45 protein-coding genes and 1 pseudogene are annotated in these 53,751 nt (G+C 72.4%); 19 read left to right on the forward strand and 27 right to left on the reverse strand.

The window, feature by feature from the left end:
• Window positions 1-155: pseudogene (locus ACFZCD_RS16615) on the reverse strand (4-hydroxy-3-methylbut-2-enyl diphosphate reductase); the annotation flags it as partial.
• 88 nt (window positions 156-243) lie between these two features.
• Between ACFZCD_RS16615 and ACFZCD_RS16620 the strand changes: the two are divergent.
• From ACFZCD_RS16620 to ACFZCD_RS16635, 4 genes are all read left to right on the forward strand, one after another.
• Window positions 244-1,605: an APC family permease gene (locus tag ACFZCD_RS16620; RefSeq protein ID WP_391831347.1), complete on the forward strand. Its 1,362-nt coding sequence runs from the start codon at window positions 244-246 to the stop codon at window positions 1,603-1,605.
• Window positions 1,606-1,736: 131 nt separating this feature from the next.
• The gene (xseA, locus tag ACFZCD_RS16625; protein ID WP_391831349.1) at window positions 1,737-2,969 is read left to right on the forward strand and encodes an exodeoxyribonuclease VII large subunit; all 1,233 of its coding nucleotides are present in this window, start codon (window positions 1,737-1,739) and stop codon (window positions 2,967-2,969) included.
• Between the two features lie 10 nt (window positions 2,970-2,979).
• Window positions 2,980-3,252, forward strand: coding sequence for an exodeoxyribonuclease VII small subunit (locus tag ACFZCD_RS16630; RefSeq protein ID WP_391831351.1), 273 nt, complete (start codon window positions 2,980-2,982; stop codon window positions 3,250-3,252).
• A 136-nt stretch (window positions 3,253-3,388) separates the two neighbouring features.
• On the forward strand, window positions 3,389-3,979 hold the full coding sequence (locus tag ACFZCD_RS16635) for a malonic semialdehyde reductase (protein ID WP_391831353.1): 591 nt from the start codon (window positions 3,389-3,391) through the stop codon (window positions 3,977-3,979).
• A gap of 108 nt (window positions 3,980-4,087) precedes the next feature.
• Here the strand turns inward: ACFZCD_RS16635 and ACFZCD_RS16640 are convergent, their stop codons facing one another.
• Window positions 4,088-4,711 (reverse strand): DUF4245 domain-containing protein, encoded by a 624-nt coding sequence (locus ACFZCD_RS16640; protein ID WP_391831355.1) that lies wholly within the window; start codon window positions 4,709-4,711, stop codon window positions 4,088-4,090.
• A gap of 144 nt (window positions 4,712-4,855) precedes the next feature.
• Here ACFZCD_RS16640 and glpX point away from each other — a divergent pair, with 144 nt between their 5' ends.
• A complete protein-coding gene (gene glpX, locus ACFZCD_RS16645) occupies window positions 4,856-5,887 on the forward strand; it encodes a class II fructose-bisphosphatase (protein WP_391831357.1) in 1,032 nt (343 codons plus the stop codon).
• 169 nt (window positions 5,888-6,056) lie between these two features.
• Here glpX and ACFZCD_RS16650 read toward each other — a convergent pair whose 3' ends face one another.
• Complete coding sequence (locus tag ACFZCD_RS16650) at window positions 6,057-6,416, reverse strand: WhiB family transcriptional regulator (protein WP_356290263.1); 360 nt, start codon at window positions 6,414-6,416, stop codon at window positions 6,057-6,059.
• A gap of 216 nt (window positions 6,417-6,632) precedes the next feature.
• Complete coding sequence (locus tag ACFZCD_RS16655; protein ID WP_391831359.1) at window positions 6,633-7,298, reverse strand: DUF1707 domain-containing protein; 666 nt, start codon at window positions 7,296-7,298, stop codon at window positions 6,633-6,635.
• Between the two features lie 161 nt (window positions 7,299-7,459).
• Between ACFZCD_RS16655 and ACFZCD_RS16660 the strand changes: the two genes are divergently transcribed.
• On the forward strand, window positions 7,460-9,124 hold the full coding sequence (locus ACFZCD_RS16660; RefSeq protein WP_391831361.1) for a fumarate hydratase: 1,665 nt from the start codon (window positions 7,460-7,462) through the stop codon (window positions 9,122-9,124).
• Between the two features lie 81 nt (window positions 9,125-9,205).
• Here the strand turns inward: ACFZCD_RS16660 and ACFZCD_RS16665 are convergent, their stop codons facing one another.
• Window positions 9,206-10,759, reverse strand: a complete 1,554-nt coding sequence (locus ACFZCD_RS16665; protein ID WP_391831363.1) for a ricin-type beta-trefoil lectin domain protein — start codon at window positions 10,757-10,759, stop codon at window positions 9,206-9,208.
• 109 nt (window positions 10,760-10,868) lie between these two features.
• On the opposite strand from ACFZCD_RS16665, the gene ACFZCD_RS16670 reads away from it, so the two are divergent.
• The 5 genes from ACFZCD_RS16670 to ACFZCD_RS16690 all read left to right on the forward strand — a co-directional run bounded on the left by ACFZCD_RS16670 (window position 10,869) and on the right by ACFZCD_RS16690 (window position 18,141).
• Window positions 10,869-12,263 carry a class II fumarate hydratase gene (locus ACFZCD_RS16670; protein WP_391831365.1) on the forward strand — a complete coding sequence of 465 codons (1,395 nt, stop codon included), beginning with the start codon at window positions 10,869-10,871 and terminating at the stop codon, window positions 12,261-12,263.
• 145 nt (window positions 12,264-12,408) lie between these two features.
• Complete coding sequence (locus ACFZCD_RS16675) at window positions 12,409-13,116, forward strand: DUF402 domain-containing protein (protein ID WP_391831367.1); 708 nt, start codon at window positions 12,409-12,411, stop codon at window positions 13,114-13,116.
• 160 nt (window positions 13,117-13,276) lie between these two features.
• Window positions 13,277-13,954 carry a class I SAM-dependent DNA methyltransferase gene (locus ACFZCD_RS16680; RefSeq protein WP_391831369.1) on the forward strand — a complete coding sequence of 226 codons (678 nt, stop codon included), beginning with the start codon at window positions 13,277-13,279 and terminating at the stop codon, window positions 13,952-13,954.
• Between the two features lie 55 nt (window positions 13,955-14,009).
• Window positions 14,010-16,478, forward strand: a complete 2,469-nt coding sequence (locus ACFZCD_RS16685) for a SpoIIE family protein phosphatase (RefSeq protein ID WP_391831370.1) — start codon at window positions 14,010-14,012, stop codon at window positions 16,476-16,478.
• 199 nt (window positions 16,479-16,677) lie between these two features.
• A complete protein-coding gene (locus ACFZCD_RS16690) occupies window positions 16,678-18,141 on the forward strand; it encodes a catalase (RefSeq protein ID WP_391831372.1) in 1,464 nt (487 codons plus the stop codon).
• A gap of 10 nt (window positions 18,142-18,151) precedes the next feature.
• Here ACFZCD_RS16690 and ACFZCD_RS16695 read toward each other — a convergent pair whose 3' ends face one another.
• Both ACFZCD_RS16695 and ACFZCD_RS16700 read right to left on the reverse strand, forming a co-directional pair.
• Entirely contained in the window at window positions 18,152-20,389 is a 2,238-nt protein-coding gene (locus ACFZCD_RS16695) for a protein kinase (RefSeq protein WP_391831374.1), read from the reverse strand.
• Between the two features lie 9 nt (window positions 20,390-20,398).
• Complete coding sequence (locus ACFZCD_RS16700) at window positions 20,399-23,089, reverse strand: PQQ-binding-like beta-propeller repeat protein (RefSeq protein WP_391831376.1); 2,691 nt, start codon at window positions 23,087-23,089, stop codon at window positions 20,399-20,401.
• A 324-nt stretch (window positions 23,090-23,413) separates the two neighbouring features.
• Here ACFZCD_RS16700 and ACFZCD_RS16705 point away from each other — a divergent pair, with 324 nt between their 5' ends.
• Window positions 23,414-24,634, forward strand: coding sequence for an RNA-guided endonuclease InsQ/TnpB family protein (locus ACFZCD_RS16705; protein ID WP_391832223.1), 1,221 nt, complete (start codon window positions 23,414-23,416; stop codon window positions 24,632-24,634).
• A 60-nt stretch (window positions 24,635-24,694) separates the two neighbouring features.
• Here the strand turns inward: ACFZCD_RS16705 and ACFZCD_RS16710 are convergent, their stop codons facing one another.
• Complete coding sequence (locus ACFZCD_RS16710; protein ID WP_391831378.1) at window positions 24,695-26,968, reverse strand: transglycosylase domain-containing protein; 2,274 nt, start codon at window positions 26,966-26,968, stop codon at window positions 24,695-24,697.
• Between the two features lie 238 nt (window positions 26,969-27,206).
• Between ACFZCD_RS16710 and ACFZCD_RS16715 the strand changes: the two genes are divergently transcribed.
• The 3 genes from ACFZCD_RS16715 to ACFZCD_RS16725 are packed head-to-tail and all read left to right on the forward strand — an operon-like array spanning window position 27,207 to window position 30,867.
• Window positions 27,207-27,731, forward strand: a complete 525-nt coding sequence (locus tag ACFZCD_RS16715; RefSeq protein ID WP_391831380.1) for a PadR family transcriptional regulator — start codon at window positions 27,207-27,209, stop codon at window positions 27,729-27,731.
• Window positions 27,728-28,420, forward strand: coding sequence for an ABC transporter ATP-binding protein (locus ACFZCD_RS16720; protein ID WP_391831382.1), 693 nt, complete (start codon window positions 27,728-27,730; stop codon window positions 28,418-28,420). The genes ACFZCD_RS16715 and ACFZCD_RS16720 overlap by 4 nt, the downstream gene beginning before the upstream one ends.
• Entirely contained in the window at window positions 28,417-30,867 is a 2,451-nt protein-coding gene (locus tag ACFZCD_RS16725; protein WP_391831384.1) for an ABC transporter permease, read from the forward strand. Before ACFZCD_RS16720 ends, ACFZCD_RS16725 begins: the two co-directional genes overlap by 4 nt.
• Before the next feature lie 73 nt (window positions 30,868-30,940).
• Here the strand turns inward: ACFZCD_RS16725 and ACFZCD_RS16730 are convergent, their stop codons facing one another.
• Window positions 30,941-31,918, reverse strand: a complete 978-nt coding sequence (locus ACFZCD_RS16730; RefSeq protein WP_391831386.1) for a hydrogen peroxide-inducible genes activator — start codon at window positions 31,916-31,918, stop codon at window positions 30,941-30,943.
• Window positions 31,919-32,053: 135 nt separating this feature from the next.
• Between ACFZCD_RS16730 and ACFZCD_RS16735 the strand changes: the two genes are divergently transcribed.
• Together ACFZCD_RS16735 and ACFZCD_RS16740 are read left to right on the forward strand one after the other, a co-directional pair.
• On the forward strand, window positions 32,054-32,608 hold the full coding sequence (locus ACFZCD_RS16735; protein ID WP_030367520.1) for a peroxiredoxin: 555 nt from the start codon (window positions 32,054-32,056) through the stop codon (window positions 32,606-32,608).
• A gap of 11 nt (window positions 32,609-32,619) precedes the next feature.
• A complete protein-coding gene (locus ACFZCD_RS16740; RefSeq protein ID WP_391831388.1) occupies window positions 32,620-33,159 on the forward strand; it encodes an alkyl hydroperoxide reductase in 540 nt (179 codons plus the stop codon).
• A gap of 59 nt (window positions 33,160-33,218) precedes the next feature.
• On the opposite strand, the gene ACFZCD_RS16745 is transcribed toward ACFZCD_RS16740, so the two are convergent.
• The 4 genes from ACFZCD_RS16745 to ACFZCD_RS16760 form a co-directional block, all read right to left on the reverse strand.
• On the reverse strand, window positions 33,219-34,661 hold the full coding sequence (locus ACFZCD_RS16745; RefSeq protein ID WP_391831390.1) for an AI-2E family transporter: 1,443 nt from the start codon (window positions 34,659-34,661) through the stop codon (window positions 33,219-33,221).
• 149 nt (window positions 34,662-34,810) lie between these two features.
• Entirely contained in the window at window positions 34,811-35,551 is a 741-nt protein-coding gene (locus ACFZCD_RS16750) for a transglycosylase SLT domain-containing protein (protein ID WP_391832225.1), read from the reverse strand.
• Window positions 35,552-35,919: 368 nt separating this feature from the next.
• The gene (locus ACFZCD_RS16755; protein ID WP_391831392.1) at window positions 35,920-37,242 is read right to left on the reverse strand and encodes a PhoH family protein; all 1,323 of its coding nucleotides are present in this window, start codon (window positions 37,240-37,242) and stop codon (window positions 35,920-35,922) included.
• Window positions 37,243-37,677: 435 nt separating this feature from the next.
• The gene (locus ACFZCD_RS16760) at window positions 37,678-38,439 is read right to left on the reverse strand and encodes an isoprenyl transferase (protein ID WP_391831394.1); all 762 of its coding nucleotides are present in this window, start codon (window positions 38,437-38,439) and stop codon (window positions 37,678-37,680) included.
• 110 nt (window positions 38,440-38,549) lie between these two features.
• Between ACFZCD_RS16760 and mgrA the strand changes: the two genes are divergently transcribed.
• Window positions 38,550-39,596, forward strand: a complete 1,047-nt coding sequence (gene mgrA / locus ACFZCD_RS16765; RefSeq protein ID WP_391831396.1) for an L-glyceraldehyde 3-phosphate reductase — start codon at window positions 38,550-38,552, stop codon at window positions 39,594-39,596.
• A 326-nt stretch (window positions 39,597-39,922) separates the two neighbouring features.
• Here mgrA and ACFZCD_RS16770 read toward each other — a convergent pair whose 3' ends face one another.
• From ACFZCD_RS16770 to ACFZCD_RS16780, 3 genes are all read right to left on the reverse strand, one after another.
• Window positions 39,923-41,110: an MFS transporter gene (locus ACFZCD_RS16770; protein WP_391831398.1), complete on the reverse strand. Its 1,188-nt coding sequence runs from the start codon at window positions 41,108-41,110 to the stop codon at window positions 39,923-39,925.
• A 93-nt stretch (window positions 41,111-41,203) separates the two neighbouring features.
• On the reverse strand, window positions 41,204-41,785 hold the full coding sequence (locus tag ACFZCD_RS16775; RefSeq protein WP_391831400.1) for a TetR/AcrR family transcriptional regulator: 582 nt from the start codon (window positions 41,783-41,785) through the stop codon (window positions 41,204-41,206).
• A gap of 48 nt (window positions 41,786-41,833) precedes the next feature.
• Window positions 41,834-42,721 carry a hypothetical protein gene (locus ACFZCD_RS16780; protein ID WP_391831402.1) on the reverse strand — a complete coding sequence of 296 codons (888 nt, stop codon included), beginning with the start codon at window positions 42,719-42,721 and terminating at the stop codon, window positions 41,834-41,836.
• Window positions 42,722-42,844: 123 nt separating this feature from the next.
• Between ACFZCD_RS16780 and ACFZCD_RS16785 the strand changes: the two genes are divergently transcribed.
• Complete coding sequence (locus ACFZCD_RS16785; RefSeq protein ID WP_391831404.1) at window positions 42,845-43,261, forward strand: DUF192 domain-containing protein; 417 nt, start codon at window positions 42,845-42,847, stop codon at window positions 43,259-43,261.
• A 53-nt stretch (window positions 43,262-43,314) separates the two neighbouring features.
• Here ACFZCD_RS16785 and ACFZCD_RS16790 read toward each other — a convergent pair whose 3' ends face one another.
• The 11 genes from ACFZCD_RS16790 to ACFZCD_RS16840 form a co-directional block, all read right to left on the reverse strand.
• Complete coding sequence (locus ACFZCD_RS16790; protein ID WP_391831406.1) at window positions 43,315-44,610, reverse strand: hypothetical protein; 1,296 nt, start codon at window positions 44,608-44,610, stop codon at window positions 43,315-43,317.
• A 115-nt stretch (window positions 44,611-44,725) separates the two neighbouring features.
• A complete protein-coding gene (locus ACFZCD_RS16795) occupies window positions 44,726-45,496 on the reverse strand; it encodes a prepilin peptidase (protein ID WP_391831408.1) in 771 nt (256 codons plus the stop codon).
• An 80-nt stretch (window positions 45,497-45,576) separates the two neighbouring features.
• On the reverse strand, window positions 45,577-46,017 hold the full coding sequence (locus ACFZCD_RS16800) for a DUF3592 domain-containing protein (protein ID WP_391831410.1): 441 nt from the start codon (window positions 46,015-46,017) through the stop codon (window positions 45,577-45,579).
• Between the two features lie 39 nt (window positions 46,018-46,056).
• Window positions 46,057-46,629 (reverse strand): hypothetical protein, encoded by a 573-nt coding sequence (locus tag ACFZCD_RS16805; RefSeq protein ID WP_391831412.1) that lies wholly within the window; start codon window positions 46,627-46,629, stop codon window positions 46,057-46,059.
• A 29-nt stretch (window positions 46,630-46,658) separates the two neighbouring features.
• Complete coding sequence (locus ACFZCD_RS16810; RefSeq protein WP_391831414.1) at window positions 46,659-48,638, reverse strand: hypothetical protein; 1,980 nt, start codon at window positions 48,636-48,638, stop codon at window positions 46,659-46,661.
• A 98-nt stretch (window positions 48,639-48,736) separates the two neighbouring features.
• Window positions 48,737-49,345 (reverse strand): OmpA family protein, encoded by a 609-nt coding sequence (locus ACFZCD_RS16815; protein ID WP_391831416.1) that lies wholly within the window; start codon window positions 49,343-49,345, stop codon window positions 48,737-48,739.
• A gap of 4 nt (window positions 49,346-49,349) precedes the next feature.
• Entirely contained in the window at window positions 49,350-49,925 is a 576-nt protein-coding gene (locus ACFZCD_RS16820; RefSeq protein ID WP_391831418.1) for a hypothetical protein, read from the reverse strand.
• Between the two features lie 43 nt (window positions 49,926-49,968).
• Window positions 49,969-50,676 (reverse strand): pilus assembly protein TadG-related protein, encoded by a 708-nt coding sequence (locus tag ACFZCD_RS16825; protein WP_391832227.1) that lies wholly within the window; start codon window positions 50,674-50,676, stop codon window positions 49,969-49,971.
• Complete coding sequence (locus ACFZCD_RS16830; RefSeq protein ID WP_391831419.1) at window positions 50,673-50,900, reverse strand: Flp family type IVb pilin; 228 nt, start codon at window positions 50,898-50,900, stop codon at window positions 50,673-50,675. Before ACFZCD_RS16830 ends, ACFZCD_RS16825 begins: the two co-directional genes overlap by 4 nt.
• A gap of 227 nt (window positions 50,901-51,127) precedes the next feature.
• On the reverse strand, window positions 51,128-52,183 hold the full coding sequence (locus tag ACFZCD_RS16835; RefSeq protein ID WP_391831420.1) for a response regulator: 1,056 nt from the start codon (window positions 52,181-52,183) through the stop codon (window positions 51,128-51,130).
• 29 nt (window positions 52,184-52,212) lie between these two features.
• Window positions 52,213-53,610, reverse strand: coding sequence for a sensor histidine kinase (locus tag ACFZCD_RS16840; protein ID WP_391832229.1), 1,398 nt, complete (start codon window positions 53,608-53,610; stop codon window positions 52,213-52,215).
• Window positions 53,611-53,751: the final 141 nt, after the last annotated feature.

Raw genomic sequence — 53,751 nt, forward strand, 5'->3', positions numbered from 1 at the left:
TTGTTGTGGACGATCTCATGACGCACGTAGACGGGGGCGCCGTACTGCTCCAGGGCCTTCTCGACGGCGATCACGGCGCGGTCCACGCCCGCGCAGTAGCCACGGGGGGCGGCGAGGAGGACCTTGCGGGCGGTGGGTGCAGTCATGCCGTCCATCGTAAGGGTCCGCCGTGCCGACCGGCGGCCCCCGTGCATATGGGGCAAGCTGGCGGAAGCCGCGCTTCCGCGACCCCTAGGGCAGCCCATGACCGCACCCGCGACCGCACCGTCCCCAGGCACCGACGGCAGGCTCCACCGCACGCTCACGTTCCGCGACCTGGTCGTCTACGGAATGCTGTTCATCGCCCCGATGGCCCCGGTGGGCGTCTTCGGCACCCTGGACGCGAAGTCGCACGGCGCGGTGGCGCTCGTGTACGTCGTCGCGACCGTCGCGATGGCCTTCACGGCCTTCTCCTACGCGCAGATGGTGCGGGTCGCCCCGCAGGCCGGATCGGTCTACGCGTACGCGCGCGTGGGCCTGGGTGAGGGCCCGGGCTTCGTCGCCGGGTGGATGGCGCTGCTGGACTACCTCCTGATCCCGGCGGTGGCCTACCTGTTCTCGGGCATCGCCCTGCACGCGCTGGTGCCGTCGGTGTCGCAGTGGGTGTGGACGGCCGTCGCGGTGGTGGTGACGACCGCGCTGAACCTGGCGGGCGTGCGGACGGCCGCCGCGGTCGGCTTCCTGGTGCTGGCGATGGAGGTCGTCGTGCTGGCGGTCTTCGTGGTCTGCGCGATCTTCGCCCTCTCCGACCGCGGGGCGCAGCGCGACTGGCTGTCGCCGCTGACCGGCGAGGCCGGTTTCACCGTGGAGGCGGTGGTCGCCGCGGTGTCCGTGGCGGTGCTGTCGTACCTGGGCTTCGACGCGATCGCGGCGTTCGCGGAGGAGTCGGCGGGAGGCTCGGAGCGGGTCGCGCGGGCGGTGGTGACGTGCCTGGTGGTCGCGGGCGTGCTCTTCTTCGTCCAGACGTACCTGGCGGCGCTGCTGGCACCCGTGTCGCCGGCGGAGCTGGCGGCGAAGCCGGCCGCGCAGGGCTCGGCGTTCTACGACACGGTGGACTCGGCGACGGGCCTCTGGCTGCACGACCTGGTGGCGGCCAGCAAGGCCGTCGGGGCGGCGTTCGCGGCGCTGGCCGGGCAGGCCGCGTCGGGACGGCTGCTGTTCGCCATGGCGCGGGACCGGCGGCTGCCCGGCATGCTGTCGAAGGTCGACCCGGCGTCGGGCGTCCCGCGCGTCGCGGTGCTGGGGGCGGCTGCGGTCAACCTGGTCGCGGCGGTGTGGGCGGCGCGGCGGGACGACGGGCTGGACCGCCTGGTGTCGGTGGTGAACGTGGGGGCGCTGGTGGCCTTCGCGCTGCTGCACCTGTCGGTGATCGGCTGGTTCGCGGTCCGCAGGCGGGGCGAGGGGCTGCAGCCCGTACGCCATGTGGTGGTGCCGCTGCTGGGGCTGGCGGTGGTCGTCGCGGTGATCGCCGAGGCGTCGCCCACGGCCCAGGTCGTGGGCGGCCTGTGGCTGGTGGCGGGTCTGGGAGTGCTGGGGGCCGAGGTGCTCCGCAGGGGGCCGGCGTAGGGCGATAACCGCACCTGGGAGGCCTGGCCTCTCAAAGCGACCGCCACGGCGAGCCACCACGGCGAGGATCCGGCGGAATGCGCGGCCACCGCAGCCCGTACGTGTCAGCGCCCCCCACTACGCTCACCACCATGGCCCTCAACACGTCCCCCGAAGCCCCCGTCCCCGTGGGCCAGGTGTCCCGGCTCATCGGCGGCTGGATCGACCGGCTCGGTGCGGTGTGGGTCGAGGGGCAGATCACCCAGATCTCGCGCCGGCCGGGCGCCGGCGTGGTCTTCCTGACACTGCGCGACCCGGCGCACGACGTCTCGCTGTCCGTCACCTGCTACCGCGCCGTCTTCGACGGGGTGGCCGGCATCGTCTCGGAGGGCGCGCGCGTCGTCGTGCACGCCAAGCCGGAGTGGTACGCGCCGCGCGGCCAGCTGTCGCTGCGGGCCGCGGAGATCCGCCCGGTGGGCGTGGGCGAGCTGCTGGCACGGCTGGAGCAGCTGAAGAAGTCGCTCGCCGCGGAGGGCCTGTTCGCGGCCGGCCGCAAGCGGCCGCTGCCGTTCCTCCCTCAGCTGATCGGCCTGGTCTGCGGCCGCGCCTCGGCCGCCGAGCGGGACGTCCTGGAGAACGCCCGGCACCGCTGGCCCGCCGTGCGCTTCGAGGTCCGCAACGTGCCCGTGCAGGGCGTGCACGCGGTGCCGCGGGTCATCGAGGCCGTCGAGGAGCTCGACAGGGCCCCGGACGTGGACGTGATCATCGTGGCGCGCGGCGGCGGCAGCGTGGAGGACCTGCTGCCGTTCTCGGACGAGCGCCTGGTGCGGTCCGTGGCCGCATGCCGCACGCCCGTCGTGTCGGCGATCGGCCACGAGCCGGACTCCCCGCTGCTGGACCTGGTCGCGGACCTGCGCGCGTCCACGCCGACGGACGCCGCGAAGCGCGTCGTGCCGGACGTCGGCGAGGAGCTGGCCCGCGTGCGCCAGCTGCGCGACCGGGCCCTGCGCTGCGTCACGGCGCACCTGGACCGCGAGGAGCGCGGCCTGGCGTCGGTGCGGGCCAGGCCGTGCGTCCAGCGCCCGCAGCGGATGGTGGAGGAGCGCGAGGCCCAGGTCGAGGCGCTCACCGACCGGGCCCGCCGCACCCTCGGCCATCTGCTGGACCGCGCCGACTCGGAGCTGTCGCACACGCACGCGCGCGTGGTGGCCCTCTCCCCGGCGGCGACGCTGCGCCGGGGCTATGCCGTGCTGCAGCACGCGGACGGCTCGGTGGTGCGGGCCGCGGCGGAGGTGACCGCGGACGAGGAGCTGCGGGCCCGCGTCGCGGAGGGCGAGTTCACCGTGCGGCCCGTTGCGGGGCCCGCTGTCGGACCCCCCGCATAGGCTGGTGGCCATGGCGACGACAACGGATGCGGCGACGGATGCGGCAGCGAACGCACTGGGGTACGAGCAGGCTCGCGACGAGCTGATCGAGGTCGTGCGCCGCCTGGAGGCGGGCGGCACGACGCTGGAGGAGTCGCTGGCCCTCTGGGAGCGCGGCGAGGAGCTGTCGAAGGTGTGCCGGCGCTGGCTGGAGGGCGCGCGGGCCCGGCTCGACGCGGCCCTGGCCTCCGAGCCCGAAGCCGGGGCGCAGGCCGCCCCGGAGGATGCCGAAGAGGGGGCCTGACCAGGCGGTACGCCACCGGGGCGGGTGAGTCCGGCCACACCCCGACCCATTTAGTTGAAGTTTCACCTACTTGTCGTAGAGTGGATTCCGTAAGCCTCCGGTCTTCCCGGTTTTCCCGTACGCAAGAAGGTGTCCCATGCCCCTCGCCCTCGACCCCGCCGCCCAGGACCTGCTCTTCCGTGAGGCGCACACGGCCCACACCTTCTCCGCCGAGCCGGTGACCGACGAGCAGATCCAGGCCGTCTACGACCTGGTCAAGTACGCCCCGACCGCGTTCAACCAGTCGCCGCTGCGCATCGTGCTGATCCGCTCCGAGGAGGCCCGCGAGCGCCTCGCGCCCCTCATGGCCGACGGCAACCGCGACAAGACCATGAGCGCCCCGCTCGTCGCGATCCTCGCCACGGACAACGAGTTCCACGAGGAGCTGCCGGCGCTGTTCCCGGCGTTCCCGCAGGCCAAGGACGTCTTCTTCGCCGAGCGCCCGGTCCGCGAGCAGTCCGCCACGCTCAACGGCTCCCTGCAGGCCGCCTACTTCATCCTCGGCATCCGCGCCGCGGGCCTGGCCGCGGGCCCGATGACGGGCTTCGACTTCGCCGGCGTCCAGAAGGAGTTCCTGGACGGCGACCACACCCCGCTGATGATCGTCAACATCGGCAAGCCGGGCGAGGGCGCCGCGTACCCGCGCTCGCCGCGCCTGGCCTACGAGCAGGTCGTCACCACCGTCTGATCCGCCGGAACGGTCCGCCCGCACCGCCCGAGCGGGCCCGCACCGTTCCGACCGCCCGGGCCGGCGCCCTCACCGGCACCGGCCCGGCACTTCTCGGCCGTCGCGCTCTCAGCCGTTCCCGGCGCCCTCTCCGGCGCCCTTCGCGGTCTTGAGCGCGGCGGCCATCTGCACGAGCCGCTCGGGGGCGGCGGTGCCGGTGACGACCGTGGTCACGCCCTTCTCCTCCCGCACGAGCGCGTTGTACTTCGGGCCCTCGTACTGCCGCCACGTGGCGTCGCCCACGCGCTGCGTCTTCGACGTCTTCTCCGCGTGCTGGCTCGCGCCGTCGATGAAGGAGCCGGCCGGCCCGTCGCTCTGCTCGACGGCCACGTACTCGGTGTCCGGGTCGAGGAAGCCCAGGTGCCAGACCGAGCCCTCCTTGCCGCCCGCCTTGTACGAGACGGAGGTGGCCCGCCAGTCGCCGCCGAGGCCGGCCGGGGCCGCCACCGGGTACGGCGCCGCGCGCCGCGCCGTGTCGAGCTCGACGCGGTAGTCGACGGTGCGCACCGCGTTCTTGCTGTCGTCGTGCGGGATGAAGACATAGCTGACGAAGGCCACGGGGATCACCGCCGCCATCGCGAGCAGCATGTTCCGTACGGTCTGCGCCTTGGGGTTTCTACCTGCCACGTACCCATCGTCCCCCATGGCCCGGCCGATCTTGACGGCGGTGTCCCGGGCGCGCCGGGACGCCACCGGAGGGCCTTGACGCCGCTCATGCGTGGGGCCCCCTGCTCACTCTCGCAGTAAACAGATAAAGTCATCAGCACCCTCACCTTCTGCCCCTTTCGGGGGAGAGGGGTCCCTGCGGCCGCCGCCGTACAGAAAGGTTGCGCTCCGATGACCGAGCATCATCTGCCGTCCCCGCTCGAGGTCAGCCCCGAGGCTCCCGACCGCAACCTGGCCCTGGAGCTCGTCCGGGTCACCGAGGCCGGCGCCATGGCGTCGGGCCGCTGGGTCGGCCGGGGCGACAAGAACGGCGCGGACGGTGCCGCGGTCAAGGCCATGCGCGCCCTGATCGGCACCGTGTCCATGAACGGTGTCGTCGTCATCGGCGAGGGCGAGAAGGACAACGCCCCCATGCTCTACAACGGCGAGCGCGTGGGCGACGGCACCGGCCCCGAGTGCGACGTCGCCGTCGACCCGGTGGACGGCACGACCCTCACCGCCAAGGGCATGGCCAACGCCGTCTCCGTGATGGCCGTCGCCGACCGCGGCACCATGTTCGACCCGTCCGCGGTGTTCTACATGGACAAGCTGGTCACCGGCCCGGAGGCCGCCGACTTCGTCGACATCAACGCCCCGGTGGCGGTCAACATCCGCCGCATCGCCAAGGCGAAGCACTCCTCGCCCGAGGACGTCACGGTGGTCGTCCTGGACCGCCCCCGCCACGACGGCCTGGTCCGGGAGATCCGCGAGGCGGGCGCGCGCATCAAGTTCATCTCCGACGGCGACGTGGCCGGCGCCATCATGGCGGCCCGCGAGGGCACCGGCGTGGACCTGCTGCTGGGCATCGGCGGTACGCCGGAGGGCATCATCGCGGCCTGCGCGATGAAGTGCATGGGCGGCACCATCCAGGCCCGGCTGTGGCCGAAGGACGACGAGGAGCGGCAGCGCGCCATCGACGCGGGCCACGACCTCGACCGCGTGCTGCAGACGGACGACCTGGTCAGCGGCGAGAACGTGTTCTTCGTCGCCACCGGCATCACCGACGGCGAGCTGCTGCGCGGCGTGCGGTACCGCGCCGAGACGGCGACGACGCAGTCGCTCGTGATGCGCTCCAAGTCGGGCACGATCCGGCAGATCGACTCGTCGCACCGGCTCTCGAAGCTGCGGGCGTACAGCACGGTGGACTTCGAGCGCCCCAGCTAGGCGTCCCACGCGACGGTCACGGTGCGCGCGGATTCCGCCGGACCCTCGCCGTCGTGACGTCCCGCCGCTGCGGCGGGACACCTCCGGGCCTCCGGCCCGGACGCCATCGGCTGCGGGGCGGCCTCCCTCGGTGAGGCCGCCCCGCAGCCGATGTCGGTCGAGGCTCTCTTCAGCCCGCGGCGGCGACCCGCGTGGCGCGGGCCAGCTCCGCCTCGCGCCGCCGGCGGCGGGCCAGCACCACGCGGCGCTCCGCGGCGGTGAGACCGCCCCACACCCCATAAGGCTCCGGCTGCAACAAGGCGTGCTCGCGGCATTCGACCATCACGGGGCACCGTGCGCACACACGCTTGGCGGCCTCTTCACGGGAAAGACGGGCAGCCGTCGGTTCCTTGGATGGTGCGAAGAAGAGCCCGGCTTCATCCCGGCGGCACACCGCCTCCGAATGCCAGGGGCCGGCCTGATCCCGCGCGGAGGCGATCCGCGGGGACGGTACGGCGGCTTCCTGCAGGGGCTGATGCGGTAGCAGCACGGTCTACTCCTGACGACGGCTTTTGCTTGGCCGGTTGAGTCACCCTTGCCCGCCTCCACTGCGCACGGCCATTCGCACCGGCAGCCGTACGAGAGACGATGCACCAAGCTTTACCCGCTGTGCGCGTGCTTATTCACACCGTTGCCATGAGCGGAACGCGGTAACCCGCAGTAAGTTTGCGGCGACAGGCCGTCCGCCCCTCCGGGCGGACCCCCATCACCGGCCCGCGCGAAGGTTCTTGAGCCGCTTGCCCCGTTTCGGTTTCGCGTCGACGCCCCCGAAGACGGCGAATCCGGTGAGCGAGACGACCGGGGCGTCGGGGTCGGACGCCTCGACCGACTTCACGTCGAAACCACCGAAGATCCCCGTGCCGGCGGAGCGCAGGGTCACGTTCTCCGGCACCCTGATCTCGATGCCGCCGAAGATCGCGGTGGCGTTGATGACGATCTCCTGCTGCTCGAAGACCGCCTCGGTCAGGTCGATCTCGATGCCGCCGAACAGCGCGAACGCGTTCGTGCGCCGGCTCACCCGCCAGCGCCCCTTGCGGACCGCGCCGCCGAAGACCGCGACGAGGTTGTCCGCGACGTCGATGCCGGGGCGCGCCGGGACGCCGTAGGGGCGGGCGGGCGCCACGGACGCGGCCCGGCCCGCCGCCGGCAGGTCCCCCACCAGCGGTTCCAGCTCGCCGAGCGTCTTGGCGCGGTAGACGGCGGCGATCCGCTCGGAGTGCTCCTCGGCGGTGATCCGCCCGTCGGCCATGGCGTCGCGCAGGATCTCCGCGAACCGGTCGCGGTCGGCGTCGGAGGCACGCAGCGCGGGCGCGGGCGCGGCCTGCGGGGCGCGCTTCTCGAGGGAGTGCTTTTCGAATGACGGCTCTTCCACGGCAAGCAGGGTAAGCCAATCGCGATAGATCGCGATAGAGGGCCGGCGGGGCGCGGGTGAGCCTTACCTCACAGGAACTCTCCCCCGCGCGCGTCCTACGCTGGTAGACGCTGTCGAGGACGCCAGCCACCACCGCCTGCCGAGTGAGGAACCCGCCGCACATGTCTGCCTCTGAGTTCGCCTATACGGACCTCCTGCCCCTGGGCGAGGACAACACTCCGTACCGCCTGGTCACCTCCGAGGGCGTGTCGACCTTCGAGGCCGACGGCCGCACGTTCCTCAAGGTGGAGCCCGAGGCGCTGCGGAAGCTGGCCGCCGAGGCGATGCACGACATCTCCCACTACCTGCGCCCGGCCCACCTGGCGCAGCTGCGCCGGATCCTCGACGACCCCGAGGCGTCCGCCAACGACCGCTTCGTCGCGCTCGACCTGCTGAAGAACGCCAACATCGCCGCGGCCGGCGTGCTGCCGATGTGCCAGGACACCGGCACGGCCATCGTCATGGGCAAGCGCGGGCAGAACGTGCTGACCGAGGGCGAGGACGAGAAGGCCCTCTCGCACGGCATCTTCGACGCCTACACCGAGCTCAACCTGCGCTATTCGCAGATGGCCCCGCTGACCATGTGGGACGAGAAGAACACCGGCTCCAACCTGCCCGCGCAGATCGAGCTGTACGCGACCGACGGCGGCGCCTACAAGTTCCTCTTCATGGCCAAGGGCGGCGGTTCCGCCAACAAGTCCTTCCTCTACCAGGAGACGAAGGCCGTGCTCAACGAGGCGAGCATGATGAAGTTCCTGGAGGAGAAGATCCGTTCGCTCGGCACGGCGGCCTGCCCGCCGTACCACCTGGCGATCGTCGTCGGCGGCACCTCCGCCGAGTACGCCCTGAAGACCGCCAAGTACGCCTCCGCGCACTACCTGGACGAGCTGCCGGAGGAGGGCTCCCCGCTCGGCCACGGCTTCCGCGACAAGGAGCTGGAGGAGAAGGTCTTCGAGCTCACGCAGAAGATCGGTATCGGCGCCCAGTTCGGCGGCAAGTACTTCTGCCACGACGTGCGCGTGGTGCGCCTGCCGCGGCACGGCGCGTCCTGCCCGGTCGCCATCGCCGTCTCCTGCTCGGCCGACCGCCAGGCGCTCGCGAAGATCACGCCCGAGGGCGTCTTCCTGGAGCAGCTGGAGAAGGACCCGGCGCGCTTCCTCCCGGAGACCACGGACGAGCACCTCGAGTCCGAGGGCGACGTCGTCCGGATCGACCTCAACCGCCCCATGGACGAGATCCTCGCGGAGCTGACGAAGTACCCCGTCAAGACCCGCCTCTCCCTTACCGGACCGCTCGTCGTGGCCCGCGACATCGCACATGCGAAGATCAAGGAGCGGCTGGACGCGGGTGAGGAGATGCCCCAGTACCTCAAGGACCACCCGGTCTACTACGCCGGCCCGGCCAAGACCCCCGAGGGCTACGCGTCCGGTTCCTTCGGCCCGACGACGGCCGGCCGCATGGACTCCTACGTGGAGCAGTTCCAGGCCGCGGGCGGCTCCAAGGTGATGCTCGCCAAGGGCAACCGCAGCAAGCAGGTCACCGACGCGTGCGGCAGCCACGGCGGCTTCTACCTCGGCTCGATCGGCGGCCCGGCGGCCCGCCTCGCGCAGGACTGCATCAAGAAGGTCGAGGTCCTGGAGTACGAGGAGCTCGGCATGGAGGCGGTCTGGAAGATCGAGGTCGAGGACTTCCCGGCGTTCATCGTCGTGGACGACAAGGGCAACGATTTCTTTGTCGACCCGGCACCGGCGCCGACGTTCACGAGCATCCCGGTGCGGAGTTCCTGACCGTTCCCGGCTGCAGGCCGTCTGTGGCTGATCGCGCAGTTCCTCGCGCCCCTTAAGGGGCGCGAGGAACTGCGCAGAGCGTTACACGAACCGCTGGTTCGGCGAGCCGTCGCACTTCTGCAGGCGCACCGCTTCCTTGCCGCCCGCCAGCGTCAGGCACAACCCGGGCGCGGCCACCGGGCTGAACCCCTCACCGGAGCGGGTGAACTGCTGGTTGCCACCCCCGTGGCAGTCCCACAACGCCACGGCCGTCCCCGCCGCGTACTTCCCGCCGGGAACGTCCACGCACCGGTCGTGCGACAGCGCCGTCCGCAGCAGCTTGGTGGCGGAGTCGTAGCCCCACTCCTGGTTCCGGTTGCCCGTGCAGTCCCAGCCGCCGACGGTCGTCCCGTTACGGCTGCTCGCCGCGTAGGCGTCGACGCACGTGCCCGTGGCCCCGTTCTTCAGGGGCCGGAAAGCGTCGTCCCAGGCGCCCTTGGTCAGGACGGGCGTGCCCGTGCTCGCGGGGTCGGCGCAGCCGGCCTCCTGCCAGCCGGAGCGGTAGAGCTGCGTCAGGCAGGACGCGAAGGCGCCGTGCCCGCGCTGGTTGGGGTGGAAGGACTGCCGGACGGAGTTCTCGTTCGGCGGTACGGGGTTGGTGAGGTCGATCCACAGGCCGCGGGCCCAGGTGTCCTCCGAGCACACCTCGTGGCCGTGGAAGAGGCGGGAGTTGTTGAGGAAGACGGCTCCGGTGTCGCGGGCGGCCTTGCGCATGCCGCGCTCGAAGGCGGGCACGGCCGCGTTGCGGCCCCAGGCGGCGTCGGAGGTGTAGCCGACGCAGCCGCCCGGGAGCTTGCCGGGGAAGGAGGGGTTGTCCTCGATGTCGGGGCCGATGGGGCTCGGGTAGCCCATGACGACGAGCTTGTAGTCGCCGTCGGCGTAACCGGCGTCCTTCATCACCGTGCGCAGGTCCCGTACGGTCTGCTCGACCTTGGGCACGAGGCCGTCGACGCGGCCCTGCCAGCCGGGGCCGTACTTGGGCTCGCAGGGGCCCTGGAGCGTCAGGTAGCGGGTGACGCAGTCGGTCATGACGGGGCCGAACTGCAGGTCGTCGTTGGCGCCGGCGACGAGCAGGACCATCTTCACGCGGGTGTTGCGGGCCTTGATCGCGAGGCTGTCGCTCTGGACGAGCTCGTCCGCGTACTGCTTGGTGCCGCCGATGCGGATGTTGCCGGTGGAGGCGCCCGAGCAGGCGACGTTGTAGGTGACGTCGGCGGGGATCGCGGTGCGGTGGATGGCGGCGTCGGGCGAGCGGTGGCACCAGTTGTCCGGGCCGTTGGTGCCCGGCTCGTAGGTGCCGACGCCCTCGCCGGAGATCTCGCTGTCGCCGAGCGAGAGCAGCGAGGTCTTGCGCTGCTCCAGGGGGCGCACGGTGGCGTCCCCGTACAGCTTGACGGCCTCGGCGGCGCGGATCTTCTCCAGTGCGGGCGGGAGGGGCGCGGCGGTGGTGGCGGTGGCGGTACGGGCCGCGGGGTGGGGTGCGTGAGGCGCGTGGGCCGCATGGGCGGCGGGTCCGGTGACGGCAAGACCGCCGAACGCCGCGGCGAGCGCGGCGACAGCGGCGAGTGAACAGCGCAGGGTGGGTCTGCGTGTCAAAGTGGCCTCCCCGATTTCAGGTGTTACCCGCGGTATTTACTAGGCGGTAGTGCCTTTTGGGAACACGGTGAACCGGACAAACGCTTGCTCTGTCAGGAGGTAAGTGACGATGACCGATGGTGAGCAGTACCGGATCGAGCACGACTCGATGGGTGAGGTACGGGTGCCGGCGGACGCCAAGTGGCGGGCCCAGACCCAGCGGGCGGTGGAGAACTTCCCGGTGAGCGGCCAGCGGCTGGAGCGGGCGCACATCGCGGCACTGGCCCGTATCAAGGCCGCCGCGGCCAAGGTCAACGCGGAGCTCGGCGTCATCGGCAAGGACGTCGCGGAGGCGATCGAGGAGGCCGCCGGGGAGGTCGCCGCGGGGCGCTGGGACGACCACTTCCCCGTGGACGTCTTCCAGACGGGCTCCGGCACGTCGTCCAACATGAACGCCAACGAGGTCATCGCGACGCTGGCGAGCGAGCGGCTGGGGCGCCCCGTGCACCCCAACGACCACGTGAACGCGTCGCAGAGCTCCAACGACGTCTTCCCGTCCAGCATCCACATCGCGGCGACGGCGGCCGTCACCGGGGACCTCGTCCCGGCGCTGGAGCACCTGGCGGCGGCGCTGAAGCGCAAGGCGGAGGAGTTCGCCGAGGTCGTCAAGTCCGGCCGGACGCACCTGATGGACGCGACTCCGGTGACGCTGGGCCAGGAGTTCGGCGGCTACGCCGCGCAGATCCGCTACGGCGTCGAGCGGCTGCGCGCCTCCCTGCCCCGGCTGGCCGAACTCCCCCTCGGCGGCACGGCCGTGGGCACCGGCATCAACACGCCGCCCGGCTTCTCCGGCGCCGTCATCGCCGAGGTCTCCCGCACCACGGGACTGTCGCTGACCGAGGCGCGGAACCACTTCGAGGCGCAGGGCGCGCGCGACGGCCTGGTGGAGACCAGCGGCCAGCTGCGCACCATCGCCGTCGGCCTCACCAAGATCGCCAACGATCTGCGGTGGATGGGGTCGGGCCCACGGGCCGGCCTGGCCGAGATCGCCCTGCCGGACCTGCAGCCGGGCTCCTCGATCATGCCGGGCAAGGTCAACCCGGTCATCTGCGAGGCCGTGCTCATGGTGGCCGCCCAGGTCACCGGCAACGACGCGACGGTCGCGGCCGCGGGCGCGGCGGGGAACTTCGAGCTCAACGTGATGCTCCCGGTGATGGCGAAGAACCTCCTGGAGTCCGTGCGGCTGCTCGCCAGCGTCTCCCGGCTGCTGGCCGACCGCACGGTCGACGGCATCACCGCGAACGTGGAGCGCGCCCGCGAGTACGCGGAGTCCTCGCCGTCCGTCGTCACGCCCCTCAACCGCTACATCGGTTACGAGGAGGCCGCGAAGGTGGCGAAGAAGTCCCTGGCCGAACGCAAGACGATCCGCGAGGTGGTCCTCGAATCGGGCTACGTCGACCGCGGCCTGCTGACGCTGGAGCAGCTGGACGAGGCGCTGGACGTCCTGCGGATGACGCGGCCGTAGCGGGGGCTCCACGGCGGCGCGTTGCGCCCGCGGCGGGGATCCGGCGCAACGTCCGCGGGCGGCGACCCCGTATCAGTGGCGAACCGGCCGAAGGCCATGGCGCACGTCACGGCGCACCTTCCCCACCGCCACCTAGGATCTCTGCATGACAGCAGCGGATGCGGACGCGGAGACGGTCGACACGGCGAGCACGAGCCCCGGGGAAAGCGCACTCTGGGCCCCGGGGGACCAGATCCTCTGGCGCTACCGGGGCAACGCCACCGACCGCATCCACATCTGCCGTCCCGTCACCGTCGTGCAGGACACCGCCGACCTGCTCGCCGTCTGGGTCGCGCCGGGCACCCAGTGCGTGCGCCCGCTGCTCGCCGACGGCACCCCGGTCCACCAGGAGCCGCTGGCCACGCGCTACACCAAGCCCCGCACCACGGCCGTCACCCCCTGGGCCGGCACCGGTGTGCTGAAGCTCGCCCGGCCCGGCGAGGCGTGGTCGGTGTGGCTGTTCTGGGACCGTGACTGGCGCTTCAAGAACTGGTACGTCAACCTCGAGGAGCCGCTCGTCCGCTGGGCGGGCGGCGTGGACTCCGAGGACCACTTCCTCGACATCGCCGTCTACCCGGACCGCAGCTGGCAGTGGAAGGACGAGGACGAGTTCGCGCAGGCGCAGCACGCGGGCCTGATGTCTCCCGGCCAGGCCGAGCGCGTGCGCGCCGCGGGCCTGGCCGCGGTCGAGCGGATCGAGGCCTGGGCCGCCCCGTTCGCCGCGGGCTGGGAGGCCTGGCGGCCGGATCCGGCGTGGCCCGTACCGGCGCTGCCGGACGACTGGGACCGTTCCCCGGCCCGGATCCGGGCATGATCCGCGGGGATTCCCCCAGCAAGGCGGCCAACCGCTTGGCACCGGCCCGCCGGGCAACCGTAGGATCGGCCTCCGCGATACTGCACAGCAGCACGGCACGAACAGAGCACGGCATGTGACGCTTGTTCACGGAAATTCGGTCACAGAGAGGGCGGGCGCCGTGAGCGGTGACGAGGACCAGCGGGACTACGACGGCTACGCCCGCTCAGGGCTGGACCGCAGTGGCCAGGCCGAGGCGTTCGACGCGATCGGCCACCGCTACGACGAGGCCTTCCCGCACAAGGAGGGCCAGCTCGGCGCGGGCGCCTGGCTCGCGGCCGCCCTGCCGCCCGGCTCCCGCGTCCTCGACGTCGGCTGCGGCACCGGTCTGCCGACCGCACGGCAGCTGGCCGACGCGGGCCACCACGTCGTGGGCGTCGACCTCTCCCCCGGGATGCTGGAGCTGGCCCGGGACAACGTCCCCAAGGCCGAGTTCCACCTGGCGGACCTGGCCGGCCTGCGGGACGGCCGCCTCGGCGTCTTCGACGGCGCGGTCGCCTTCTTCTCGCTGCTGATGCTGCCCCGCCCGGAGATCCCGTACGCCCTGCGGATGCTCCACGGGCTCCTGAGACCCGGCGGGTTGCTCGCCCTGTCGATGGTCGAGGCCGACGTGGACGACTACGCGATCCCGTTCCTGGGCAACACGATCCGGGTATCCGGATACCTGCGGGACGAACTGCGCCAGGTCGTGCGCGAAGCGGGTTTCGAAGTCGCCGGGGAGCACTCGCTGGCGTACGCCCCGGCGAGTACGGACGTACCACCCGAGATCCAGCTCTTCCTCAATCTGCGACGCGCCTGACCCACGGTGCACCCGCGCGAGCGGGCGCACGGTCCCGACGGATGGAACCCCACGCGTGACGGAGCACACCGACTCCCACGGAAGCCAGCGGATCGCCGCGGTGCGGCAGGCCGCTGCGTCCGCCGCCTCCTCTGCCCCCGACCCGGAAGCGGGCCGCCCGCGCCCGGCCCCCGAGCCGGGCCCGCAGGGCGTCCCGGCCCAGCGGCGCGACGACTCGCACGCGGGGACGCGGCCGGCCGGTCCGGCGGACGACCCTGCCCGCGCGGCCACGCGGGCGAGCTCGCACCCGGAGCCGGACGGTCTCCCGGCACCCGGGGCACCGGAAGCGCCGGACCCCGCACCGGCGCGGGCGGAGCCCCCGTCCCGCCGGAGGACGACCCCGCCCCGGCCCGGCACCCGCACGCCCCGCTCACGCACCACCGGCACCCAGCCGGCGGAGCCCCGCACCCGGGCCGCCGGCACCCAGGCCGCGGCCGAGCCCCGGCCCCGGACCGCCGAGCCCGGGACCGCCGGCTCCCCCCTCCCCGGCGCCCCGGTCGGCATGCCCCGGGGCCGGAAGGCGGGATCCCGTGCCGTCGGTGCCGCTTCCGCGGCGCCGGCCGCCGCGGCGGCCGAGCGGGTCCCTGCTGCTATCGCTGACAACGATGCCCGGGAGGCCGCGGGCGCGGAGGCACCGGTCGCGCCGGGCGGCACGGAGGGCGGCACCGCGTCCGCGGACTCCGCCGGCCGCCCGGCCGCCGAGGCGGGCAGCCGTCCGTCTCCGACGGGGCCCGGCGGCACCCCCGCCGGCGTCTCCGGCGGCACCTCCGGCGGCGAGCGCCTGCGCTTCGTCGGCGCGGCCACGCGCCGGATCGCCCGCGGCATCGACCTGGACGAGATCGTGCTCGGCCTGTGCCGGGCGACCGTGCCGACGTTCGCCGACGCGATCCTGGTCTACCTGCGCGACCCGCTGCCGGTCGGCGACGAGCGGCCCGTCGGCCCCGTCGTCCTGCGGCTGCGCCGCACCGACCAGCTGCCGGACCACGTGCGCGGCACGGGCGACCCCGACGCCGGGGAGCTGCCGTTCGAGCGCCCCGAGCCGGTCCCGGACCTCGCCGGCTGCGCGGCCGAGCGCTGCGAGGTGCGCATAGGCGGGCCGCTCGCGGAGGTGCTGCGGGGTGTCAGACCGGTCTTCGGGGACTCCTCCGCCGCGCGGGCGGCCCTTCCCGAGCTGCTGGGCGACGACCGGCCCGTCCCGGACCGGCACCGCACGATCCTGGCGCCGCTGCGGGGGCGGCGCCGGGTGATCGGCGCTGCGGTGTTCGTCCGCCGCCCGGACCGGGCCGCGTTCGAGAACGACGACCTCCTGGTGGCCGCGCAGCTGGCGACGCACACCGCCCTGGGCGTGGACAAGGCCGTGCTCTACGGCCGCGAGGTGTACATCGCGGACGAGCTGCAGCGGACGATGCTCCCCGACTCCCTCCCCCAGCCGACCGGCGTCCGGCTCGCCAGCCGCTACCTGCCGGCCGCCGAGACCGCCCGCGTCGGCGGCGACTGGTACGACGCGATCCCCCTGCCGGGCAACCGGGTCGCCCTCGTCGTCGGCGACGTCATGGGCCACTCCATGACCTCCGCCGCGATCATGGGCCAGCTGCGGACGACCGCGCAGACCCTGGCGGGCCTCGACCTGCCCCCGGCCGAGGTGCTGCACCACCTGGACGAGCAGGCCCAGCGCCTGGGCTCGGACCGCATGGCCACCTGCATGTACGCGGTGTACGACCCGGTCGCGCACCGCATCGTGATCGCCAACGCGGGGCATCCGCCGCCGATACTGCTGCACCGCGGCGGCCGGGCAGAGGTCCTGCGCGTCCCGCCGGGCGCGCCGATCGGCGTGGGCGGGGTCGACTTCGAGGCCGTGGAGCTGGACGCGCCCGCCGGCGCGACGTTACTGCTCTACACCGACGGCCTGGTGGAGTCGCGGATCCGGGACGTGTGGACGGGCATAGAGCAGCTGCGCGAGCGGCTGATCGACACCGCCCGGCTGACCGGCCCGAACCCGCCGCCGCTGGAGCCCCTGTGCGACGAGGTGCTCGGCATGCTCGGCCCGGGCGACCGGGACGACGACATCGCCCTGCTCGCGGCCCGCTTCGAGGGCATCGCGCCGAGCGACGTCGCCTACTGGTTCCTCGACCCGCGCCCGCAGACGGCCCGCCAGGCCCGCCGGCTGGCCCGTCGCGCCCTCGCCCGCTGGGGTCTGGAGGAGCTGACGGACTCGGTGGAGCTGCTGGTCAGCGAGGTGATCACCAATGCCGTGCGGTACGCCGAGCGGCCGATCACGCTGCGCCTGCTGCGGACGGACGTGCTGCGCTGCGAGGTGGGCGACGACGTGCCGCAGCTGCCGCGGCTGCGCCAGGCCCGGCCCTCCGACGAGGGCGGCCGCGGGCTGTACCTGGTGAACCGGCTGGCGCGGCGCTGGGGGGCGACGCGGCTGAGCACGGGGAAGGTGGTGTGGTTCGAGCTGGCGCTGCCGCCGCACGCCCGCTGAGGCGCGGTGCGGCGCCGGCCCGGCCGTCCTCCCGGCCGTTCTCCCGGACCGGCCGCCCCTCCCCCACCTCGCTCGTACGCGGTGAAATTCTGGACAGAGTCCAGACTCCTGTTGCCGACATCCCGTCGGCAGAGTTGACTGGCGAGGTGAAGGGCGGCACTGCCGCACGCCCTCACCATCCCCGTACCGGGAGGCGTCCATGTCCGATTCGGCGCAGCAGACCCCGTACACCACGAACAACGTCGGCATCCCCGTCGAGAGCGACGAGCACTCGCTCACCGTGGGCGACACCGGCCCCATCCTGCTCCAGGACCACTATCTGATCGAGAAGATGGCCCAGTTCAATCGCGAACGGGTCCCCGAACGGGTGGTCCACGCCAAGGGCGGCGGGGCGTACGGCACGTTCCGCGTGACCAGCGACGTCAGCCAGTACACGAAGGCGGACCTCTTCCAGCCGGGCCGCAGCACGCAGATGCTGGCCCGCTTCTCGACCGTCGCCGGCGAGCAGGGCAGCCCGGACACCTGGCGCGATCCGCGCGGCTTCGCGCTGAAGTTCTACACCGAGCACGGCAACTACGACCTGGTCGGCAACAACACCCCGGTCTTCTTCGTCCGTGACCCGCAGAAGTTCCAGGACTTCATCCGCTCGCAGAAGCGCCGCCTCGACAACGGCCTCCGCGACAACGACATGCAGTGGGACTTCTGGACCCTCTCCCCCGAGTCCGCCCACATGGTCACGTGGCTGATGGGCGACCGCGGCGTCCCGCGCACCTGGCGGAACATGAACGGCTACGGCTCGCACACCTACATGTGGGTGAACCGGGGCGGCGAGAAGTTCTGGATCAAGTACCACATCAAGACGGACCAGGGCATCGAGTTCTTCACGCAGTCGGAGGCCGACCGGATGGCGGCCGAGGACGCCGACTTCCACCGGCGCGACCTCTTCGACGCCATCAAGGGCGGCAACGCCCCGTCGTGGACGATGTACGTCCAGGTGATGCCGTTCGACGACGCGCCGGACTACCGCTTCAACCCCTTCGACCTCACCAAGGTGTGGCCGCACGGCGACTACCCGCTGATCGAGGTCGGCCGGATGACGCTCGACCGCAACCCCGAGGACTTCTTCGTCCACATCGAGCAGGCCGCCTTCGAGCCGTCGAACCTGGTGCCGGGCATCGGCCCGTCGCCGGACAAGATGCTGCTGGGCCGGCTGTTCTCCTACCCGGACACGCACCGCTACCGCATCGGCCCGAACTACGCCCAGCTCCCGCCGAACCGCCCGCACTCGTCCGTCCGTTCGTACGCGAAGGACGGTCCGATGCGCTACGAGCCGGCGAACGTCGCGCGCCCGTACGCCCCCAACTCCTACGGCGGCCCCGCCGCCGACACCCACCGCTTCGGCGACACCGCCGGCTGGTACGCGGCGGGCGAGATGGTCCGCGAGGCGTACAAGCTGCACCGCGAGGACGACGACTGGGGCCAGGCGGGCACGATGGTCCGCAAGGTGCTGGACGACGCCGCGCGCGACCGCCTCGTCTCCAACGTCACGGGCCACGTGAGCAACGGCGTGAGCCGGCCGGTCCAGGAGAGAGCCCTGCAGTACTGGCGGAACATCGACAAGGAGATCGGCGACCGCATCGCGACGAAGGTCAACGGCGGCTGAGCGGTCTCCCCTACGGGGCGTAGCCCGAGAGGACGGTGCCGTCGGGGTAGGCCAGGAAGACGACCTGCCCCACGGCCAGGGCCTGCGGTACCTCCCGGGACCGGGACCACGTGTGACCGGTGTACTGCTTGCCGTCCCCGAGCCGCGCCCCGCGGTCCAGGCCGTGGGGGTAGAGCTCGTCGTTCGTGACGATCAGCGCGCGGTCCCCGCCCAGCACCGGCAGGCTGCCCTTGCAGTCGTCGGCCCACAGCTGCTCCCCGGAGGCGAGGTCGTAGCCGGCGAGTCCGCGGTCGCCCTGGACGACGACCACGCCCCGGTCCCCGACCGCAGGGGGCGCGGTGACCCGGACGTCCGGGGCCAGCACCGTACGCGGCTCCAGGGTGCGTGCGTCGAGGACCTTCACCCCGAGGTCCCCGCGCAGAGCGCAGAGCAGGGCGTCCTTGTGCGCGACGGCGATGGCGCACATGAGGCGGGGGCGGCGGGCCGTCTCCTTGCCGTCGCGGGTGCCGAAGGCGTACGTGGTGGTGTTCGACGACAGGTAGAGCCGGTCGCCGTGCACGAGCAGGCCGCCGAGGTCGCCCTTCTGCTCCGTCTGCCACAGCTGCCGGTGGCCGGCGTCGGTGCGGTGGGCCGTCATGCGGGTGCCCTGCTCGTCCCCGTCGGCGGTCCAGACGGCGTAGAGGACGCCGCCGGACAGCTCCATCGCGCTGAGGAAGGTGCCGGCCGGTGCCGGGACCGACCAGCGCTGCCGTCCATCGGCGGAGCCGACGGCGGTGATGCCGCGGCCCTGGGGCACGTACGCGGTGCCGTCGGCGACGGCCGGGGCGGGCATCGGGGCCCCTGCCCTGCCTTCGGCGGGGATGCTCCACAGCCGCTTGCCCGTCGCCGCGTCCAGCCCTGCGGCGCCGCCGGCGGCGGTGCCGCAGACCAGGACCGGCCCGCTGAGGGCGCAGGCGGTCGCCCCCGTGTCCAGCCGGGTGTTCCACGGCGACCAGCCCGAGGGGCGGGCCGACCGGTCGTGGGCGGCCATGCCGAACTCGCCGCTGTGCCCGGCATTGCCGTAGGGCAGGACCACGCGCGCGGCCTTCGTCCCCGGGGCGTTGGGGGCGGCCGCTGCGTGCGCGGCGCCCTCGGGGGCGTCCTCCCCTCCGCTGAGCTGCGGGAACGCCACCGCCGCCCCGACCGCCGCGGCGACCAGGAACGCGGCCGCGCCCGCGAGCGCGGCCGTACGGCGTGAGCGCCGCGGGGCGGGCGGCGGCACGGGCATCGCGGGGGCGTGCCCCAGCTGGGTGGGGGCGTGCGGGACGAGCGGCGGGCGCGCGGGCCGCTGCGGTGCGGCGGGCCCGGCCGCGGGCGCCGCTTCCGCGCACCGGCGGGCGGCCGCCTCGTGCTCGGCGAGCAGGTCCCGTACCCCGGCCGGCCATGACAGCGGCGGGCCCGCCAGCCGGGCGGCCAGGTCCCGCGGCGCGGGCCGGTCGGCAGGGTCGGGGGCGAGGCAGGCGGTGACGGTCTCGCGCAGGCCGTCCGGGAGGGCGGCGAGGGTGTCCGGATCGGCCTCGGCGCGCGAGATGCGGTAGACGACGGCGGCGAGCTCCTCGTCGTCGAACGGGCCGCGCCCGGTCGCGGCGAAGCACAGCACGGCGCCGAGGCAGAAGACGTCGGTCGCGGCGACCACGGCGCGGCTGCCTTCGAGGTGTTCGGGCGCCATGAAGCCCGGCGTGCCGACGACGAGGCCGGCCGTGGTCAGGGCGGTGGCGTCGAAGGCCTGGGCGATGCCGAAGTCGATGAGCCGCGGTCCGTCCGCCGCGAGGAGGACGTTGCCCGGCTTGAGGTCGCGGTGCAGGACGCGGGCGGCGTGCACGTCGGCGAGCGCCTGCGCGAGGCCCGCGCCCAGGGCGCGCACGGCGTCGGCGGGCAGCGGGCCCGTCCGGGCGACCGCCTCCGCCAGCGAGGGGCCCGCGACGTACTCGGTGGCGAGCCAGGGCAGTGCGGCGTCGGCGTCGCCGTCCACGAGGGCGGCCGCGTACGGGCTGCGGACCGCGCGGGCGGAGTCGATCTCCCGGCGGAAGCGGGTACGGAACTCCGCTGTGAGATCGAGGTCCTGGCGGACCGTCTTGACGGCGACGAGCCCGCCGGGCGCGTCCGTGCGGCGCGCGAGGTACACCTCGCCCATGCCGCCCGAGCCGAGCGTGCCCAGCAGGCGGTACGGGCCGGCCGTGCGCGGCGGCCCGGTGAGTGGTTCCGGCACCTGTTTCCCCTAGTGCGGCAGTGCGACCGAGCGGATGGCGCCCTGGTCGTAGACGATGTGGACGACGTCGCCGGCGGGCAGGGCGAAGGGTGGCCGCACGGACCGGGCGATGTCGACGCCGTTCTTCTTGTTGTAGTCGGGCTCCGGGCGGTCGCCGGGGGCGCCCTCGACGGCGGTCGCGCGGCCGGTGCCCGTGCCGAACGGGGCCTGCACGAGCGCGGTGTTGGTGGCGAACACGACCTGGTCGCCGATGATCAGCGGCGCGGACGCGAGGGTCCGGGGGAAGGGCGCCTCGGACTTCGGCAGCGTGCGGACCGCCTCGGGTGTGCGGCCGCTGCGGTCGATGACGAGCAGGCGCGAGGCGGTGTCGTCCACGCCGACGACGTACTTGTCGTTGGCGGCCGTGATCCGCGGGTCGCGCCGGACGGTGCCCTCCGGAAGCGGCACGTCCGCACCCGCGGCGAGGCTGCGTGCGTCGAGCTGGTGCAGCTTCAGGGCGCGGTCGCTGTGCTCGCCGCACAGCACGGAGACGCCCTGCACGAACAGTTCGGCACAGCCGCGCGGGACGGGCTCCGTCTCGCCGCGCTCGTCGCCGGTGGCCGCGTCGTACGCGCTCACCCCGCGCTCGGCGCGCGCGTAGACGACCCCGTCCTTGGCGGCCACGGGGGAGAAGTCCTGCTGGAAGGCGCGGGCGAGCCGGACGTTCGCGAGACGCTTGTGCCACAGTTCGCGGCCGTCGGAGAGGTCGTACGCGTAGAGGTCGTATCCCTGGCCGGAGACGGAGACGCCCACGAAGGCGCGGCCGTCCACGACGAGCGGCTTGCCCTTGAACGAGTTGCCGTCGGGGTGGCGCTTCTCCCAGCGCACGGTGCCGGTCGCCGCGTCCCGCGCCTGGATCCGGCCCCCGGCCGCGACGACGGCCGTGCCGCCCCGGACCGCGGGCGGCAGGCCGCCGCCGGGGATCATGATCAGGCCGGTGGGGCTGATCATGGCCGTGGTCCCGGCCTGGTGCGGGTCTCCGACCGGGTCGTACCGCCACAGCTGCTTGCCGTCCTTGGCGCCGACGGCCTCGTAGGAGCCGTCCACGAGCTGGCAGACGAGGGCGGTCTTGTCGGCGGCGCAGCCGAGGGGGCCCTTGGAGAGCTTGCCGGACCAGTCGTGCCAGCCGGTGGGGCGGGCGGTCGCCGTTCCGGAGAGCGCGCCCGCGCCGTCGGGGCCGCCCGTCTCGTCGACACCGTCCTGCCCGGCCGCGGGGGCCTTGCCGGCCGCGGCGGCTTCCGGCTTCTCCGGCTTCCCGGCGGCACCGCCGCCGTCGGAGCGGGTGCCCGCGTAGATGCCGAAGACGGCCGCGGCCCCGACGACACAGGCGGCGAGCCCGGCGAGGCCGAGCTTGACCGCGGTACGGGGGCGGCTTGAGGGCGACGCCTGGACCGCCGGGGGGTACGGGGCGCCGATCGTCGGCACGTTGTGCGGGGAGGCGTGGCCGCCCGGGACGACCGGCCCTGGCGTTGCCGGACGCCCTCCGGGCCGGTTGGGCACCGCCGGATATCCGGCGGGGGGCTGATCGTCGTCGCGGCGGAAAGAGTTGACCGCAGCAGGCGCCCCATCACCATGCCGGCCCGGCACCGCCGGAGACCCCGCCAGGGGCTGATCAGCGTCGCGGCGGAAACCAGCGGCCGCAGTCCCCGGAGCCGCAAGCTCGAAGTCGCCGCCACGGCGTTCAGCCCCCGCGGCGGAACCCGGCGGTGCCAGGCCCTCCTCGGGCCGGGCCGGGGCCGGTGCGCGGGTGTCGGCCCGGTGGTTGTTCGTTGCCGGGCTCAGCGCAGCCGATCGGGTGCGGTCCTCCGCGATCCGGTCCCGGATGGCGGGCGGCCAGTCGAAGGCGCCTTCCTCCGGCGCGCCGAGGCGAGCCGCCAGCGTGGCCGTGTCCGGGCGGGCGGCCGGGTCGGGGTGCAGACAGTCCGCGAGGATGCCCCGCAAGGGTTCCGGCACGGCCGTCAGGTCGGCCTTCGCCTGCGAGACGCGGTGGAGGACGGCGACGAGCGGCCCGTCCCCGAAGGGGTTCTCGCCGGTCGCGGCGTAGCAGAGCACGGAGGCGAGGCAGAAGACGTCCGAGGCGGCGACGACGTGCCGGCCGCCCTTCAGGTGCTCGGGGGACATGAAGCCGGGCGTGCCGACCATGAGCCCGGTGCCGGTGAGGGTGGTGGCGTCGGGCGCGCGGGCGACGCCGAAGTCGATGAGCCGGGGGCCATCGGCGGCCAGCAGGACGTTGCCAGGCTTGAGGTCGCGGTGGAGCGCGGGCGCGGCGTGGACGGCGTGGAGGGCCCGTACGAGGTGGGCGCCCAGGGCCCGGACGGTGCCGGCCGGGAGGGGCCCGGCGAGGGCGACGGCCTCGGCGAGCGTCGGCCCGGGCGCGTACTCGGTGGCGAGCCACGGCAGGTCGGCGTCGGCGTCGCCGCCGGTCAGCCGGGCGACGTGGGGGCTGGTGACGGACCGGGCGACGGCGATCTCGCGCCGGAACCGGGCCCGGAACCCGGCCCGGCCGGCGAGCTCGGCGCGGACGGTCTTCACGGCGACCAGGCCCTCGGGGCCGCGGGCGAGGTGGACCTCACCCATGCCGCCGGAGCCGAGCCGGGCGAGGAGCTCGTAGGGTCCGATCCGCGGCGGCGTCGCGTCTCGCAACGGCTCCAGCACGGCCATGTTTTCGAGTCCCCCCGGACAACTCAGGTACCGAGGTACCAAAAACCCCGGCCGCTCCCCTGATTTCTTGCGAGGAGACCCCCAGCGTTCAAGCCGGGGAGGAATCGCATCCGGGTGTTGCGGCGTTGAGCATCGCCGCATCCGGCTTCAGGGCGCGGAGCTCTCGCGCCGCCGTCAGGCGTCGCCGGACGAAGCGAACGCATGTGCCCATCGTAGCCGGTTGGGGTGCCGACTGTGAGATCGGGTACATGCGTGCGGCGGTCGTGCGTACGGTCCTTCAGAGGACGGGAGATGCCGTGGATCCCGATCAAGAGCTGTGGGGGGATGGTGCCGGTGGGGGCAACTGCGGAGGGTGGGTGTGCCCGCTACACGTACCGGCTTCGTGTGTCGTCCGTCGCCGGTACCGCCCTGGCGGCGGAGTGGGACCGGTGCCGGTGGGTGTGGAACGAATGTGTCGCCAAGTCCAAGGCCGTACACCTGCGCAACAAGGCCACCGGCCGGAAGGCCACGTGCGGCCCGGCTCAGCTGGACAAGCTGCTGACCGAGGCGCGCCGGTCGATGTCCTGGCTGCGCGAGGGTTCCAGCGTTACTCAGCAGCAGATCATCCGGGACTTCGGCAAGTCCCGCGCCAAGGCGCACAAGGACATCCGTGCGCGGCTGCCGATGCGCCAGCGAGCCGGGATGCCGCGCTGGAAGACCAAGCGCGACGCCCTGCCGTCCCTGAACTACACCCGGCGCGGATTCCGGCTGAACGGTGGCCGTCTGCACCTGGCGGGCGGGATCGTGCTGACCGTGGTGTGGTCGCGGGGCCTGCCGACTGAGCCGTCATCGGTGCGCGTCTACCGTGACAACCTCGGCCACTGGTACGCCAGTTTCGTCGTCCCCACCCAGTCCGAGCCGCTGCCCGGGACCGGGTGTGTGATCGGCGTGGACTGGGGCGTCAAGGAGACCGCTACCACCACGTCCGACGCGCACGATCTCCCACACGCCGGGCACGGCAAGAGGGCCGCTGCCAAGCTGGCCCGGTACGACCGGATGATGGCCCGCCGCAAGCCGAAGAAGGGGCAGCCCGGATCGAAGGGCTACCGCGAGGCCAAGCGGCTGCGCGCCAAGGTCTGCAAGAAGGTCGCGAGACAGCGTGAGGACACGAGTCGCAAGTGGGCCAAAAAGGTTGTTCGCGATCACGACGCCATCGCTGTGGAGGACTTCCGTCCGAAGTTCCTGGCCAGGACAACGATGGCCCGTAAGGCCGCCGACGCCGCCATCGGCGCCACCAAGCGCGCCTTGATCGAGATGGGCCGCAAGCACGGGCGGGACATCCGCCTGGTACACCCCGCGTACACCACGATGGACTGCGCGCACTGCGGAGCGAGAGCCAAGCACGCACTGCCGTTGGGTGAGCGCATCTACACCTGCACCGCATGCGGAGCCGTGTCACCACGGGACAAGAACTCCGCACACGTGATGCTCATCCGGGCTGGTCTCAACCCGGCTGGTGCTGATGGCGCAAGACCTCCCGGAGCACTGCTACGGGAGGCGGCCTGAGCCAGGAATCCCCTCCCTTCAGGGAGGGGAGGATTCAACCTACACAGAGGGTGCGGTTCCTCAGTCGCGGATCGGCGCGCGGCTTCCGTTGGGCTCCAGTCCGCCGCCACCGGTGGCGGGCGGGACGCTCGGCGGCTTGCTGCTCGGCGTGATCGGCGGCACCGGCGGCCGCGAGGACGGCGGGGCGGACGACGGGCCGCGGGACGGCTGGCGCGAGGCCGAGGACGACGGCGACTGCGAGGGCCGGGAGGCCGACGGCGACGGGCTGTGCGACGCGGGCGCGGAGGGGCTGGACGAGGCGGGCGGGCCGGGGATGACCGGGACCGTCGTGCTCATGTCCGTGTCGAGGTCGAACTGCTCGGCGTCGGAGTCCCCGAGGGCGTCGGCGGTGTAGGCGGCCCAGATCCTGGCCGGGTACGTGCCACCGTTGACACGGCCGTTGCCGCCGGTGCCCTTGAGGGTGACCTGCTTGCCGCCCTCGCCCTCGCCGAACAGGCCGACGGCGGTGACCAGGTCGGGGGTGTAGCCGGTGAACCAGGCGGACTTGTTGTCGTCGGAGGTGCCGGTCTTGCCCGCGACCGGGCGGCCGACGCTCTGCACGACCGAGGCCGTACCGTCGTCGACCACGCCCTTGAGGACGGTGGTGACGCCGTCGGCGGTGTTCCGCGAGATCGCGTCGCCGCCGACCGGGTTGTCGAGCGACAGGTCCTTGCCGTTCTGGGAGGCCGCCTTGATGATCGAGGGCGTGACCTTCTTGCCGTGGTGGGCGAGGGTCGCGTAGACGCCGGCCATGTGCAGCGGGCTGTTGCCCATGGAGCCGAGCGACATGGCGGGCTTCTCCACGAAGTCCTTGACCTTGCCGTTCATGCCCATGTCGACGGCGGTCTTCTTCACCTCGGACAGGCCGACGTCGATGGCCATCTGCGCGAAGACGGAGTTGACCGAGTCGTTCATGGCCTTCTGCACGGGGATCATGCCGTGCGAGTAGCCGTCCTCGTTCTCCGGGGCGAAGTGCTCGTCGGTGCCGGTGACGGGGCGCTCGGAGGTGGAGTCGTAGAGCGTGCCGGCGTTGATGCGCACCTTGTTCTGGGTGGTCGACTTGTTCTCCAGCGCCGACGCGAAGATCAGCGGCTTGAAGGTCGAGGCGACCTGGTAGTCCTCGCGGGTGGCGTTGTTCGTCCAGTGCTGGAGGGCGTCGGTGCCGCCGTAGAGGGCGACGACCTTGCCGGTCTTCGGATCGACGGACGCTGCGCCGACCTGGACGTTCTTGTCGACCGCGCGGGCCTTGGGGTCGAGGTCGTCGAGGAGCTTGTCCTTGACGGCCTTCTCCAGGGCCTTCTGCTTCTTGTTGTCGATGCTGAGGGTGATCGTCCAGCCGCCGGCGTCGAGGTCGCTCTCGGGGCGGCCGTCCTTGACCAGCTTCCTGCGCATCTCGGCCTTGGCGGCCTCGATCAGATAGCCGTTCTGACCGGTGAGGCCCTTGGGGGCCGGCGGCTTGCCGGGCTCCTTGAACTGCATCGTGGCGCGCTTGTCCTTGTCGAGCCACTTCTGCTCGACCATCTTGTCCAGGACGTAGTTCCAGCGGGCCTTGGCGTTCTCCTTGCCCGCCGGGGTGGCCACCGACCAGTCGTACTGGCTGGGGGCCTGGAGCAGCGCGGCGAGGTAGGCGCCCTCCTCCAGGCTGAGCTTGTCGACGTCCTTGTTGTAGTACGCGCGGGAGGCGGCCTGGATGCCGTAGGCGCCGCGGCCGTAGAAGCTGGTGTTCAGGTAGCCCGCGAGGATCTCCTCCTTGGACTTCTCCTTCTGCACCTTGAGGGAGATGACCAGTTCCTTCACCTTGCGGGTGACGGTCTGGCGCTGGTCCAGGTAGTAGTTCTTCACGTACTGCTGGGTGATGGTCGAACCACCCTGCTTGCCGCGGCCCATCACGGTGTTGAGGATGCCGCGCGCGGTGCCCTTGAGGTCGACGCCGGGGTCCGTGTAGAAGTTCTTGTTCTCGGCGGCGACGACGGCGTGCTGGACGTCGAGCGGGATCTTGTTGAGGTCCACCTCTTGGCGGTTGACGTCGCCGCTACGGGCGATGACCTTGCCGTCGGCGTCCTTGAAGACGTTGCTCTGCAGCTTGGCCTGGCTGTTGCCCTTGGGGACGTCCACGTACATGTAGAGCGCCACGCAGGCCCCCGCCCCGAGAGCGATGAGCGCCACGAAGTAGGCGAGCAGCTTCTTCCACGTGAAGAAGCGGCGTATGCCGCCGCTCTTCCCAGGTTTCTTGGGCTTCTTGCCCTTTGCTGTGCGGGTGCTCTTCTGCGCCCGTCGCGCGTCCGCTCGGCCCATCTCTCCCGTAGCTCCAGTCTTTCCGCCCCCAACCCAGCTCATGAAGCTAACACCGCAACTGTCACCAAACGCCCATTGATCAAGGCTTTGGGGCACGTGACATACAGCACCCCGGCTGGCGGGAACCGGGTGCGGCGCAGTGCGGGAAACCGTACAGTGCGCCGGTTCCATCAAGATCACGCCACCTCTACACGGTGGGTATACACACGATGTATACCCACCGTGTACAGTCCCCGGCATGTCCATTGGTCACACTCTGCTCGCGCTCCTGGAATCCGGCCCGCGCCACGGTTACGACCTCAAGCGCGCCTTCGACTCCCGCTTCGGCCAGGACCGGCCGCTCCACTACGGCCAGGTCTACGCGACGATGTCGCGGCTGCTGAAGAACGGCCTGGTGGAGGTCGACGGGATCGAGCACGGCGACGGCCCCGAGCGCAAGCGCTACGCCATCACCGACGCGGGCATCACGGACGTGGCGCGCTGGCTCGCCGAGCCCGAGAAGCCCGAGCCCTACCTGCAGTCCGTCCTCTACACCAAGGTCGTCGTGGCCCTGCTGACCGGCCGCGACGCGGACGCCCTGCTGGACGCCCAGCGCACCGAGCACCTGCGGCTGATGCGCGAGCTCACCCGGCGCAAGGTGAGCGGCGACCTCGCGGACCAGCTGATCTGCGACCACGCCCTCTTCCATCTGGAGGCCGACCTGAGATGGCTGGAAATCACCGCTGCGCGGCTCGACCAGCTGGCGACGGCGGTGCGCCCGTGATCCCCTCCGGCTCCCTGCTCGCCGCGACCGGGCTGCACAAGGCGTACGGCCCGACGACCGCGCTGGCCGGGGCGGACTTCTCGGTCCACCCCGGTGAGGTCGTCGCCGTCATGGGCCCCTCGGGCTCCGGCAAGTCGACCCTGCTGCACTGCCTGGCCGGGATCGTCCGGCCCGACGCCGGCACGGTCCGCTACGGCGCGCGCGAGCTGTCGCGGCTGTCCGACGGCGAGCGCAGCGCGCTGCGGCGCGGTGAGTTCGGCTTCGTGTTCCAGTTCGGCCGGCTGGTGCCGGAGCTGACCTGCGTGGAGAACGTGGCGCTGCCGCTGCGGCTGAGCGGCGTCAAACGCAAGGAGGCCGAGCGGCAGGCCGAGCGGTGGCTGGAGCGGCTGGAAGTCGCCGACGCCCGCGGCAAGCGGCCCGGCGAGGTCTCCGGCGGCCAGAGCCAGCGCGTGGCCGTGGCCCGCGCGCTGGTGACCACCCCGCGCGTGATCTTCGCGGACGAGCCGACCGGCGCCCTGGACTCCCTGAACGGAGAGCGCGTCATGCAGCTGCTGTGCGAGGCCGCGCGCGAGACCCGCGCCGCCGTCGTCCTCGTCACCCACGAGGCGCGCGTCGCCGCGTACTCGGACCGCGAGGTCGTCATCCGCGACGGCAAGGCGCGCGACATGGCGGGGGCGGGGCTGTCGTGAAGGGGTCCGAGGGAGACAAGGGAACGAACAAATCCAGCCACGAGGACGAGGCTCCGCGCCCCGGCCGCGGGCCCGCCGACCGGCCCACCGGCCCCACCGGCGCCGCCGCCTGGCTCCGCGACCTCGGCATGGGCGCGCGCTTCCTGGTCACCGGCGGGCGCGAGGGCCTGCTGCGGGCCGTCCTCACCGCGCTCGCCGCCGGCCTCGGCGTGGCCGTGCTGGCCATTGCGGCGTCCGTGCCGCAGATGCTGGCCGAGCGCCACCACCGCACGGTGGCCCGCCAGGTGGACACGCCGCTGGAGTTCGAGCGGTCGGCCCGCGAGATACCGAAGGGCAGCGGCACGCTGCTCTACCGCGACGCGGCCACCGACTTCCACGACAAGAAGGCCGGCGGCGCGCTGCTGCGCCCCGAAGGCCCCGGCGCCCCCGTGCCGCCCGGCGTGGCGAGCCTGCCCCGGCCGGGCGAGATGGTCGTCTCCCCCGCGCTCGGCGCGCTCCTGGAGTCCGACGCCGGAAAGCTCCTGCGCGACCGGCTCCCCTACCGGACCGTGGGCACCATCGCCCCCTCCGGCCTCATCGGCCCCAGCGAGCTCCTCTTCTACGCGGGCAGCGACCGGCTCACGCCCGGCAACGGCGCCGTACGCATCGACCACTTCGGCTACGAGGCCTCGGACGTGCCCGTCGACGGCCGGCTCGTGGTCCTGCTCGTCATGGTCTGCGTGATCCTGCTGCTGCCGGTCGGCGTCTTCATCTCCACCGCCGTCCGGTTCGGCGGCGAGGGCCGGGACCGGCGGCTGGCCGCCCTGCGGCTCGTCGGCGCGGACGGCGCGGCGGTCCGGCGGATCGCCGCGGGTGAGGCGCTGTGCGCAGCGCTGCTCGGCCTGCTGGTGGGAGCGGGGCTCTTCCTCTCCGTCCGGGGGCTCGCGGCCCACGTCACGGTCCGCGAGGTCACCGTCTTCCCTTCGGACATGACCCCGAGCCCGGCGGCCGCCGCGCTGATCGCCGTCGCGGTGGCCGCACTGGCCGTCGTGGTGACCCTCTCCGCGCTGCGCCGCGTGACCGTCGAGCCGCTCGGCGTCGTCCGCGGCGCGCCGGCCCGGCGGCGCAGGCTGTGGTGGCGGCTGCTGATCCTCGCCGCGGGTCTCGCGCTGCTGGTCCCGAGCGTGCTGACGGTCGTCCGGAGCCCCTTCTACGGGCCGGAGGAGACGGCCGTCGCGGCTGCCGGTGCGGCGCTGCTGCTGATCGGGGTCGCCACCGTCCTGCCGTGGCTGGTCGAGGCGTGCGTCGCCCGCCTCCGGGGCGGGCCGCTGCCCTGGCAGCTGGCGACGCGCCGGCTGCAGGCCAACAGTGGCACGGCCGCGCGGGCGGTCAGCGGCATCACGGTCGCCGTGGCCGGGGCCGTCGCCGTCCAGATGGTGATCGCCGGCATGCAGGGCGACTACGACGAGCCCGGCGGGAGCGTCGAGAGCTGGTCCCAGCTGCAGGCCTCGTACCGCCCGGGGTCGGCGGAGGAGGTCCGCGCGTGGGCCGGCAAGTTCCGGTCCACGCCCGGTGTGCGGGACGCCACCGCCTTCGTGGAGCAGTACGCGACCGCCGCCGGCCGCAAGAACGGCGTCACGACGGTGCACGTCGCCGACTGTTCCCTCCTGCGCACCCTGGCGAAGATCGACTCGTGCCGGGAGGGCGACGTCTTCGTGGCAGAGGAGGCGGGCGGCCCGGCCGGCACCGCACGCCGCTTCGGGCCGGGCACGCAGCTGACGATGGACGGCTTCGAGCAGGCGAAGGCACGCGGGATTCCCGCCTACCGGTGGACGGTTCCGGCGTCCGCGAAGGTCGTGGAGACCCGCCCCTCCCCGACCGGCGAGCATGAGGACGGCATCCTGGCCACCCCCTCCGCCATCGACGCCCGGGCGATCCCGGACGCCCGGACGACGGTGCTGGCGCGCGTCGACCCCGCCGACCGCGACGATTCCGTCGAGCGGTTCCGCAACACCGCCGCGGGCATCGATCCGGGCATGCGCGTCTGGCGCCGGGGCGGTGTGGTGAAGGAGAACTACTTCACGGGCATCGAGGAGGGGCTGACGACCGGCGCGGTCTGCGTGCTCGTGCTGATCGCGCTGAGCATGCTCGTCGGCACGCTGGAGCAACTGCGCGAGCGCAGGCGCGCGTTGTCGGTGCTCGTCGCCTGCGGGACGAGCCGCGCGACGATCGCCTGGTCGGTGCTGTGGCAGACGGCGATCCCCGTGGTCCTGGGCATGGTGCTGGCCGTCGGGAGCGGGCTCGGCCTGGGGCGGCTGCTGCTCGCGCTGGCCGGGGACCCGGTCCGTGACTGGTTCGCCTTCGTGCCCCTGGTCTGCGCGGGAGCCGGGATGGTCGCCCTCGTCACCGTGCTGTGCCTGCCGGCGCTGTGGCGGCTGACGCGGACGGACGGGCTACGAACGGAATAGCCCCTTCCGCCTCCCCCGGGGCCCGGCCGGCCGCAGGACACTGCGAGCGGGCCGGGCCCCGGGGGCTGCCCGTTCACTGCGTGGCGATGCGCACCGGCAGCTTCCGCAGCTCCTTGCGGAGCGCCTCCGCGAACTGCGCGAACTCCTCCTGCCGCGCGGCGCCCGTCCGCATCGCCAGGGCGATCCTGCGCGAGGGCACCGGATCGGCGAACGAGCCGGTGGCGAGCTGGGCGTTGCGCTCGGTCTCGACGCGTAGGGCCGTGCGCGGCAGCAGGGTGACGCCCATGCCGCCGCCGACCAGCTGGACGAGCGTGGACAGCCCCGCCGCGCTGGTCGTACCGGCCGCGCCGGACGTGCGGCCGACCTCGCGGCAGATGTCGAGGGCCTGGTCGCGCAGGCAGTGGCCCTCGTCCAGGAGGAGCAGGTCGAGCTCGCGCAGCGCCTCGCGCGGGATGTCGCCGCGCCCGGCGAGCCAGTGGTCGCGGGGCATGACGAGCACGAAGTCCTCGTCGAAGAGGGGAAGTTCGGCGATGCCGGGCACGCCGAGCGGCACGGCGAGCAGCAGCAGGTCGAGCCGCCCCTGGGTGAGGCCGTCGAGCAGCGAGGACGTCTGCTCCTCGTGGACCTGCAGGTCGAGGTCCGGGTAGGCGTCGCGGACGAGGCGCAGGACGGTCGGCAGGAGGTACGGCGCGACGGTCGGGATCACGCCGAGGCGCAGGACGCCGGTGAAGGGCGCGCGGGCCGCGTCGGCCTCCTCCATGAGCCCGGCCACGGCGTCGAGGACGGTGCGGGCGCGTACGGCCAGCCGCTCGCCCGCGGGACTGAGCAGCACTTTTCTCGTCGTACGCTCAAGGAGCTGCACGTCGAGGACCTCCTCCAGCGCGGAGACGGCGCCGGAGAGCGCGGGCTGGCTCATCCCGAGCGCCGTGGCGGCGTCACGGAAGTGCAGGTGCTCCGCGACGGCGACGAAGGCCCGGAGCTGGGCGAGGCTGGGCTGGCGCGGGCGGCTGCCCGCCGGGGTTATGGCAGGAACTGCCGGTGCGGACGACATTTGATAGGCACCTCCGATCAACATCACCTAGTCTAGCTATTTCCGTTATCAATGGCTCCTGTGGCAGGGTGGCTCATGTCCAACCCCGAAGGAAGCTCCTGACAGGGAGCTCCCTGTTCGCTGCAAGGAGAGCGCGTGCTCACTGTCGGTGACAAGTTCCCCGAGTTCGACCTGACCGCTTGTGTGGACCTCGACGCGGACAAGGCTTTCGCGCAGATCGACAACAAGACCCACGAGGGCAAGTGGAAGGTCGTCTTCTTCTGGCCCAAGGACTTCACCTTCGTCTGCCCGACCGAGATCGCCGCCTTCGGTCAGCTGAACGACGAGTTCGCCGACCGCGACGCCCAGATCCTCGGCGTCTCCGGTGACTCCGAGTTCGTGCACCACGCCTGGCGCAAGGACCACAAGGACCTGCGCGACCTGCCCTTCCCGATGCTGGCCGACGCCAAGCACGAGCTGATGCAGGCCTGCGGCGTCGAGGGCGAGGACGGCTACGCCCAGCGCGCCGTCTTCATCGTGGACCCGAACAACGAGATCCAGTTCGTCATGGTGACCGCCGGCTCCGTCGGCCGTAACCCCAAGGAGGTCCTCCGGGTCCTCGACGCCCTGCAGACGGACGAGCTGTGCCCCTGCAACTGGTCCAAGGGCGAGGAGACCCTCGACGCGGTCAAGCTCCTCGCGGGCGAGTGAGCTGATCTCCCATGGCGCTCGATGAGCTGAAGTCCGCCGTACCGGACTACGCCAAGGACCTGAAGCTGAACCTCGGCTCGGTCATCGGCAACTCCGGCCTGCCGCAGCAGCAGCTGTGGGGCACCGTTCTCTCCTGCGCGATCGCGACCCGCTCGCCGATCGTGCTGCGCGAGCTGGAGCCGGAGGCCAAGGCCAACCTGTCGCCGGAGGCGTACACGGCCGCCAAGGCCGCCGCCGCCGTCATGGCGATGAACAACGTCTACTACCGGACCCGGCACCTGCTGTCGGACCCGGAGTACGGCAACCTGCGCGCGGGCCTGCGGATGAACGTCATCGGCAACCCGGGCGTGGAGAAGGTCGACTTCGAGCTGTGGTCGCTGGCCGTCTCGGCCATCAACGGCTGCGGCATGTGCCTCGACTCGCACGAGCAGGTCCTCCGCAAGGCGGGCGTCTCGCGCGAGACGATCCAGGAAGCGTTCAAGATCGCCGCGGTCCTCCAGGCCGTCGGCGCCACCCTGGACGCCGAGCAGGTCCTGGCGGACAACGCCTGATCCGCTCTTCACGTACGTGTGGGCCCCGGCCGTAACGGCCGGGGCCCACACGCATGTGCTCAGCTTCCCGGTTCCCCCGGGGGCGGCCCTTCCGGTGGCGCCGCGGCCAGGGCCCTGTCCCTGGCGTAGGCCCGGAGGTAGCCGACGACCGTGTTGGTGACGGCGGCCAGCGGGACCGCGACCACCGCGCCGCCGATGCCCGCGACCAGCGAGCCCGCGGCGACGGACAGGACCACCGCGAGCGGGTGGACGCGCACCGCGCGGCCGAGGATGAACGGCTGCAGGATGTGGCCCTCGATCTGCTGCACCGCGAGCACCACGATCAGCACCATCAGCGCCGTGAAGACGTCCTTCGTCACCAGCGCCACGACCACCGCGAGCGCGCCCGACACCACGGCGCCGACCAGCGGGATGAAGGCGAACAGGAAGATGAAGACCGCCAGCGGCACCGCCAGCGGCACCTTCAGGAAGAACAGCCCGATGCCGATGAAGATCGCGTCGATCAGGGCCACTATCACCGTGCCCCGCACGTAGGCGGTCAGCGTCGCCCACGCCCGCGGGCCCGCACCCGCCACGCCCTCGCGCGCCGCCGCCGGGAACAGCTTCAGCAGCCACTCCCAGATCCGCGGCCCGTCGTAGAGCAGGAAGAGCGTGCTGAACATCGCCAGCAGGATGCCGGTCAGCACCTCGAGGATCACCTGGACGCCCTCTATGCCGGCGGAGGTGATGTCCTTGGTGTTGGCGCCGATCGCCGTGCTGAGGTTGTCGGCGATGTTGTTGATCTGGTTCTCGGTGACGTGGAACGGGCTGGTGAGCAGCCAGTGCTTCAGGTCCTTGATGCCCTGCTGCACCTGCCGGGACAGATCGTCGAGGTTGTCCGTCACCTGCCACACCACGAACCAGCCGACCAGCCCCATGACGACGAAGCCGGAGATGAAGGTCATGGCCGTGGCGAGCCCGCGGGGCACGCCGCGCCGCTTCAGCCAGGCGACGGTGGGCTGCAGCAGCGCCGTGATCAGCAGGCCGGCGACGAAGGCGAGCACCACCAGGCGGACGGCGCTGATCACCCGCATCAGCACCCAGAGGGTGCCGGCCAGGATCAGCAGCCGCCAGCCGACCTCGGCCGCGACGCGCACGCCCCAGGGGACGGCGGCGACGGGGTCGGGACGCGCCGGGACCGCGGGGGCGTAGCCGGGCGGCGGCGGGACGTGCTCGGGCGCGGGGTCCTCGGCGGGCGCGGGGCGCGCGGCGGAGGACGGCTCTTCGGCTGCCGGGTCCGCGGCGGACGCGGGGGCGCCCGCGGGCGCCGTGCCGGGCCGGCCGGAACGATTCGGCGGGGAGGTGCGTACGGGCTCGGCGGTACCGTCCGGCTCGGGACCGCTGGACGCGGCCGCGCCGGAGGCGCTCGCGCCCTCCGCCTCGGCCGAGCGCTCCTCGAGCCGCCGGGCGAGACGGGTCAGACCCGCCCCCGCACTGCCGACCCATCGTGGCAATCTGGACATTTCTCTTCCTCTACCCCCACTCCCCCGTGGCCAGGGTGAACGTTACCCGTGCCACGCAGCCCGGAAGGACGGCGCGAGCCCCCGGTCCGCTTGGACCGGGGGCTCGCGAAGGCGGGAAGGCGACCGGCGCTACGGCCGGCCGGTGCGCCCTAGTACCACTGGTTGGCCTGCCAGAACGACCAGGCGCCGCAGGGGCTGCCGTAGCGCTCGTTCATGTAGCCCAGGCCCCACTTGATCTGGGTGGCGGGGTTGGTCCGCCAGTCGGCACCGGCCGAGGCCATCTTGGTGCCGGGCAGCGCCTGGACGAGGCCGTAGGCGCCGGAGGAGGCGTTGGTGGCGGTGTAGTCCCAGCTGCTCTCGTTGTTCACGATGTTGCTGAAGCACTGGAACTGATCGCCGGGGATCATCGAGCGGGCCATCGCCTGGACCTCGGCGGTGGAGTAGGAGCCCTTGACGGCGAAGGACGAGGCGTCGCGGGTCGCGGAGCGGCTGCTGACCTGCTCCTTGTCCTCCTTCTCGCGCTCCTTGGCCTTCTCGTCGGCTTCCTTCTTCTTGGCCTCGGCGTCCGCGGCTTCCTTCTTGGCGGTGGCGTCCTCGGCGGCCTGCTTGCGCGCGGCCTCCTCGGCGTCCTTCTTGGCCGCGCTCTCGGCGGCCTCGGACTGCGTGTCCGCCTGCTGGGTCAGGGAAGCGGCCTGTGCCCGGACGTTCTGTCCTGCGGGGATGTCCGCGAGGAGCGTCGTGTCCGCTGCGGTCGCCTCGACCCGGTCGGTGGTGCCCTGGTCATGGCCTGCAGCGACACCTACGACGGCGCCGACGGTGGTGACCGCGGTGGCGGATGCCACGGCGAATCCCCGGACCGAAATCCGGCTCACACGTTTTCCTTCCAGCATCGCCCGCATGGGTGACCTCGCGAGCGCGATCGTGCCCCTGGCGCTGGCCTCCGTAACGGTCACAGAAGGCACGGGCCCGTGGGGCCTCCCGCGAGGGAGGTCCGCGTGACGCTCGGGCGGCATACGGCGGCGCTGTTCAGTTCTTCGAGCTGGCTATGCACTGCCCCCGGAGGGGCGGAAGTGCCGTATGCGGGGCCTGACAGGAAGCAGACTCTGCCCGAACGGCCCTCCCCGAGGCAATTCCGGGTTACGTGGGAAAGGTCACACCTCGTTTATGCCCGGGCATTTACGGAAAGCCCGGCGCACAACAGCGGCGCGCGGCTAGGCTCCTTGGCTTTGCCGCGCGCCGCCGGACGGGAACGGAAGTGTCAGATCCGGCCGTCCTCCAGCATTTCGGTCACCAGCGCTGCAATCGGCGAACGCTCCGAACGCGTGAGCGTGACGTGCGAGAAGAGCGGATGCCCCTTCAGCTTCTCGACCACGGCGACCACGCCGTCGTACCGCCCCACGCGGAGGTTGTCGCGCTGCGCCACGTCATGCGTGAGCACCACCCGGGAATTGGCGCCGATCCGGGACAGAACGGTCAGCAGCACGTTCCGTTCGAGCGACTGCGCCTCGTCCACGATGACGAACGCGTCGTGGAGGGAGCGGCCGCGGATGTGGGTGAGCGGCAGCACCTCCAGCATGCCGCGCCCCACGACCTCTTCGATGACCTCGGCGCTCGTCACGGCCGAGAGGGTGTCGAAGACGGCCTGGGCCCACGGGCTCATCTTCTCCGCCTCGCTGCCCGGCAGATAGCCCAACTCCTGCCCGCCGACCGCGTACAGCGGCCGGAAGACCATCACCTTGCGGTGCTGCCGCCGCTCCAGCACGGACTCCAGGCCCGCGCACAGCGCGAGCGCGGACTTGCCCGTGCCGGCCCGGCCGCCCATCGACACGATCCCCACCTCGGGGTCGAGCAGCAGGTCGAGCGCCACGCGCTGCTCGGCGCTGCGGCCGTGGATGCCGAACGCCTCGCGGTCGCCGCGCACCAGCCGCACCGAGCCGTCGGCGGCGACGCGGCCGAGGGCCTTGCCGCGCTCGGACTGCAGCACCAGGCCGGTGTGCACGGGCAGTTCCGCCGCCTCGGCGATGTGGGCGACCTCGGCGGCGAAGAGCTCGTCGACCTGCTCGGCGCTGACGGTGAGCTCCGCCATGCCGGTCCACCCGGAGTCGGTGATGGCGAGCTCGGCGCGGTACTCCTCGGCGAGCAGGCCGACCGCCGACGCCTTGATCCGCAGCGGCAGGTCCTTGGAGACGACCGTGACGTCGTACCCCTCGGCCTGGAGGTTGCGGGCGACCGCGAGGATGCGCGAGTCGTTGTCGCCGAGGCGGAAGCCGGCGGGCAGTATGCCCGTATCCGAGTGGTTGAGCTCGACCCTGAGCGTCCCGCCCAGCTCACCGATCGGAATCGGGGAATCCAGTCGGCCGAATTGCACCCGGTACGTGTCGAGCAGCCGGAGCGCCTGCCGCGCGAAGTAACCGAGCTCGGGGTGGTGCCTCTTGGCCTCCAACTCCGTGACCACCACCACGGGCAGCACGACCTCGTGCTCCTCGAAGCGGGACATGGCGCCTGGGTCGGCCAGCAGGACGCTGGTGTCGAGGACATAGGTGCGCCGGTCGTTCTCACGGCGCTTCTTGCTGGTCACCACGGGTGGACGAACCCCCTCGGGGAGGTCGGGGCGCGACGGCGTCGCCGGGGAATGGGCCGGGGTGAGAGCCCTTCGAGGGCCGGACTGCGGCCCTTCGCGGGCGGCCGCGCGGCCAGCCAGGGCCGCTCGGTCCGCACGGTCGTCGTCCGTGTGCAAAGGGCCTCCCGGGCGGGCGGCCCCATGCCGCCCGCTGGCAGAGCGACGGTCTTAGGACAGACCGTCGGCCTGGAGGGGATATTCCCGCTGGACCGCTTGACCATGCAACGGCATATGCGGCGGGCTGCTGAGCGGCCGGTCCGTCAAGACCCGTAGCCGCTCCCCGCGATGACTGCGCATTTCGCCGGACCGCCGCCCCCGTGGCAAGGCGCCGTTGCGGCGAGCACTTTTTGCCGTAGCAACGGCGGTGAACCGCACCGCCCCCGAGGAGGCCGCGGCTTAGGAACCGTAGCGCCGGTGCCGCGCCGCGTAATCCCGCAATGCGCGCAGGAAGTCGACCTTCCGGAAAGCCGGCCAGAAGACTTCGCAGAAGTAATACTCGGAGTGCGCGCTCTGCCAGAGCATGAATCCCGACAGCCGCTGTTCACCGCTGGTCCGGATGATGAGGTCCGGGTCGGGCTGGCCGCGCGTGTAGAGGTGCTTGGTGATGTGCTCGACGTCGACCGTCTCGGCCAGCTCCTCGAACGACGTCCCGTTCTCCGCCGCTTCGAGGACCAGCGACCGCACGGCGTCGGCGATCTCCTGCCGGCCGCCGTAGCCGACGGCGACGTTGACCAGTATTCCGCGGGTGCCGATCGTGTCCTGCTCGGCCTCCTTCAGCACCTGCTGGGTGCGGGCCGGGAGCAGGTCGAGCGTGCCCACGTGGTGCACGCGCCAGCGGCCGTCGGCGGCGAGGCCGCGCACCGTGTTCTCGATGATGCCGAGCAGCGGGTTGAGCTCCACGGCCGGGCGGTCGAGGTTGTCGGTGGAGAGCATCCAGAGGGTGACGACCTCGACGTCCGTCTCGGCGCACCAGCCGAGCAGCTCGGAGATCTTGTCGGCGCCGGCCTGGTGGCCCTGCTCGGTCGTGCGGCCGTCGGCCCGCGCCCAGCGGCGGTTGCCGTCGAGGATGACGCCGATGTGCTTGGGCACCTGCGCATGGTCGAGGCGGCCTTCCACCCGGCGTGCGTAGAGCCTGTACACCAGGTCGCGCAACTTCACGTTTCCAGCCCCTCCAAGCCACGGCGGTCGCCCCGAGGGCGCCACATTACTGCCCGCGTGTCACGGGAACCCAACTCGGTCTGTCACAAGACCGTGATAGTCAGATGCACATGACCGATTCCACACATTCCGCTCACTATCGCGCGGCCGATAACCGCTACGACTCGATGGAGTACCGGCGCACGGGCCGCAGTGGCCTGAAGCTGCCGGCCATCTCCCTGGGACTGTGGCACAACTTCGGTGACGACCGCAGCCTGGAGTCGCAGCGCGCCATTCTGCGCCGCGCCTTCGACCTCGGGATCACGCACTTCGACCTGGCCAACAACTACGGCCCGCCGCCCGGCTCCGCGGAGCTGAACTTCGGCAAGATCTTCGCACAGGACTTCCGGGCCCACCGCGACGAGATCCTCGTCTCGACGAAGGCCGGCTATCTGATGCACCCGGGCCCGTACGGCGAGTGGGGGTCGCGGAAATACCTGCTGTCCTCGCTGGACGCCTCGTTGCGCCGGATGGGTGTCGACTACGTCGACATCTTCTATTCGCACCGGTTCGACCCGGAGACCCCGCTGGAGGAGACGATGGGCGCGCTCGCGTCCGCCGTGCAGCAGGGCAAGGCGCTCTACGCGGGCGTGTCCTCGTACAGCGCCGAGCAGACCGCCGAGGCGGCCCGGCTGCTGCGCGAGATGGGCGTGCCGGCCCTGATCCACCAGCCGTCCTACTCGATGATCAACCGCTGGACGGAGGACGACGCGCTGCTGGACACCCTGGAGGCGGAGGGCATGGGCTGCATCGCCTTCGCACCGCTCGCCCAGGGTCTGCTGACCGACAAGTACCTGCACGGCGTCCCGGAGGGCTCGCGCGCCGCGCAGGGCAAGTCCCTGGACCCGGATCTGCTGACCGAGGACGTGGTGGGCCGGCTGCGGGGCCTGAACGCGATCGCCGAACGGCGCGGTCAGTCGCTCGCCCAGCTGGCCCTCAGCTGGGTGCTGCGCGACCCGCGGATGACCTCGGCGCTGATCGGTGCGTCGAGCGTGGCCCAGCTGGAGGCGAACGTGGCCGCGCTGGGCGCGCCGAAGCTGACCGAGGAGGAACTGGCGGAGATCGATGCGCTCGCGGTAAGCACCGAGGGCGTCAACATCTGGGCCCGGCGCGGCTGACCCCGGCCGCCCGGCCGGGGCACACGCTTCGTCACCCAGGGTGATGAGCGGGAAAGAAAACGGGCCGGTCCGTGGGGGGGATACGGACCGGCCCGAGGGGGGGTTTCCACCATAACCGGTCTGAGGCCCTGCTCGTTGCACCGACAGGGGTGACGACCCGCGGGATGCTGACGCTGGGTGACCTTTTTGATCTTGATCGAGTGATCGTCACCAATGGGTCCGGGGGCCCGCGGGGCCCGTCAGTACTGGGCCTACGGCGTAGAACCAGCCATTCCGCGGACAGCTCCCGGAAGCACTTGGGAACACTTCGATAACGTCCGGAAAAATCACGGCCGACTTGACGCAGCGATGAGGCCGGGCGCGTCGGAGGGCCGTTCCGGTGATGCGGGTGCCGCCTTCCGGGCGAGCTCGGGGACGAGGGTGCCGAGCCCGGCGACGGCCAGGGCGGCACCGAGCCACAGCGGGGAACGCAGGCCGAAGGCGTCGACGGCCAGGCCGCCGGCCGACGAGCCGATGACGATCCCGAGGGTGATGAACGAGGAGTGGATGCTGTTGACCAGCGGCCGGGCGTTTCCGGCCCGCTGGACGCGGGTGACCATGGCCGGGTTCATGGTCACGCCGACGAGGCCGATGCCCATCGTGAACGCGACCGCCGGGGCGGGCAGGTGCGCGGTCAGGGCGAAGCCGGCGAGGAAGAGCGCGTTGAGGGTGAGGCCGCACAGCAGGACGGCGACGGCGAGGCGGCCGACGATCCAGTTGCCGGCGACGGTGGCGGCCCCGTAGGCGATGAGCAGGCCGGGGACGGTGCCCGGGGAGAAGCCGGTGACCTCGGTGAGGACCGGGTTGAGGTAGCTGAACGCGGAGAACGTCGCCCCGATGACGAACGTGCTGGTCATGAGCGTCAGCCAGAGCTTGCGGCGCTTGAAGACGGCCAGCTCCTGACGGATGCCCCCGCCCTCGGCGGAGCGCTCGGCGTCCGGGACGCCGGCGGCGGTGCACAGCGCGGCGAGCACGGCGAGGGCCGAAATGGTCCAGAAGGCGGCGCGCCAGCCGAAGTGCTCGCCGACGAGCGTGGACAGCGGCAGGCCGAGCAGCGTGCCCAGCATCAGGCCGTTGAGGGCGACGGCGACGGCCCGGCCGCGCATCTCGGGGCGGGTCAGCTGGGCGCACAGGGAGAGGGAGACGCCGAAGAAGGCCTGCGAGGCGACGCCGGTGACGACCCGGGCCGCCAGCATGGTGCCGTACGTGGTCGCCGTGGCGGCCAGCACGTTGCCGGCGAGGAAGACCGCGAAGAGCGTCAGCAGCGCCCTCTTCGGCCGCAGCCGCATCACGGCCACGGTCAGGAAGGGGCCGCCGGCCGCCATGGCGATCGCGAAGGCGGTGATGAGGTAGCCGATCTCCGGGATGGTGGCCCCGAGCCCCTCGGCCATCTGGGGCATCAGTCCGGCGACGACGAATTCGCTGGTCACCATGGCGAAGATGCCGAGGGCCAGGAGGTGGACGGCGCGGGGCATGGTGGGTGCTCCTCAAGTTTTGGATTGGTCAGTACAAAATAAGGGCGTGCGGGACGTACGGCTGCGACGTCGAGGGGGTCGGTTCCAGGGGCGTCAGATGGCGTCGAGCGTGGTGCGCGCGATGCTCTCCAGGGCTTCCCGTCCGGCGCCGGCCCGCGCCGAGACGCGCATGCCGCCGATGGCCGCGATGACGAAGTGCGCGAGCGCACCGGCGTCCTTGGCGCGGTCGATGTCGCCGTCCCGCTGCCCGGATTCGATCGCGGCCTTCAGCGCCTCGAACCGCCGCCGGTAGTCCCGCTCCAGCACCCGGGCCACCTCGGCGTCCCTGGCCGCCAGTTCGATGCAGCTATTGACGACCAGACAGCCGCGGCCGTCCTCCGCATAGAGCCCCTCCTCCTCGACGATGACGTCGAGGAGCGCCCGGATCTTCTCCCGCGCGGGCCTCTCTTCCTCCAGGAGGGCGACGGAGCTCCCGCTCTTGCGCTCCATATAGAGGAGCAGGGCACGCCGGAAGAGGTCGTGCTTGCTCTTGAAGGCGTTGTAGATGCTGCTGCGCCCCAGACCGGTGGCCTCGCACAGGTCCTGGGTGGAGGTCGCCTCGTATCCGGCGGTCCAGAACGCCTCCAGCGCGGCGTCGACCGCCCGTTCCTCGTCGAACTTCCTCGGTCGGGCCATGATCCGACCGTAGCAGTTTTGGATCGCCCATTCCAATAGTGCGGTCTCTCATCCCTCCCCACGGAGCTCCTCCAGTGCCTGCCTGATCGTGCGGACCATGCGCCGGGGGCGGTGGAAGACGTCGTCCCGCGTGAAACGCAGGATGCGGCGGACTTCGGGGCAGCCCGCCAGTTCGTTGAACCGCATGGTGTCGCTCTGGTGGGCGGCCCTCGTGCCGTGCCAGGCGAACCCCTCGATCTCGATGCCGAGGCCCTCGGCCCGGAAGAGGAAGTCCAGCCGCACCACCCGCCCGCGGGCCGTCGTGACCTCCGCCTGGGACTCCGGGTGCAGCCCCGCGCGCCCCATCTCCAGCCGGGCCCGGGACTCCGCCGGGGAGCCGCAGGCCGGGTCGGCGAGGCCCAGCGCCCGCCGCGCCGCCCGGGTGCGCGGCCGGCGCGGCGCCTCCTCCAGGGCCCGCGCGACCTCCTCGCGCCGCACCAGGCCGCGGGAAAGGGCCGAGTCGGCGGCGATGACGGCCTCGTCGCCCGGCAGCGCCCGCAGCAGATCGCACACCGTCCGCACCGGCGCGGTGACCCGTACGCCCGAGACCACGGTGACCTCGCTCTCCGCCAGCGGAATGCAGTGAACGAGGGCCCCCGTGCTGCGTCTTCGCCCTTTCAGCGACGTGAACTCGGGGCACCACGGCCGTATCAGCGCGACTCCGTGAGCGGCCGCCGCCGCGCTGTGGCTCGCGACCAGCTCCGGGTGGTGCAGTTGCAGGGCCCGTAACCGCAGCTTCGGACCGGCTTCCCGGCCGGGCTCGGCCCACGCGCCGGGATGCAGCAGGGACCAGCCCGCGCGGCGCAGCGAGCGGGCGGCCCCGCCGCGGGACAGCCCGGCGGCCACGGCCTGGGAGGTCAGCACGACTCCGCCCTGGACGGCGGCCAGTTCACACAAGCGTCGGTGGTGTGCTTTCACCCACCCAGGACAGCGCATCGCCGCGCGGTCGGCGACCCCTGTGGAAAACTCCCGTCGGTGCGCACGGATCACCGGCGCCGCTCGCCCGAAGGAAGGACACACATGGGCCGCTGGCAGGACGGCCGGGGGACGCTGCGCGTCGTCACGGAAACCGGCAGGGAAGCCGTCGCGGGAGCCGGCACGGAAGCCGTAACGGAAACGGCCGCGGGGCCCTCTCCGGAGATCCCCCTCGAAATCGCCGCCTCGTACCGGGCGCGCACCCGTGGCCTCCTCGGGCGGGACGGCATCGAGGGAGCGCTCCTGCTGACGCCGGCCGGCAGCGTGCACACCTTCCGGATGCGCTTCCCCATCGATGTCGCCTACCTCGACCGGAAGTTGCGGGTCCTGTCGGTCCGCACCATGAAACCGGGCCGCCTCGGCGCCCCTCGCCTCCGCTCCCGGCACGTACTGGAGGCGGAAGCGGGGGCGATGGAGAAGTGGGGGGTGCGGGCGGGGGTGACGGTGGCGATCGAGCGCTGACCGCGCGGTTCCGGCGGAACCGCGCCGCCGGCGGCCGCCTCCCGCCCGGCAGGTCAGTACCGGGGCCAGGTGCTACGGCGGCGACCCGGGCGCCGGGCGGCGAACCACCAGCCGCCCAGCCAGCACAGCAGGGCGCTCCCGGTGGAGACTCCCGCGTATCCGACGGTCCGCAGCATCTCCCGGCGGGCGCTGCCGTCGTCGGCGACCGCTTCCGGGTCGGCGGTGACGCCGAAGCCGGCGGCCGTCGCGTCCCCGTCGTACACCGGGCCGCTCCGCGGGGCGCCGTCGAGGGTGATCCGCAGGGTGACGGGCACCGCGCGGCTCACGACCTCGCCGACCTTGGGGTGGAGCCCGACCTGCAGGTAGTACCAGCCGGCGATCCTCATCGCGCTCGCCGCGTCGCCCCGGCTCCGGCGGCGGTTGTCGTACGCGACGGGGGCCGTGGCGAGCGAGACGCTCCGGTCCCGGCCTTGGTAGTCCTCGACGGTCTCTGCGACGAACCCGCGCGCCGGGTTGTTCAGGGCGAGGCGCACGCCGCCCGGGGCGTTGAAGCCGGCGGGCGCGAAGGCCCTGGGAACGTCCGCCGTGACGGAGATCCGCTGCCCCCAGGGCACGGGAATCCGGTAGAAGCGCGTCTGCCCGGGCAGCGCCTCGTCCTTCCAGGTGCCGGCGCCCACGGGCGCCGCGTCGTTGAAGCCCGTGCCGCCCACGACGGGGCGGGAGGCTCCCGCCGGAGGAGCGGGCGCCGGTCCCGCGTTCCGGCTGCCGGAGGCCGCCGTGGTGGCCGCGTTCTTCTTGAGGCCGGGCTCCGCCATGTACTTCAGCTCGGTGGGGAAGGCGCCGGAGGCCCCGAGCGGCTTCGCCCGCTCCACGACGACGTGGTACCTCCCCGCTCTCCGGCACGTGCGGACGCCGGGCTGGAGGCTGCGGACCGCGTAGTCGGCGAGGGGGTGGCTGCTGTCCGCGCCGTGGAACTTCGCCTCTCCGACGCCGCATTCCTCCCCGGCCTCGTGCCGCAGCGAGACCCGGACGCCGTCCTCGGGGCTGACGGGGACGCCCGGGGCGGGCGCGGCGACCACCGAGACGTAGACGTCCGACTTCGCGTCGAGCTCGACGCTGTAGAACTTCTTCCCGCCCGGGGCGATGGTGTCGGTGTACGTGCCCGGACCCAGCACCGGCCCGTCGGCCTCCGACAGGGCGCCCCTGACCGCTTTGGCCCCCGACGCGGTCCGGTACGCCGACAGACTGCCGGCCTCCGTGGCCGCGGCCGGCCTTCCCTGAACGAACGGGAGCACACAGAGCACCGCCGCGGCGGTCGCGGCGGTCCTGTGCCGGCTCCGGTAGCGCATCACACGCCTCCCCGGCATCGCGAATTGGGCCCGGCCCCATCCTGCACGGCCCGGCGGCGCTCGCGCAGGCGTTCCACTCAGCGCACCCCGGCGCGTGCCCCGCGCGCACCCCGTCTCAGGCGGAGGCGCCCGCCGCTCCCAGCAGCAGTCCGAGCAACGCCCCGATCAGCATGAACGGCCCGAGGGGCATGCCCGACTTACGGTCTGCCCGGCGCAGGAGCATGAGGCCGAGACCGTAGGCGGCGCCCAGGGCGATCCCCGCGAAGGCGCCCAGGAACAGCACGACCCACCCGTACCAGCCCAGAGCGGCGCCCACGAGGAGGGCCAGCTTGACGTCGCCGAAGCCCATGCCTTCGGGGTGGATGAGGAAGAGGACGAAGTAGGCGCCGGCGAGGGCGAGAGCGCCCCACACGGCCCCGGTCCAGGACCCGCCGTGGCCGTCGGCGAAGGCGGCTGCGCCGAGCAGGACGACGGCCGCGCCGGCCAGCGGCAGCGTCAGCACGTCGGGCAGGCGGTGCACGGAAGCGTCGACGACGGCGAGGACCGTGGCGAACGGGGTGAGCAGCAGCCAGACCGCGAGCTCCGGCCGCGGCCCCGCGGCGGCGGCGAGCGCGGCGCACGCCAGCATGCACACGACGGGGGCCACGACGACGGCCGCGGCGTAACGGCGGCAGTCCGGAGCCGGGGCGTCTCCCGCCGCGGACACGGCGGTGCAACGCGCCCGCCCGAGCCAGCCGTTCGCCACTCCCGGGATCGGGTGGCCGGCCGGACAGGTGCTGCGCCATGGCTCCTCCGGCTCCACGGCGAGCCGGTAAGCGGCCCGGGGCACGAGAAGTCCGGTGAGGGCGCCGAAGACGGCGGCGAGGAGGGTCAGCGACGGATGCACGGCACGAGCCTACGGAGCGGAAGGGACCGGGTCATGGGCCCATGGGCCCAAGCCGGCGCCGGCCGCGTCCTCCGCGCACCTCACAGCACCCCGCCGGCAAGCGCCGCGGCCAGCAGCAGGACGAGGGCGACCAGCCCGCACACCAGGCCCACGAAGGCGGGGACGGCCACCGCGCCCCAGTGGTCGCGGTCCGCGATGGTGGCGGTCTCCCGGGGCGCCCCGGGGTCGTAGGAGACCCGCACGGGTGACCCGACGGAGAGGCCGCCGAAGGCCCGGCCACGGTCCTCGAAGCGCACCTCTCCGCCGTCCGGCTCCCGGAAGGCGAAGACGAAGTGCTTGGTCTCGGTGTCGCTGCCGGGACTGCGGTCGTAGCGGATGTCCACGCAGGTCCCGGGGGCTCGTTCGCCGTGCCGCAGCACCCGCAGGACGGTGAGCAGCCGGCGGAGGTAGTGCACGGCGAACGCTCCGAAGAGCGAGGCCAGCAGGCAGAGGAAGATGCTTTCCCCTCCGGGGATCCGCACGGGTGACTCACCGCCTCTCGGGTCCGCCGCGCCCGTCCGTCACCCCGTGACCCGGACGGATTCGACGATCTTCTCGATGTCGCCGTCGGACAGTCTGCCCTTGACGGCGTTGATCCGGACGAGGAAGGCCTCGTCCTTCTTGTCCATGCCGACGATGTCGACACCGGTCATCCGGGTGCCCTTGGCGGGGGTGTTCTGCTCGCCGGTCGACGTGAACTCGTAGTCGACGCGGCGCGCGTCGCCGGTCCCCCGGACGTCGATCTTCTTCTGGCCCTTGAGGGTGGAGCCGAGCTGGATGCTCGCCTCGGCGCCGATGGCGGCGGTCTCGGCGGAAGTGGCCGTGGTGAAGTCGAGCTGGACGCCGATCTTGCCCACCGTCCGCCCGCCGTCCGCGAGGGCCGCCGCGGCGGCGGTGTGCTTCCCCCGCTCGGCGGCGCCGAGCTCGGTGAAGGCGGGCGGGTAGGAGACGCTGAGCCGCTGGGCGTCCAGGGACTTCCAGTCCTGGGGGGCCGCGGCCGGTTGCTCGCTCCCGCAGCCGGCGACGAGCACGCTCGCCAGCAGCCCGGCCGTCCCGAACGCCGCGAGACGGCGCGGCGCATGCTTCCTGTCCATCACGGTTCCCACTCTCTCCGGCTCGCGGATCACTTCGCGCAGTAGCTGTACGGTACGTACCCGCGCTTGTCGCCCACAGGTGCTCCGAGGAACTGCGCCTGGTCGAGCTGCTGCTTGCTGTTCTCCGTCGTCACCTTGAATCCCAGGCTGAGTCCCAGCGTGAGGTCGAAGCCGTACTCCGCCGCGTTGGATTCGCCGGTGTAGTGCATCTTGCTGGACATGCCCTTGTCGAAGAGAAGCCTGCCGAAGGGGTCGTCGGCGCCGGGCCGGCTGGTCGGCGCGTGGTCGCCGAACATGTAGGCGAAGGGCGCGGTGTTGTCGCCGGAGCCGTCCAGCCACTTCTCCGCGATCGCGCGGTCCGCGTCACCGTCCTGGCCGTTGCCGAAGACGATCGAGTTGGTGACGACGTCGACGTCGCTCGTCTTGGAGCTGCCGCCGGCCTTGACGCCGCCGCCCTTCTTGTCGTCCCCGTCCTTGCCGTTGTCCTTGGACCCGGCGGCCTTGCCGCCGTCGTTGCCCTTCTTGTCGATCGTCTGCGTCATGTCGATGCGGGTGAGCTTGCCGGTCTTCTTGTCCCGGGTGACGGTCATGGTGCCGGTGCGCGCGACCGTGCCCTCCGAGGAGCCGCTGATGGGCCCGGCCTCGTAGCCCACCTTGCCGCCGTACTCCATGGCGGCCGAGTACGTGTACGCCTTCGTGCCGTTGATGTCGTTGTTCGTGAAGGTGACCTCCGGCGCGAACTTGAACTTCCCGCCGAGCTGGCCGGAGAGCTTCTTCTCGTCCGCGACGGACACCTTGAGGCCCGCTTCGCCCGTGACGTCCAGGCCCAGCTTCCCGTACCCGATGTGCCGGTCGCCGAGCTTCTTCTCGATCTTCTCGCGCTTCTCGGCGTACTTCATCCCGGAGTACCAGTTGCCCCCCATGCCGCCGCCGTACTTGGCAGAGGTCTCCCAGGTCTTCATCTCCTCGATCTCCTTGCGGAACTTCTCCGCCTGCTCGGGGCTGTCGAAGGCCCAGGTGTCGCCGTTGGTGACCTTGACGCCGCCGCCGATCTCGACCTTGTCCGTGCCGAGCTTGCCGACCTTCAGGCCCGGCTTCCACTCGCCGGTGGCCCCGACCGAGGCCGCGTCGGTGAAGGTGAGGTAGACCTTCTGGTCCTTGTCGTCGACCTTGCCGTCACCGTTCACGTCGGTCTTCGACTTGAACGTCTGCTGCTGGAAGCCGTACTCGTTGCCCCACTTGAACCAGGCGATCTTGGCTTCGCTGCCGGCCGTGTCGGAGACCGTGGCCACGTTGCACAGCGGGGGTTCGTAGTCGGCGTCGGTCTTGGCCCGGGCGGTGCCGCCGTCCGCCGGTCCGCCGCAGGAACCGCCGAGCGCCCGGCAGATCTTCTCCGTGATCCGGCCGCCGATCGACTGCCCCACCTCCGTGGTGAGGAGGCCCGCGATGACGGCGACGACCACGACCACCGTGCCTATGTAGTCGGTGGTCGTCTGCCCGAGGTCGCCCCAGGGGCGGTCGGCCGCCCCGTCGTGGCGCCCCTCCAGGAGCCGGTCCAGCAGGAGGGCGGCCGTTCCGCCGAGTACGAGGGAGGCCACCGCCATCCACACGCCCTCCGCGACGAGCACGTCCCGGTCGTTCACCAGGCCCCGGAGCGTCGCGGCCACCGGCACCCCGGCCACGGCGGCCAAGTGCAGCAGCGGCACGTGCCGGTACGGCTCGCGGTGCAGGCGGGCCGCGGCCAGCCCCGCGAGCGAGGCGACCAGCGCGTTCGGCACGTAGATCAGGGTGACCCGCCAGCCGAAGTCCTCCAGGCGCGCCGTCGTGCCCAGGGTGTCCAGCGTCAGGAAGCCCAGCAGGTAGCCGGCGCCCAGCAGCACCAGCAGGGCGGCCGCCCAGGCCCGCACCAGTGCGAAGAAGGCGCCGCCGGCGCGCGAAGAGGACCGTGCTCCGGGAGCACCGCCCCCGGATCCTGCCGACCAGTCGTGCCGTGCTCCGCTGCCGCCCATGCCCCGTGCCTCCCCCAGGTGATCACGCCGCTGTCACGCTAGCGCGCGGGGAAACGCACGGTCTTGGGCCCGGAGGCCCAATCCGGGCCCAAGGAACGTCAGTTGGAGCGGGGGAACGACACCTCGACGCGGCGGTTCTTCGTCCGTCCCTCTTCCGTGTCGTTGGACGCTATGGGCGCGTCCTCGGCGTAGCCGCGGATCTCGTAGTGCACGTCGGAGCCGAGGGTCTTGGAGAGCTCCTTCTGCACGGCGTCGGCACGCTGCTTGGAGAGCTCCATGCCGTGCTCGTGCGAACCGAGGTTGTCGGTGAAGCCGAAGACGTTGACCTGACGGGCGTTCTGCTTCTTGATCTCGTCGGCGATGGCCTTGATGCGGTCGTTCGCAGCGGGGTTGAGGTCCGCGCTGTCCTTGGGGAAGAGCACCTCGGCCTGGAGCTGGAACTTCACGTCCGACTCGGAGTCCTCGCGGCGCTCGGATTCGCTCTCGTCGCCGATGATGGTCTTGAGTTCGAGGACCTTCGGCTGTGCGAGCGTCTTACCGGGCTCGAGCTTGAGACCGGGGGCCTTGGGGTCGATCTTCCCCTTGAAGACCGACGGGGCCGCGGGAACGTCGTCGGCCGCCGCGCCCGTGACGGAGACACCCGTCAGGCCGGCGGCGAGGACGGCGGAGGCCAGCAAGGTGGCGCTGTGGTTACGGAGCTTCCTCATGGGGTCACGCGTCCGTCAGCTTCAGGGTGGCCGCCTGGAACGTGGGGATCTGGATGTCCACGGCGGAGGTGCTCTTCGGCGGTGCGGGGAACTGCATGAAGACCTTCTGCTCGGACTTGGCCTTGATGATCCCCAGCCCGGTGCTCACCAGCGGGCGGTTCTCCGTGTCGCGCAGCGTGTAGTAGCGCTTCTTCTCCGCGCCGTCCACGAGCGTGGCGCCCCCGAGGGAGTTGCCGGCCGCCTGCTTCACGGCGATCTCCGGCCCCGACCACGGGCTGGTCTCGGTGAAGTCCTCGTCCGCCGTGTTGCGGAGGTTGCCGCTCACGGTGACGAAACCGCCGGCGCTGCGAGTCGCGGACGTGATGTCGAGGGAGATGCCCTGCGCGCCCTTGAGCGATGCGATCACCTTGGCGTCGCTCGCGCGGCCGGGCCCGGAGTCCTGCTTGGCCGGCTGATCGGCGGCGGGCTTCTCCTCCTTCTTGTCGTCGCTTCCGCAGGCGGACAGCGTCAATGCGAGTGCCGCCGCCAGGGAGACGGCCGTCGCCGCGCGACGCACCTGGGAGATCTGCCTCATGGCCATTACCGCTCGTCCTCTGCTCTTCGTTCACGCGCTCGGCGCATGGTCAGTCGGAAAGCTTCACTGAAAAGAGGTCCGCCACCGTCGGGAAGTTCCGCATGCCGTCCGGGCTGCCCGGGTCGATGTCCCACATCCGTCCGTCGGCGCAGCGCAGTTTCACGTGTGCCGGGGCGTCCTGCCCCTTCTTCTCCGGCTTCCCGGGCTTGTCCGGTGCGTCCGGCTTCCGGTCGTCTCCGGCGGGGGCGTCGCCCTTCGCGGGAGGCTGCACCGAGCACGCCCTGGGGACGATGACCGCGGTGGCCGTGGCTTCCGGGTGGTCCTTCTCGGTGCCCGGGATCACCGAACTGCCCATCGACTCCCGGGTCCGCACGGTGACCGTGAATCCGGTGCGGCCCCAGCCGAGGGAGCGGCAGCCGCGGTCCCCGGGGAGCACGTCGGCGCCGTTCCGGCCCGCGAACCGGCCGGCCGCCTCGCAGGCGCGCTTGGTGAAGAAACCCCTGCCCTTCAGCAGGCCGTCCCAGCTCGCGGGGTCGGCCAGCGCGTTGAGCAGCCCGGCACGGAGCTGGTCCCTGGCGTCCTGTGCCGCGGCCAGCGCTGCGGCGTCCGCGGCGGACTGGGCGCCGTTGCGCGAGGCGGCGGCCTGCCCCACCGCGAAGTACGCGAACGCGAGGAAGAGCAGGCCCGCCACCACCGTGATGTAGATGGGGAGGGCCTGCCCTGCCTCGCGGTGCCGCCGCGCTCTCGTGACGATCAGGTCTTGACCTTGTTGATGGCCGCCTTGATCTTGTCCTTGATGACGTCGCCGATGTCCGTGAAGCCCGCGATGGCCGCCATGATCGCCACGACCACCACGATCATGCCGATGTACTCGACGGCGGTCTGGCCCTTGGAACGCTCGTGGCGGAACATCCGGTCGATGCAGGTGTCCCGCCACGAGGCGCAGCGGACCTTCGTGTCGACCGCTGTCTTCAACAGCATGTCGTTCATTGTTTTCCCCTCCGGCTTCAGTCGGCCCTTTGCCGACCGATGCGTAAGTCCGTGTGCCGCCGGCGGCCCGGGCCGCCACCTGGCCGGGCTCGTCAGCGACATGAGAAACGTACGCCGTGGCACCGGATCCGGTCGTGGGCCCCAAGGCCCAATGCCGGACCCAAATCCCGCCCTGGGTCCCGTGGGTGTCGCCCTGGGCCCCGGGCCGTGGCCGCCGCTCAGCCATGGCCCCGCCCGTTCCCCTGGACCGCGTCGAGCCAGAGCACGATGGCCTGGCTGCGGCTGGCGGCGTGCAGCTTGGCGAAGATGCGGTTGATGTGGTTCTTGACCGTCTTCTCGCTGATGAAGCAGGTGGCGGCTATCTGCGCGTTGGACATCCCTGACGCGATCAGCCCCATCACCTCCTCCTCCCGCCGGCTCAGCCCGTACCGGGCGGAGCCGCTTCCTTCCCGCTGCACTGCTTGCTCAGAGGCAGACTGTGCCACATCGGCTTGTCCGAGCGAAGGGCGTCTCAGCCGCCGCAAGGGTGCGGAAAGCCTGCGGACGGTCCCGCCTTCGCCGCCCCCACCGCTGTCTTCTCCTCCGTGGACGCCGGTTTCGCCGCCGCGCACGGGAACGGGCGGGGCGGACACGGGCTCCGGGACCGGCGAAGTCGTGAGGTGGGCCGCGTTCGTCCCGCTTCCGAGCCCGTCCGGCAGCCCCTGTCCCGCCGGCCTGTACCCCGCCCCGCCCCGCAGCTGTGTCAGCAGGGCGGTGGAGGCCGTCGCCGTGAAGTGGGCCCGGCCGGCCTTGATGTTGCGTACGGCCGCGACCAGTTCGTCGGCCGTGAACTCGCCGTGCACCAGGTAGCCGCCCGCGCCCAGGCGCAGCGCCTCGTGCACGATCTCCGCCTCCTGGCTGTACGTCAGCATCATGACGGCGGACAGGCCCACGAGGTACGGCAGTGCGGAGATGCCGTCCACGCCCGGCATGCGCACGTCGAGCAGCACGACGTCCGGCCGGTGCAGGCAGGCGGCCTCGTACGCCTGCCTGCCGTCGGCGGCTTCGGCGACCACCTCGATGTCCGCGCGGCCGGAGAGCAGGGCGGTGAGCCCGGCGCGGACGACGGGGTTGTCATCGGCGACGACGACGCGGAGCGGTTCGGCGCCGGCCGCGAACGGCGGCCCGGCGGGCTGCGGGGCCCCGGCCGGGGGAACCGCCGGGGGTGCCGCCGCGGGGAACGGGTCGGGGTGGGGGCGGGCCTGCGGCGGGGCGAAGGGAGTGTCGTCCGGCATGGGGGCAGCCTCCTCTCGGTGGTGACGGATCAGGGTGAGCGGCGGAACCGGCGCTTCGGCGGGCTCATGGGCGGGACGGCCGGCGGTGATGCCCAGTCCTCGCCGGGAGGCGGCGGCGCCTGGGCGGCCGGCGCGAGCGCCGCCAGCGGGAAGTCGATGCGGACTTCGGTGCCCTGCGCGGCCCGGCCCTTGCCGATCCGGAGCCGGGCCCCGATGCGCGCCGCGCGCTCCACCATGCCGACGAGGCCGAAGTGCCCGGCCCGCCGGAGGCTGTCGAGCGAGGTGCCGGGCGGCAGCCCCCGCCCGTCGTCCCGGACGCTGATGCGCAGGCTGCCGCCGATCACCTCGACGGACACGTCCAGGCGCTTCGCCCCGGCGTGCCGGTGGGCGTTCTCCATCGCCTCGGAGGCGATGGTGAGCAGGTGCCGGGCGACGGCCTGGGGCACGGCCGGGACGGGGGCCCCGTGGAAAGCGGCCTCCAGCCCCGTACGGCTCCCGAAGTCGGCCACGCGGACTTCGAGTTCGTCGGACACGTCCACGCCTCCGTCCAGACCGGACTCCCGCCGGAGGTCGGAGAGGAGCTCGCGGGACTCGGCGGCGGCGCGGCGCGCGGACCGGGCCACCAGCTCGGCCTGGCTCTTGACCTGCTGCGGGTCCATGCGGTCCGCCGAGTGGGCGAGGCCGTCGGCCGCCAGGGCGAGCCCGTGCAGGGTCTTGGCGACGGAGTCGTGCATCTCCCGGGCGAGCCGGGCCCGCTCGCTGCCCACCGCCTCGCTCACCGCGAGCTGCGACCGGGTCACGGTGAGGGCCTCGCTCGCGGCCCCGATGCGGAGCACGAGGCCGCGCAGGGTGGACCCGACGGCCCCCGCGAGGATGCAGACGCCGGGCAGGAAGGTGACGTCGGCCGCCGTGAAGGAGAAGTGCCGGTCGCCCGCGTAGGCGAGGAAGACGATCAGGATGGTCAGGCAGGCGAAGATTCCCGCCCCGCGCAGGCCGTACACCAGCCCCGCGAGCAGCGGGGTGCAGATGGTGACGTAGCTGAGGGGGCTGTCCGGGGTCGCGGTGAAGAGCATCAGGGCGCCGAAGATCGTGTCGACGCCCAGCAGGGCCGGGTGCCGGAGCAGCAGCGGCCCGAACCGCTCCCAGTCGCGGATGAGGATGTACGAGCCCATGAAGGTGCCGAGGACCGCGGCTCCGACCAGCCAGGTCGGCCAGCCGCGCTGGGCGCCGTAGAGCGTGAAGGGCGTGGCCAGTGCGATCATCGCGAGGCGGAAGCCGAAGACCTGCCGGCACAGCGCCTGCAGAGCGCTGAGCTGTATGGCCGGCGCGGGTTCGGTACCACCGCTCGCGCCCGCCACGGGGGCGAGGGGGAGGCCGGGCGGGGCCGCCGCGAAGGGTCCGGGGCCGGGGCCGGGGTGGCGCGCCATGGTGTCGTCGAAGGCCACGGGTCAGCCCATCAGGCCGGAGCCGAGGAACATCCCGGCGCCGATCAGGAGGATCGTCGCGGGCACCATGATCATGGTGACGATGGTGGTGGCCTTGGGCACGGCCTTGGCCGCCTTGCGCCG

The sequence above is a fragment of the Streptomyces sp. NPDC008001 genome (assembly GCF_042958085.1).
GTDB lineage: Bacteria > Actinomycetota > Actinomycetes > Streptomycetales > Streptomycetaceae > Streptomyces.

Bases quoted from the DNA above. Each gene is read 5' to 3' on its own strand.
- ACFZCD_RS16775 (WP_391831400.1), bottom strand. From the start codon at position 41,785: ATGGCCCGACCGAGGAAGTTCGACGAGGAACGGGCGGTCGACGCCGCG.
- ACFZCD_RS16710 (WP_391831378.1), bottom strand. From the start codon at position 26,968: ATGGGCCGAGCGGACGCGCGACGGGCGCAGAAGAGCACCCGCACAGCA.
- ACFZCD_RS16730 (WP_391831386.1), bottom strand. From the start codon at position 31,918: ATGTCGTCCGCACCGGCAGTTCCTGCCATAACCCCGGCGGGCAGCCGC.
- ACFZCD_RS16785 (WP_391831404.1), top strand. From the start codon at position 42,845: ATGGGCCGCTGGCAGGACGGCCGGGGGACGCTGCGCGTCGTCACGGAA.
- mgrA (WP_391831396.1), top strand. From the start codon at position 38,550: ATGACCGATTCCACACATTCCGCTCACTATCGCGCGGCCGATAACCGC.
- ACFZCD_RS16670 (WP_391831365.1), top strand. From the start codon at position 10,869: ATGACCGATGGTGAGCAGTACCGGATCGAGCACGACTCGATGGGTGAG.
- ACFZCD_RS16620 (WP_391831347.1), top strand. From the start codon at position 244: ATGACCGCACCCGCGACCGCACCGTCCCCAGGCACCGACGGCAGGCTC.
- ACFZCD_RS16715 (WP_391831380.1), top strand. From the start codon at position 27,207: ATGTCCATTGGTCACACTCTGCTCGCGCTCCTGGAATCCGGCCCGCGC.
- ACFZCD_RS16660 (WP_391831361.1), top strand. From the start codon at position 7,460: ATGTCTGCCTCTGAGTTCGCCTATACGGACCTCCTGCCCCTGGGCGAG.
- glpX (WP_391831357.1), top strand. From the start codon at position 4,856: ATGACCGAGCATCATCTGCCGTCCCCGCTCGAGGTCAGCCCCGAGGCT.
- ACFZCD_RS16745 (WP_391831390.1), bottom strand. From the start codon at position 34,661: ATGTCCAGATTGCCACGATGGGTCGGCAGTGCGGGGGCGGGTCTGACC.
- ACFZCD_RS16740 (WP_391831388.1), top strand. From the start codon at position 32,620: ATGGCGCTCGATGAGCTGAAGTCCGCCGTACCGGACTACGCCAAGGAC.
- ACFZCD_RS16815 (WP_391831416.1), bottom strand. From the start codon at position 49,345: ATGAGGAAGCTCCGTAACCACAGCGCCACCTTGCTGGCCTCCGCCGTC.
- ACFZCD_RS16630 (WP_391831351.1), top strand. From the start codon at position 2,980: ATGGCGACGACAACGGATGCGGCGACGGATGCGGCAGCGAACGCACTG.
- ACFZCD_RS16805 (WP_391831412.1), bottom strand. From the start codon at position 46,629: ATGGACAGGAAGCATGCGCCGCGCCGTCTCGCGGCGTTCGGGACGGCC.
- ACFZCD_RS16790 (WP_391831406.1), bottom strand. From the start codon at position 44,610: ATGCGCTACCGGAGCCGGCACAGGACCGCCGCGACCGCCGCGGCGGTG.
- ACFZCD_RS16770 (WP_391831398.1), bottom strand. From the start codon at position 41,110: ATGCCCCGCGCCGTCCACCTCCTGGCCCTCGGCATCTTCGCCATGGTG.
- xseA (WP_391831349.1), top strand. From the start codon at position 1,737: ATGGCCCTCAACACGTCCCCCGAAGCCCCCGTCCCCGTGGGCCAGGTG.
- ACFZCD_RS16830 (WP_391831419.1), bottom strand. From the start codon at position 50,900: ATGCTGTTGAAGACAGCGGTCGACACGAAGGTCCGCTGCGCCTCGTGG.
- ACFZCD_RS16810 (WP_391831414.1), bottom strand. From the start codon at position 48,638: ATGGGCGGCAGCGGAGCACGGCACGACTGGTCGGCAGGATCCGGGGGC.
- ACFZCD_RS16840 (WP_391832229.1), bottom strand. From the start codon at position 53,610: ATGGCGCGCCACCCCGGCCCCGGCCCCGGACCCTTCGCGGCGGCCCCG.
- ACFZCD_RS16700 (WP_391831376.1), bottom strand. From the start codon at position 23,089: ATGGCCGTGCTGGAGCCGTTGCGAGACGCGACGCCGCCGCGGATCGGA.
- ACFZCD_RS16835 (WP_391831420.1), bottom strand. From the start codon at position 52,183: ATGCCGGACGACACTCCCTTCGCCCCGCCGCAGGCCCGCCCCCACCCC.
- ACFZCD_RS16690 (WP_391831372.1), top strand. From the start codon at position 16,678: ATGTCCGATTCGGCGCAGCAGACCCCGTACACCACGAACAACGTCGGC.
- ACFZCD_RS16750 (WP_391832225.1), bottom strand. From the start codon at position 35,551: ATGCTGGAAGGAAAACGTGTGAGCCGGATTTCGGTCCGGGGATTCGCC.
- ACFZCD_RS16635 (WP_391831353.1), top strand. From the start codon at position 3,389: ATGCCCCTCGCCCTCGACCCCGCCGCCCAGGACCTGCTCTTCCGTGAG.
- ACFZCD_RS16820 (WP_391831418.1), bottom strand. From the start codon at position 49,925: ATGGCCATGAGGCAGATCTCCCAGGTGCGTCGCGCGGCGACGGCCGTC.
- ACFZCD_RS16705 (WP_391832223.1), top strand. From the start codon at position 23,414: ATGGTGCCGGTGGGGGCAACTGCGGAGGGTGGGTGTGCCCGCTACACG.
- ACFZCD_RS16675 (WP_391831367.1), top strand. From the start codon at position 12,409: ATGACAGCAGCGGATGCGGACGCGGAGACGGTCGACACGGCGAGCACG.